General features: G+C 68.7%; 49 protein-coding genes, 1 tRNA gene and 1 pseudogene (2 of these 51 cut by a window edge). 18 read left to right on the top strand and 33 right to left on the bottom strand.

The window, feature by feature from the left end; translation table 11 throughout:
* The 11 genes from ACW7GZ_RS03125 to ACW7GZ_RS03075 form a co-directional block, all read right to left on the bottom strand.
* On the bottom strand, window positions 1-1,075 hold the 5' portion of the coding sequence (locus ACW7GZ_RS03125) for a CaiB/BaiF CoA transferase family protein (RefSeq protein WP_457007764.1). It extends 131 nt beyond the left edge of the window; the window shows 1,075 of its 1,206 coding nt (coding positions 1-1,075); it begins with the start codon at window positions 1,073-1,075; its stop codon lies off the left edge, out of view.
* Window positions 1,072-2,247, bottom strand: a complete 1,176-nt coding sequence (locus ACW7GZ_RS03120; RefSeq protein ID WP_457007762.1) for a CoA transferase — start codon at window positions 2,245-2,247, stop codon at window positions 1,072-1,074. Before ACW7GZ_RS03120 ends, ACW7GZ_RS03125 begins: the two co-directional genes overlap by 4 nt.
* 34 nt (window positions 2,248-2,281) lie before the next feature.
* Window positions 2,282-3,490, bottom strand: coding sequence for an FAS1-like dehydratase domain-containing protein (locus ACW7GZ_RS03115; protein WP_457007760.1), 1,209 nt, complete (start codon window positions 3,488-3,490; stop codon window positions 2,282-2,284).
* 115 nt (window positions 3,491-3,605) lie between these two features.
* Window positions 3,606-4,532 carry an SMP-30/gluconolactonase/LRE family protein gene (locus ACW7GZ_RS03110; RefSeq protein WP_457007758.1) on the bottom strand — a complete coding sequence of 309 codons (927 nt, stop codon included), beginning with the start codon at window positions 4,530-4,532 and terminating at the stop codon, window positions 3,606-3,608.
* The gene (locus tag ACW7GZ_RS03105) at window positions 4,529-5,455 is read right to left on the bottom strand and encodes an NAD(P)-dependent oxidoreductase (protein WP_457007756.1); all 927 of its coding nucleotides are present in this window, start codon (window positions 5,453-5,455) and stop codon (window positions 4,529-4,531) included. The genes ACW7GZ_RS03110 and ACW7GZ_RS03105 overlap by 4 nt, the downstream gene beginning before the upstream one ends.
* A gap of 11 nt (window positions 5,456-5,466) precedes the next feature.
* Complete coding sequence (locus tag ACW7GZ_RS03100; protein WP_457007754.1) at window positions 5,467-6,213, bottom strand: SDR family NAD(P)-dependent oxidoreductase; 747 nt, start codon at window positions 6,211-6,213, stop codon at window positions 5,467-5,469.
* A gap of 48 nt (window positions 6,214-6,261) precedes the next feature.
* A complete protein-coding gene (locus ACW7GZ_RS03095; RefSeq protein ID WP_457007752.1) occupies window positions 6,262-7,104 on the bottom strand; it encodes an FAS1-like dehydratase domain-containing protein in 843 nt (280 codons plus the stop codon).
* Complete coding sequence (locus ACW7GZ_RS03090) at window positions 7,101-8,057, bottom strand: electron transfer flavoprotein subunit alpha/FixB family protein (protein ID WP_457007750.1); 957 nt, start codon at window positions 8,055-8,057, stop codon at window positions 7,101-7,103. Before ACW7GZ_RS03090 ends, ACW7GZ_RS03095 begins: the two co-directional genes overlap by 4 nt.
* Complete coding sequence (locus ACW7GZ_RS03085; RefSeq protein WP_457002794.1) at window positions 8,057-8,797, bottom strand: electron transfer flavoprotein subunit beta/FixA family protein; 741 nt, start codon at window positions 8,795-8,797, stop codon at window positions 8,057-8,059. The genes ACW7GZ_RS03090 and ACW7GZ_RS03085 overlap by 1 nt, the downstream gene beginning before the upstream one ends.
* Window positions 8,798-8,844: 47 nt before the next feature.
* A complete protein-coding gene (locus ACW7GZ_RS03080) occupies window positions 8,845-9,822 on the bottom strand; it encodes an NAD(P)H-dependent flavin oxidoreductase (protein ID WP_457007748.1) in 978 nt (325 codons plus the stop codon).
* A gap of 4 nt (window positions 9,823-9,826) precedes the next feature.
* Window positions 9,827-11,011 carry an acetyl-CoA C-acetyltransferase gene (locus ACW7GZ_RS03075; protein ID WP_457007746.1) on the bottom strand — a complete coding sequence of 395 codons (1,185 nt, stop codon included), beginning with the start codon at window positions 11,009-11,011 and terminating at the stop codon, window positions 9,827-9,829.
* Between the two features lie 276 nt (window positions 11,012-11,287).
* On the opposite strand from ACW7GZ_RS03075, the gene ACW7GZ_RS03070 reads away from it, so the two are divergent.
* Window positions 11,288-12,094, top strand: coding sequence for an enoyl-CoA hydratase/isomerase family protein (locus tag ACW7GZ_RS03070; RefSeq protein ID WP_457001017.1), 807 nt, complete (start codon window positions 11,288-11,290; stop codon window positions 12,092-12,094).
* A 56-nt stretch (window positions 12,095-12,150) separates the two neighbouring features.
* Here the strand turns inward: ACW7GZ_RS03070 and ACW7GZ_RS03065 are convergent, their stop codons facing one another.
* From ACW7GZ_RS03065 to ACW7GZ_RS03055, 3 genes are read right to left on the bottom strand one after another with little or no spacing between them, the layout of a single operon-like run.
* Complete coding sequence (locus ACW7GZ_RS03065; RefSeq protein ID WP_457007744.1) at window positions 12,151-13,281, bottom strand: acyl-CoA dehydrogenase family protein; 1,131 nt, start codon at window positions 13,279-13,281, stop codon at window positions 12,151-12,153.
* The gene (locus tag ACW7GZ_RS03060; protein ID WP_457001021.1) at window positions 13,278-14,201 is read right to left on the bottom strand and encodes an acyl-CoA dehydrogenase family protein; all 924 of its coding nucleotides are present in this window, start codon (window positions 14,199-14,201) and stop codon (window positions 13,278-13,280) included. Before ACW7GZ_RS03060 ends, ACW7GZ_RS03065 begins: the two co-directional genes overlap by 4 nt.
* A complete protein-coding gene (locus ACW7GZ_RS03055) occupies window positions 14,198-15,325 on the bottom strand; it encodes an acyl-CoA dehydrogenase family protein (protein ID WP_457001023.1) in 1,128 nt (375 codons plus the stop codon). The genes ACW7GZ_RS03060 and ACW7GZ_RS03055 overlap by 4 nt, the downstream gene beginning before the upstream one ends.
* 274 nt (window positions 15,326-15,599) lie before the next feature.
* On the opposite strand from ACW7GZ_RS03055, the gene ACW7GZ_RS03050 reads away from it, so the two are divergent.
* Both ACW7GZ_RS03050 and ACW7GZ_RS03045 read left to right on the top strand, forming a co-directional pair.
* Window positions 15,600-16,568: an acyl-CoA dehydrogenase family protein gene (locus ACW7GZ_RS03050; RefSeq protein ID WP_457007742.1), complete on the top strand. Its 969-nt coding sequence runs from the start codon at window positions 15,600-15,602 to the stop codon at window positions 16,566-16,568.
* 13 nt (window positions 16,569-16,581) lie between these two features.
* Window positions 16,582-18,060, top strand: coding sequence for an NAD-dependent succinate-semialdehyde dehydrogenase (locus ACW7GZ_RS03045; RefSeq protein WP_457001027.1), 1,479 nt, complete (start codon window positions 16,582-16,584; stop codon window positions 18,058-18,060).
* 252 nt (window positions 18,061-18,312) lie between these two features.
* On the opposite strand, the gene ACW7GZ_RS03040 is transcribed toward ACW7GZ_RS03045, so the two are convergent.
* A tRNA-Met gene (locus tag ACW7GZ_RS03040) sits at window positions 18,313-18,389 on the bottom strand.
* 155 nt (window positions 18,390-18,544) lie between these two features.
* Between ACW7GZ_RS03040 and ACW7GZ_RS03035 the strand changes: the two genes are divergently transcribed.
* The 3 genes from ACW7GZ_RS03035 (at window position 18,545) to bfr (ending at window position 19,968) form a co-directional block, all read left to right on the top strand.
* Window positions 18,545-19,114: an RNA pyrophosphohydrolase gene (locus ACW7GZ_RS03035; protein ID WP_457001029.1), complete on the top strand. Its 570-nt coding sequence runs from the start codon at window positions 18,545-18,547 to the stop codon at window positions 19,112-19,114.
* 55 nt (window positions 19,115-19,169) lie between these two features.
* Window positions 19,170-19,376 (top strand): (2Fe-2S)-binding protein, encoded by a 207-nt coding sequence (locus ACW7GZ_RS03030; protein ID WP_457002796.1) that lies wholly within the window; start codon window positions 19,170-19,172, stop codon window positions 19,374-19,376.
* Between the two features lie 121 nt (window positions 19,377-19,497).
* Complete coding sequence (gene bfr / locus ACW7GZ_RS03025) at window positions 19,498-19,968, top strand: bacterioferritin (protein WP_457001031.1); 471 nt, start codon at window positions 19,498-19,500, stop codon at window positions 19,966-19,968.
* 75 nt (window positions 19,969-20,043) lie between these two features.
* On the opposite strand, the gene ACW7GZ_RS03020 is transcribed toward bfr, so the two are convergent.
* From ACW7GZ_RS03020 to ACW7GZ_RS03010, 3 genes are all read right to left on the bottom strand, one after another.
* Window positions 20,044-22,566: an ATP-binding protein gene (locus ACW7GZ_RS03020; RefSeq protein ID WP_457007740.1), complete on the bottom strand. Its 2,523-nt coding sequence runs from the start codon at window positions 22,564-22,566 to the stop codon at window positions 20,044-20,046.
* A gap of 31 nt (window positions 22,567-22,597) precedes the next feature.
* Entirely contained in the window at window positions 22,598-24,460 is a 1,863-nt protein-coding gene (locus ACW7GZ_RS03015) for an EAL domain-containing protein (RefSeq protein WP_457007738.1), read from the bottom strand.
* Between the two features lie 109 nt (window positions 24,461-24,569).
* A complete protein-coding gene (locus tag ACW7GZ_RS03010) occupies window positions 24,570-25,151 on the bottom strand; it encodes a DUF4126 domain-containing protein (protein WP_457001037.1) in 582 nt (193 codons plus the stop codon).
* Window positions 25,152-25,248: 97 nt separating this feature from the next.
* On the opposite strand from ACW7GZ_RS03010, the gene ACW7GZ_RS03005 reads away from it, so the two are divergent.
* Genes ACW7GZ_RS03005 through ACW7GZ_RS02990 form a run of 4 tightly spaced genes read left to right on the top strand, consistent with a single transcriptional unit; the run spans window position 25,249 to window position 28,284 of the window.
* Complete coding sequence (locus tag ACW7GZ_RS03005) at window positions 25,249-25,944, top strand: DUF6776 family protein (protein WP_457007736.1); 696 nt, start codon at window positions 25,249-25,251, stop codon at window positions 25,942-25,944.
* 32 nt (window positions 25,945-25,976) lie between these two features.
* Window positions 25,977-26,351: an iron-sulfur cluster insertion protein ErpA gene (gene erpA, locus ACW7GZ_RS03000; RefSeq protein ID WP_343255788.1), complete on the top strand. Its 375-nt coding sequence runs from the start codon at window positions 25,977-25,979 to the stop codon at window positions 26,349-26,351.
* Window positions 26,348-27,262, top strand: a complete 915-nt coding sequence (gene nudC / locus ACW7GZ_RS02995) for an NAD(+) diphosphatase (RefSeq protein ID WP_457007734.1) — start codon at window positions 26,348-26,350, stop codon at window positions 27,260-27,262. Before erpA ends, nudC begins: the two co-directional genes overlap by 4 nt.
* Window positions 27,263-27,300: 38 nt before the next feature.
* Complete coding sequence (locus tag ACW7GZ_RS02990) at window positions 27,301-28,284, top strand: hypothetical protein (protein WP_457001043.1); 984 nt, start codon at window positions 27,301-27,303, stop codon at window positions 28,282-28,284.
* A 66-nt stretch (window positions 28,285-28,350) separates the two neighbouring features.
* Here the strand turns inward: ACW7GZ_RS02990 and ACW7GZ_RS02985 are convergent, their stop codons facing one another.
* From ACW7GZ_RS02985 to ACW7GZ_RS02925, 13 genes are all read right to left on the bottom strand, one after another.
* Window positions 28,351-30,261, bottom strand: coding sequence for an MFS transporter (locus ACW7GZ_RS02985; RefSeq protein WP_457007732.1), 1,911 nt, complete (start codon window positions 30,259-30,261; stop codon window positions 28,351-28,353).
* A gap of 149 nt (window positions 30,262-30,410) precedes the next feature.
* Entirely contained in the window at window positions 30,411-31,397 is a 987-nt protein-coding gene (locus ACW7GZ_RS02980; protein WP_457002798.1) for an LLM class flavin-dependent oxidoreductase, read from the bottom strand.
* 30 nt (window positions 31,398-31,427) lie between these two features.
* A complete protein-coding gene (gene purD, locus ACW7GZ_RS02975) occupies window positions 31,428-32,723 on the bottom strand; it encodes a phosphoribosylamine--glycine ligase (protein ID WP_457007730.1) in 1,296 nt (431 codons plus the stop codon).
* Window positions 32,724-32,816: 93 nt separating this feature from the next.
* Window positions 32,817-34,400, bottom strand: a complete 1,584-nt coding sequence (purH, locus tag ACW7GZ_RS02970; protein ID WP_457007728.1) for a bifunctional phosphoribosylaminoimidazolecarboxamide formyltransferase/IMP cyclohydrolase — start codon at window positions 34,398-34,400, stop codon at window positions 32,817-32,819.
* A gap of 78 nt (window positions 34,401-34,478) precedes the next feature.
* Window positions 34,479-34,751: a DNA-binding transcriptional regulator Fis gene (gene fis / locus ACW7GZ_RS02965; RefSeq protein WP_457001050.1), complete on the bottom strand. Its 273-nt coding sequence runs from the start codon at window positions 34,749-34,751 to the stop codon at window positions 34,479-34,481.
* A 46-nt stretch (window positions 34,752-34,797) separates the two neighbouring features.
* Entirely contained in the window at window positions 34,798-35,922 is a 1,125-nt protein-coding gene (locus ACW7GZ_RS02960) for a DUF3426 domain-containing protein (RefSeq protein ID WP_457007726.1), read from the bottom strand.
* A gap of 40 nt (window positions 35,923-35,962) precedes the next feature.
* Window positions 35,963-36,883, bottom strand: a complete 921-nt coding sequence (gene prmA / locus ACW7GZ_RS02955; RefSeq protein WP_457007975.1) for a 50S ribosomal protein L11 methyltransferase — start codon at window positions 36,881-36,883, stop codon at window positions 35,963-35,965.
* 89 nt (window positions 36,884-36,972) lie between these two features.
* The gene (locus ACW7GZ_RS02950) at window positions 36,973-38,973 is read right to left on the bottom strand and encodes a hypothetical protein (protein ID WP_457007724.1); all 2,001 of its coding nucleotides are present in this window, start codon (window positions 38,971-38,973) and stop codon (window positions 36,973-36,975) included.
* A 142-nt stretch (window positions 38,974-39,115) separates the two neighbouring features.
* Entirely contained in the window at window positions 39,116-40,486 is a 1,371-nt protein-coding gene (accC, locus tag ACW7GZ_RS02945) for an acetyl-CoA carboxylase biotin carboxylase subunit (protein ID WP_457007722.1), read from the bottom strand.
* Between the two features lie 11 nt (window positions 40,487-40,497).
* Entirely contained in the window at window positions 40,498-40,977 is a 480-nt protein-coding gene (gene accB, locus ACW7GZ_RS02940) for an acetyl-CoA carboxylase biotin carboxyl carrier protein (RefSeq protein WP_457001057.1), read from the bottom strand.
* An 85-nt stretch (window positions 40,978-41,062) separates the two neighbouring features.
* Window positions 41,063-41,509: a type II 3-dehydroquinate dehydratase gene (aroQ, locus tag ACW7GZ_RS02935; protein WP_457001058.1), complete on the bottom strand. Its 447-nt coding sequence runs from the start codon at window positions 41,507-41,509 to the stop codon at window positions 41,063-41,065.
* A gap of 114 nt (window positions 41,510-41,623) precedes the next feature.
* The gene (locus tag ACW7GZ_RS02930; RefSeq protein WP_457001060.1) at window positions 41,624-42,223 is read right to left on the bottom strand and encodes a TlpA family protein disulfide reductase; all 600 of its coding nucleotides are present in this window, start codon (window positions 42,221-42,223) and stop codon (window positions 41,624-41,626) included.
* A complete protein-coding gene (locus ACW7GZ_RS02925) occupies window positions 42,223-44,610 on the bottom strand; it encodes a protein-disulfide reductase DsbD family protein (protein WP_457007973.1) in 2,388 nt (795 codons plus the stop codon). Before ACW7GZ_RS02925 ends, ACW7GZ_RS02930 begins: the two co-directional genes overlap by 1 nt.
* 246 nt (window positions 44,611-44,856) lie before the next feature.
* On the opposite strand from ACW7GZ_RS02925, the gene ACW7GZ_RS02920 reads away from it, so the two are divergent.
* From ACW7GZ_RS02920 to ACW7GZ_RS02905, 4 genes are all read left to right on the top strand, one after another.
* Window positions 44,857-45,111 (top strand): hypothetical protein, encoded by a 255-nt coding sequence (locus ACW7GZ_RS02920; RefSeq protein ID WP_457007720.1) that lies wholly within the window; start codon window positions 44,857-44,859, stop codon window positions 45,109-45,111.
* Between the two features lie 23 nt (window positions 45,112-45,134).
* Window positions 45,135-45,824, top strand: coding sequence for a hypothetical protein (locus ACW7GZ_RS02915; protein ID WP_457007718.1), 690 nt, complete (start codon window positions 45,135-45,137; stop codon window positions 45,822-45,824).
* On the top strand, window positions 45,821-46,582 hold the full coding sequence (locus ACW7GZ_RS02910) for a hypothetical protein (RefSeq protein WP_457007717.1): 762 nt from the start codon (window positions 45,821-45,823) through the stop codon (window positions 46,580-46,582). Before ACW7GZ_RS02915 ends, ACW7GZ_RS02910 begins: the two co-directional genes overlap by 4 nt.
* Before the next feature lie 168 nt (window positions 46,583-46,750).
* A complete protein-coding gene (locus ACW7GZ_RS02905; RefSeq protein WP_457007715.1) occupies window positions 46,751-47,251 on the top strand; it encodes a hypothetical protein in 501 nt (166 codons plus the stop codon).
* Between the two features lie 203 nt (window positions 47,252-47,454).
* Here ACW7GZ_RS02905 and ACW7GZ_RS02900 read toward each other — a convergent pair.
* Window positions 47,455-49,230, bottom strand: a pseudogene (locus ACW7GZ_RS02900) (endonuclease); the annotation flags it as partial.
* 152 nt (window positions 49,231-49,382) lie between these two features.
* Here ACW7GZ_RS02900 and ACW7GZ_RS02895 point away from each other — a divergent pair.
* The 4 genes from ACW7GZ_RS02895 to ACW7GZ_RS02880 all read left to right on the top strand — a co-directional run bounded on the left by ACW7GZ_RS02895 (window position 49,383) and on the right by ACW7GZ_RS02880 (window position 54,296).
* Window positions 49,383-49,883 (top strand): hypothetical protein, encoded by a 501-nt coding sequence (locus tag ACW7GZ_RS02895; protein ID WP_457007713.1) that lies wholly within the window; start codon window positions 49,383-49,385, stop codon window positions 49,881-49,883.
* Window positions 49,884-50,061: 178 nt separating this feature from the next.
* Window positions 50,062-50,349 (top strand): co-chaperone GroES, encoded by a 288-nt coding sequence (gene groES / locus ACW7GZ_RS02890; RefSeq protein WP_457007711.1) that lies wholly within the window; start codon window positions 50,062-50,064, stop codon window positions 50,347-50,349.
* A gap of 57 nt (window positions 50,350-50,406) precedes the next feature.
* Window positions 50,407-52,047, top strand: a complete 1,641-nt coding sequence (gene groL / locus ACW7GZ_RS02885) for a chaperonin GroEL (RefSeq protein ID WP_457007709.1) — start codon at window positions 50,407-50,409, stop codon at window positions 52,045-52,047.
* Window positions 52,048-52,133: 86 nt separating this feature from the next.
* Window positions 52,134-54,296 (top strand): hypothetical protein, encoded by a 2,163-nt coding sequence (locus tag ACW7GZ_RS02880; RefSeq protein ID WP_457007707.1) that lies wholly within the window; start codon window positions 52,134-52,136, stop codon window positions 54,294-54,296.
* Between the two features lie 109 nt (window positions 54,297-54,405).
* On the opposite strand, the gene ACW7GZ_RS02875 is transcribed toward ACW7GZ_RS02880, so the two are convergent.
* Window positions 54,406-56,005, bottom strand: the 3' portion of a protein-coding gene (locus tag ACW7GZ_RS02875; RefSeq protein ID WP_457007705.1) for a protein kinase domain-containing protein. It continues 1,013 nt past the right edge of the window; the window shows 1,600 of its 2,613 coding nt (coding positions 1,014-2,613); its start codon lies off the right edge, out of view; the stop codon is at window positions 54,406-54,408.

Genomic DNA, 56,005 nt, shown 5'->3' with positions numbered 1-56,005 from the left:
GCGAGAACCGGGCCGGTGGCCCGACCGCCAGGCGGGACGGGTTGGCCGGATCGTCGACGACGGTCAGCGTGCCCCGGCTGAGCAGGTGCGGATCGGCCGTGATGTCCTGCATGTTCCAGGACACGTGAGCCGGAACTCCCGCCTGCTGCAGGCGTTCGCACAGCACATCGGAGTCGTGGGCGCGAAGCCAGGTCGACAGCATTGCATCAAGCTGTTCCGCATGTGCGTGTCGCGCATGCGGCGAAGAAAAGCGCGGATCGTCTGCGAGCGCGTCCTGGCCCAGCACGCCGACCAGGGCGCACCATTCGGCGTCATCGCGCACCGCGATGGTGAGCCAGCGGTCGGGCACGTTGGTGGGATAGACACCGTGCGGCGCCATCGCCAGGTCGGCGTTGCCCGGACGTGTGGGCGTGCCGCCGGCGCTCGCCTGGACCAGCGCGTCGCCGATCATCGCGGAGGCCACGTCGCGTGCGGCGATGTCGATGTGCTGCGGCTGTCCGTTGAGGCGGCGCTGGTGCAGTGCCGCCATCAGCGCGACGGCGGCATGAAAGCCGGCGGAGTGGTCCATCACGTGGCGCATCTCCATCGGTGGGCCGTCGCTGTAACCGCTCATCCAGCCCAAGCCTCCCCAGGCACCGAACAGCGGTGCGTATCCGGCGAAGTGCGAGTCCGGGCCCGCTTGTCCTGATGACGACAGCGACAGCATCACGAGGTCCGGCTTCACCTGCAGCAGGGAGTCGAAGTCGAGGCCGAGCCGCTTCATGACGCCTGGGCGAAAGCTCTCGGCCGCGGCATCGCTGATCGAGACAAGTCGTTTTGCGAGCTCGACGCCCTCGGGCTTCTTCAGGTTGAGGCGGACCGAATGCTTGTTGGAGGCGACCTGGTCGAAGGTCGCCGCCGTCATGCGCCCGTAGACCGCATGTGGCTTGCGGAACGCATCCGGACGCACGGCGCTTTCAATCTTGATGCACTCGGCTCCGAGCTGTGAGAGCAGATGGGTGCAGAACGGTCCCGCAGCGTGGATGGTGAAGTCCGCGATGCGGATGCCGGCAAGGGGTGCGGTGGCGGTGTTCAAGGCCGGGCCTCTTCTTTGCTCCGCGGGCGGGCATCGTCGAGTCGGGGCGCGGCTTTCCCGGGGTGCAGCGGGGACAGGCGGAAGCGGTAGGGTGCGACCAGCACGCTCGCGGCCGGGCCATGCTCCGATGCCAGTGGCGCGAACAGGCCGCGCGACTTCTCGTGCTCGCCGTGGATCACCTCGTGCGGCGTGCGGTACTTGGCCGCAGGCACGCCCAAGCGTTGGGCGTTGCGGACGATGTCGTCGACGTCGTGGACCGCCATCCATGCGCGGATATGGCGGTTGATTTCGGCGCCGCGTCGGCTGCGCTCCAGTCCGTCATCCAGCACGGGATCGGTTGCCCACTCCGGACTGCCGAGCAATTCGACCAGGCCATTCCACTGCCGGTCCTCGAGCGTGAGCAATTCGATGAAGCCGTCGCGGGCCTCGAACACGCCGCCGTATTTGAAACTGCGCGAAGCGCGGTGTTCCAGCGAACCATCGCCCAGCCGCTGCAGTGCGAAGGCGCCGCACAGCAGCATGGCGTCCTGCACCGACACATCGACCTGCTGGCCGCCGTGCGCAGGCCTTGCCCACCATGCGGCCAGGGCCGAGAGCGCCGCCGCGCATCCGCCCTGGTAGCTGGCGAAATGACCATAGATCTTCAGTGGCGCGCGGTCGGGGAACAGCTCGTTGGAAAGCCCGTTGGGAAGCAGGAAGCCCTCGCCGCTGGCGTGCACGAGGTTGATCTCCTCGCCGCGCCAGCCGGCCTTCGGACCGGTCGCGCCGAATGGCAGGACGCTGGCGTGGATAAGGGAGGGAAAGCGCGCCGCGATCGCCTGGGCCGACCAGTCCGTGGACGCACGCTCATTGACGGGCGTGTCGTCGATCAGGATGTCTGCGCGCGCGAGTTCATGCTCCACGTCACGAGCGTCGTCGCTGGCAGGATCAAACGCCAGGCTGCGCTTGCCGCAGGCGAGGTAGGTGAACAACGCGCTTTCACCATTCTCGCCAGGCAGGAACGGCGGGGCGGCGCGCAGCACCGACCCGCCCGGTGGCTCCAGCATCAGCACGTCCGCACCCAGGGTGGCGAGCAGGCGGCCTGCATACGCGCCCGCCACCGTGCGTGCGCGCTCGATGACCCTGCAGCCCGCCAACGGGAGCGGAGTCGCCCCGTTGGTGGTCCTGTCCATCGCTGCTGTTGCGTTCAAGTCGACCTCGCCCGGCTCAGCGCGTGACCGGGAGTTCGAGGTCGCAGCCGGAGCCGTCGATGAACGCTGGCAGGTTGACGTCGCGCGAAGGCAGCGCGACGGTGGCCAGGCCGGGAGTGGTCACTTCGCCGCGCTGGTTCTCGGCCGCGATCTCGATATCCACCAGAGGCGTGTTGTCCTTGACGTACTTCTTGACGACCGTGCCCTTGCAGAACGTGGTGTCGCCCATGATGTTGAAGCGGCGCATCTGGGTGCGGATGCGCTTGATGCAGCCGGCATCGCCCATCCAGTTGGTGACCAGCGTGCACATCCAGGCCGAGCGCTGCGGGCCGTAGTCGTAAGTGCCGGGAACGCCGACTTCCTTGGCGGTGGATTCGCGGTGGTGGCCGATGCCGGTGTACTCCACGCCGCCGCCCGCCTCGGGGTTGCGGAAGAAGTGACCCGGATGCTTGACGGCCGCCTGCAGCACGACGCCGTGGGTATGGCCGCGGCCGCAGCCGACCAGGAAGCCCATGGTGTCCATCAGCGACAGCGGGCCGCGCGCGATGGTCGGCAGTTCCTCGCCCACCTCCACGTCCTCCCAGTAGCGGGTGTGTTCGCCGCGGATGTTCTTCGGCTCGTCGAGCACCATCCGGTCGATGCGATCGTGCTCTTCGTCGGTGTACTGGTGGGTTTCGATTTCCTTGTACTTGCCGGCGTCCTTGGCGGCCTTGCGCTCGTGGCGCGTGCAGGTGCCGAGGGCGCGTGCCACCAGCTCGCTGCGCTGGTTGTAGTAGCAGGCCTCGACGTACTGGAGGACGAGGCGGCCGGAAAACTTGCTTTGCTTTTCCTCCACGCCGACCACGCGCTCGATGGCGGTGATGCGGTCGCCCGGACGCACGTGGCGGAAGAGCTCCCAGTCGTTGCCGGCGTAGAAGCCGTGGACGCCGGGCAGGCCCCAGCGCGTGCGGCCAAGCCAGCCGAACGCCATCGGGAAGTTGGGGTGGGCAATCATGCTGCCGTAGCGGCTTGCCGGACCGTAGCCCGGATCCCGGTAGAGCGGGTTCAGGTCGCCGATGCCGTTGCACCAGTTGCGCAGGGTGTCGGCGGTGGCGTCCTGGAGATAGGGCCCCTCGGGGCGCAGCTGCAGCCCGATCATGGCCCTGGCGGCGGCGATTGCCTCGTCGGTGATCAAGCCCTGTGCCGGCGCTGCGCCGACGTCTCCCTTCTGGTTCTCGGTATTCATGCTGTGCTCCGGTGTGCGTAAATAATGTTTAATGCAGAATGCATTCTTTTGAAATGGCAGTCAAACGTCGTGGAACCTGTAGATCCCGTGGATCCGGTGACCTGCTGTCCGGACTTCAGGTTTGAAGCCGCAGGCCGGGCCGTGGCCAGGGCACGGCCATGAGTTGCCCGTATCCGGACAGCGTGATGAAGGCCGTCCGGAGGTCCGGGCCACCGAAACACAGGTTGGTGCAGTAGCCCTCGGGTGCGCGATGGAACTCGAGCAATTCGCCGGATGGCGAGAACACGCTGATGCCGCCGCTGACCAGGGTCGCGACGCAGATGTTGCCGCTCTCCTCGACGGCCAAGGAGTCGAAGCGCTGGTAGCCGGGCAGGCCATGATGCAGCTGGCCGCCATTCGGCGACGGCCAGGGCGCCAGGGCGATGCGGCCGGGTTCGGTGACGGGATAGCGCCAGAGACGGCTGGTTTCGGTCTCGGAGACGTACAGCGTTTGCCCATCGGGCGAGAGCCCGACCCCGTTGGGGGTGAGCAGGTGCTGTGCCGCGCGGTGGATCGTGCCCGTGTCGGGGCGGGCGTAAAGCAGCGAGCCGGTCATCAATCGATCGTCGAACTTCTTGCCGAAATCGGTGAACCAGAACCCGCCGGTGGCGTCGAACACGATGTCGTTCGGGCCGTGCAGGGGGACGCCGTCGCAGTGTGTGAAGACCGTCTCGACGGCGCCCGTCGACAAGTCGACACGCTGGATGCTGCCGCCTCTGTAGTCGGCGGCGGGACCGGTGGGACGGGAGAAGCCGTCGTCGCTGCGCCAGCTGAAGCCGCCGTTGTTGCAGACATAACAGTGACCATCCGGCCCGATGGCGGCGCCGTTCGGGCCGCCGCCAAGCTCCGCCACGACGTGCTGCGAGCCGTCGGCCGCGATGCGCAGCAACCGCGCGCCCTTGATCTCCGCGACCAGCACGCTGCCGTCGGACAAGGCGATCGGTCCTTCAGGGAAGTGCAGTCCGGAGGCGATGACCTTGCCCTGCAATTCAAACTGTTTCATGACGTCTTGCCGTCCGCTTCAGGTGCAAGCGCAATGTCTCGATCGACGACCTCGATCACGGATGGGTAATAGCGACCGGCCCAGCCGCTTTCCGCGGCAGCGGCGTAGTAGCGTTCCGCCAGCTGCGTGACGCGGGCGGACACGCCGACGCTGGCCGCGAGCTCAAGGGCATAGCCCAGGTCCTTCAGCGCGTACTCGGGAGGGAAGGACTTCTCGGGGAAGTCGCGCGGCAGCATCGATTTGCGGCCGTGGTTGCGCAGCGCAAAGCTGTCGCCGGAGCCCTTGGACACCGCGTCGAGCAGCGTGGCCGGCTGCACCCCGGCGCGCTGCCCGACCACCATCATCTCGGCCAGCGCCAGCGTGTTCTCGAACACGAGCGCATTGTTGATCAGCTTCACCACCTGGCCGCAGCCGACTTCGCCACAGTGGGTGATGTCGGTGCCGATGTAATGAAGGAGCGGTTCGATGCGGGCAAACAATGCATGGGTCGCGCCGACCATCACACTCAGTTCGCCGCGCTGTGCCGCTTCCCGCGTCCTCGCCACTGGCGCATCGCTGAATTCGATATCCAGCAAGAACAGCCGCCCGGCAACGCTCCGTGCGAGATCGACGGGGGTGGTGCTGAGGTCGACAATCATGGCCGGCCTGCGCTCTCCCGACGTGAGACCACCGTCGCCGAAGCAGACGCGCTCCACCTGGGGCCCGCCGGGCAGCGAGAGAAACACGATGTCGGCGCGAGCGGCCACATCCGCCACCGATGCGGCCCGTGTTGCATCCGTGCCATCAAGCGCCGCGAATGCAGCCGCAACAGCGTCGTACGCGACCACTTCGCCGTTGTGCTTGAGTGCGATGTTCCGGCACATCGCGCCGCCCATGACGCCGAGGCCCACGAAGCCGATGACCGGTGCCTGTGTGTTTGCCATGCGAGCCTCCTTCAATCCATCCACATGCCGCCGCTGACATCCAGCGATGTGCCTGTGATCCAGTTCGATGCGGAGGAACAGAGGAACAATGCGGCCTGCGCGATGTCCTCTGCTGTGCCGTAACGGCCGAGAGGCACCGTGGTGTTGGCCGATGGCGTGGCGTTGCCGGCATTGACGGTGGCCCACATCGCGGTTTCCACCGGGCCGGGTGCAAGGGTGTTGGCGTAGACGCCGTGCGGTCCCCCGGCCTTAGCCATCCAACGGACCATGCCGTGGACCGCGGATTTGGCAGCAACATAGGCCGGTCCGGACGACACGCCGCCGTTCTTGGCGGCGATCGAACCGGCGGCGAGGATCTTGCCGTAGCCGCGTTCGCACATGATCGGAAACAGCTTGCGCGCAGGGTTCACGACGCCGCGCACGTTGACGGCGAACATCGCGTCCCACTCCTCGTCGCTGCTTTCGGCCAGCGGCGTCCGGGCGATGATGCCGGCGCACAGCACCAGGATGTCGATCCTGCCATGGCGTACGAGCACGTCGTCAACGACCCGGTCGGTGTCGGCGCGGGAGGTGACATCGTAGGGGAGGTATTCGATGCCCTCGCCGAGGTCGACGTCATCGCCGATGTCGGTGCCGACGACGTGTGCGCCGGCGGCAAGGAACGTGTTGGACACTGCGCGGCCCATGCCGCCTGCCGCGCCGGTGATCAGCGCGACCTGCCCTTCAAGTCCGGGAGGGCCGCTCGGATGTTGTGCCATGGTCTTGTCTTCTTCAATGGGGAACGGAGCGAGCGGGCAGGTGGCCGGTCATCGCAGGCGCGCGACAGCCGACATCGCCAGCTCGCCGGCGGGACCGCGGGCCCAGACTTCAAGCGTGTCCGCGTCCTGCTCGCGGGCTTCCAGGCGGAAAGGGCGGTTCGCGAACAGGGGTGCGACGCCGCGGAAGTCGAACTCTGCAAGCGGCCGGCCGCCGTGTTCACGCGCGAACATCTGCAGTAGGGTCGCGGTAAGCGGGCCGTGCACGACAAGGCAGGGGTAGCCCTCCTCGTCGCGTGCATAGGTTTCGTCGTAGTGGATGCGATGGCCGTTGAAGGTCAGTGCCGAATAGCGGAACAGCAGGGTCGTGTCGGCGACCTCGTCGCGCACCCACTGCGGCTCGGCCGGGTGGCGCGCGGGTGGCGGTGGGGGAGCAGCGCCCGGTGGCGTGGGTTCGCGGTAGACGATGTCCTGTTCCTCGACGATGCAGGGTGTCCTGCCGTGCGAGGTGGTGTGTTCGACCGTCACGAAGCACAGCGCGCCGCGCTTGCCGGATTTGTTCTCGACCTTGAGGATCCGGCTGCGTCGGGTGGCCTCGGCATCCACCGGCAGATCGTGCAGGTAGCGAATGCGGCTGCCGGCCCACATGCGCCGGGGAAGCGCTACCGGTGGAAGGAAGCCGCCGCGCGCCGGATGCCCGTCGACGCCGAGTTCACCGCGCCGCGCCGCGGGGTTGAAGAACAGCCAATGCCAACCAGGCGGAACGGGTTCACCCGGAGCGGGTGTCGCGTCGAGATCGAGCGTCGCGGCCATGGCAGCAATGGTCGAAGCATGCAGGCGATCGTTGCGGCTTTCCTCGCGACCGACCCAGGATTCAAAGGTTTGCGTGCTCATGCGGTCTGCGTCTCCTGAAGCGAACGTTCGAGGTCCGGCAACACGGTGAACAGATCACCCACCAGCCCGATGTCCGCCACTTCGAAGATCGGCGCGTCCGGATCCTTGTTGATCGCGACGATGGTGCGGGCATCCTTGATGCCGGTGAGGTGCTGGATCGCACCGCTGATGCCCACGGCCACGTACAGCTCCGGGGCGATGATCTTGCCGGTCTGGCCGACCTGCAGGTCGCTGCCGACATAGCCGGCATCGACCGCGGCGCGAGAGGCTCCGACGGCGGCGCCAAGGCGGTCGGCAAGCGACTGGATCAGGGCAAACTTTTCCGCGCTGCCAAGTGCGCGACCGCCCGATACCACACGGTTCGCGCTCTGCAGGTCGGGCCGGTCGCCATTGGCGGCGCTGCGCTGGATGAAACGGGTATGCGCAGGCAGGTCGACATCCAGGGTCACCGTTTCAATCGTGGCCTGGCCGCCGTCGCCCGCCGCTTGGAACGAGGCCAGGCGCACGGTGGCGACCACGATCCCGTCCTGCGGCGCCTCGACGGTGATGATGGCGTTGCCGGCGTAGATCGGGCGGCGGAAGCGCCAGGGCGACTCCACCGCCATGATGTCGCTGAGCTGGCCGACGCCAAGCAGGGCGGCCACGCGCGGCAGCAGGTCCTTGCCGAAGGTGCTTGATGGCGCGAAGACGTGCGTGTATCCGCCAGCGAGTGCGGCAATCTGTGGCGCGAGCGTTGCGGCCAACGGCTCCGCGTTGGCGGGCTTGTTCACGCACAGCACGCGGGAGACTCCGTGCAGCGCTGCGGCCTGTGCCGCAACGGCGGCGCTGTCAGCCGCCAGCACGACGACATCGATCCGTGCGCCATCTATCGCGGCGGCGCAGGTTACGGCCCGCGCAGTGGACGGGTTGAGTCGGCCGCCGGCGTGTTCGGCGACGATCAGCACCGCGGCCATCACAGCACGCCCCTCTGCGTGAGCGCGTCGACGAGTTCAGCGACGTCCTTGACCATCACGCCCTTGGTGCGGACGGCGGGCGGCTCGAACTTCAGCGTGGTGAACCGTGGTGCGACATCGATGCCGAGATCGGCGAGCGCGATGATGTCGAGCGGCTTGCGCTTCGCCTTCATGATGTCGGGCAGCTTCACGAAGCGCGGCTCGTTGAGGCGCAGGTCCGCGGTGATCACCGCCGGCAGGTCGATCTCGAGCGTTTCCAGTCCGGCGTCGACCTCGCGGGTCACGCGCGCAGAGTCACCTGCAAGCTCGACTTTCGAGGCGAACGTCGCCTGCGGGCGCTCCCACAGCGCCGCGAGCATCTGCCCGGCCTGGCCGTTGTCGTCGTCAATGCCCTGTTTGCCGAGCAATACGATGCGTGGGGTTTCGCGTTCCACCAGCTTGAGGAAGACCCGCGCCGCAACAAGCGGTTCGACCGCCGCTTCGGACTGCACGAGGATCGCGCGGTCGGCGCCCATCGCCAGGCCGGTGCGCAACTGTTGCTGGGCGTCTTCCGGGCCGATGCTCGCGACCACGACTTCACTGGCCTCGCCGCGTTCGCGGATGCGAAGCGCTTCTTCGAGTGCGATCTCGTCGAATGGATTGATGCCCATTTTGACGCCCTGCGTGACGACGCCGCTGCCGTCGGGTTTGACGTTGATGCGGACGTTGAAGTCCACCACGCGCTTAAGGCCTACCAGGATCGTGCTCAAAGTAGTCTCTTCATTTGAGTTGTCGGGCTCACTGCGCTTCAGTCCAGGAGTGCGCGCAGGTCGTGTTCGATGATCCGGCGCGCGTCGCCGATGATCTGCGCCATCAGCCCTGCGACGCTGGGGACGTCATGGATCAGCCCCTGCGACTGCCCGGCCCAGACCAGGCCGGCGTCGAGGTTTCCGGTTTCCAGCAACTCGCGCCCGCGCGCACCGCGCACGAGATGGGCGACGTCTTCGAACTTCGCGCCCGCCCTGTCGAGCAGTTGCACCACTTCATCGGACACGCTGTTCTTGCCGACGCGCGCGGTGTTGTGCAGGTTGCGGAAGATCAGGTTGGTGGCACGTTCATCGTTGCCGACCAGGAACTGTTTGACGTTGTCGTGGATCGGTGCTTCCCGGGTGGCACAGAAGCGCGTGCCCATGTTGATGCCTTGGGCACCCAGCGCCAGCGCGGCCACCAGGCCTCGGCCGTCGGCAAACCCACCCGAAGCAATCACCGGGATCTCGAGCTTGTCCACCGCAGCGGGAATCAGCACCAGGCCCGGCACGTCGTCCTCGCCGGGATGGCCGGCGCACTCGAAGCCGTCGATCGATATCACGTCCACGCCCATGCGCTGCGCGGACAGCGCGTGACGCACCGAGGTGCACTTGTGGATCAAGACGATGCCGTTTGCCTTGAAGTGCGCGACGTGCTCCTGCGGCTTGGAGCCGGCGGTCTCGACCACCTTCACTCCGCTGTCGATGATCGCCTGCCGATACTCGGCATAGGGCGGCGGGGTCATCGTCGGCAGGATGGTGAGGTTCACGCCGAACGGCTTGTCGGTCATTCCGCGGCAACGCGCGATTTCCTGCGCCAGCGCTTCGGGCGTCGGCTGCGTCAGCGCGGTGAGGATGCCGAGGCCGCCGGCATTGGACACGGCCGACGCGAGCTCGGCTCGCCCGACCCACTGCATGCCGCCCTGGACGATTGGGTGCTCGATGCCGAGCAGGCGGGTGAACGGTGTGCTGATCGCCATGGTCTCAGAGCGCCTCGATGATGGTGACGTTGGCCAGGCCGCCGCCCTCGCACATCGTCTGCAGGCCATAGCGCTTGCCGCGCGCGCGCAATGCGTGGACGAGGGTGGTCATCAGCTTCGCACCGGTGGCACCGAGCGGATGGCCGAGGGCGATTCCGCCGCCGTTGACGTTGAGGCGATCGGGATCGGCGTCCAGTGCGTCCTGCCAGGCGAGAACCACCGAGGCGAAGGCTTCGTTGACCTCGTACAGATCGATCGCATCCAGCGACAGGCCGCTGCGCTCGAGTGCACGGCGGGTCGCGGGGATGGGCGCTTCGAGCATGATCACCGGATCGCCACCGAGGACGGTCATGTGGTGCACGCGCGCCAGCGGGGTGAGTCCGTGGGTCTTCAGTGCGCGCTCGTTGACCACCAGCAGGCCGGCCGCTCCGTCGCACATCTGGCTGGCGTTGGCGGCGGTGATGATCCCGCCTTCTTCGATCGGCTTGACCGCCGAGATGCCTTCGAAGGAGGCATTGAAGCGGATGCCCTCGTCGGTGATGTGGAGTTCGCCGTCGCTTCCGGAAACGGGAACGATCTCGTCGACGAATGCGTCGGCTTCGACTGCGTTGGCCGCGCGCTGATGGCTGCGCAGGGCGTAGTCATCGAGTTGCCTGCGGCAGAGGCCGTACTTTTCGGCCATCATGCGCGCGCCGGTGAACTGGCTGAATTCCGTCACGCCATGGCGTTGCTGGATGCGGTCGCTCCAGGGCCCACCGAAGCCGGCTTCCGCCGCCAACCGCGTCGGCGCGCCCATCGGTACGCGGGTCATGCTTTCCACCCCGGCCGCGATCACGATGTCCTGGGTGCCGGACATGACCGCTTGCGCTGCGAAATGCAGCGCCTGCTGCGAGGAACCGCATTGGCGGTCGATGGTTACCGCCGGCACGCTGTCGGGCAGATTGGACGCGAGTACCGCGTTGCGCCCGACGTGGAAGCTCTGCTCACCCACCTGGCTGACGCAGCCGAGCACCACGTCATCCACGGCAGCCGGGTCGATGCCGCTCCGGTCGACGAGGGCATTGAGCACCTCGGCCGCAAGATCGGCTGGATGCCATCCGGCGAGCTGGCCCTTGCGGCGACCGCCGGCGGTGCGCAGGGCCTGGACGATATAGGCATCGTGCATGGTGTTGCGGTTCCCTCGTGTCATTTCGTTCCTGAATTCAAGCTAGCACCGCGATTTCACGACGTGCTTGACAGATTGCGACAGCATCCACGCTGCACGCGCCGACAGCAGGACTCGCCGGTTCCCACGGCAGCCCCTTCCGGTCGCGCTGCATCTGCAGGTTGTCGCCAGAGGTCCCGCATCGCGTGTGCCGATATGGCAACGTCGATCCACCATCCGTATCAGTGACTCTCCTGGAAGCCCTCAGGAGCCCGCGCACCGAGTCGCAACTGCCCATGACGATGGCCTGAGAGAGTCAGGATGAACGAACCGACCCCGCTGCAATTCGATCTCGAAGACGGCATCGCCACGCTTGTCCTCGATCGCCCCCATGAAGGCAACGCCTTGACCCCGGCCCTGCTGGTCATGCTGGAAGAGGCCTGGGACCGTATCGAACGTGACAATGCGATCCGCGTGGCCATCATCACCGGCGCGGGCGCGCGGCACTTCTGCACAGGCGCTTCGACATCGGTGCTGCAGGTGGGCGAGGGCACGCTACACAACAGGCCGAACGCGCAGGTGAACCGGTTTTCATCGCGGATGTGCGGTGTGACCAAACCGGTGATCTGCGCAGTGAACGGACTGGTGAATGGTGGCGGCCTGCACTTCGTGGCCGACAGCGACATCGTCATCTCCAGCGCGCATGCGATGTTCATGGATTCACACGTCAGCGTGGGCCAGGTCTCCGGTCTGGAATCGGTCGGCATTGCGCGCCGTGCCGGTCTTGGCGCGGCCCTGCTGATGGGACTTGTCGGGCGCAGCTACCGCATGCCGGCCGAGCGGGCACATCAACTCGGCATGGTCGACCTGCTTGAGCCGGGACCTGCAGAAACGCTGGCGCGTGCGCGCGAACTGGCGCGGGCCATCGCCACCAATTCGCCCCAGGCCCTGGCGCTGACCAAGCGCGCGATCTGGGCGTCCACCGAACTGTCCGACCCGGCCGCGCATGACCATGGCTGGGAGCTGCTGAAGTCGCACTGGTCGCACCCGGACTTCGAGGAGGGGCCGAAGGCCTTCGCCGAGAAGCGCGCGCCACGCTGGAACCCGGACCCGAACGCACGCCGCTGAGCGTGCCCGCATCCGGCGGCCGGGCGGCGTCGCCGATACCGGACAGCTGCAACTTTTTACCGGCGCGGCTCTTTCGGCAGGCCCAGCACCCGCTCGGCGATGATGTTGCGCTGGATCTCCGCGGCGCCGCCGGCAATGGTTTCGGAGAAGGCATGCATATAGCCGTAGCCCCAGCCGTGGCCCCCGACGACCTGCGGCGCGTCGATGCCGTAAAGCTCGATGGCCGCCGTGCTCACCCGCTGCGTGAATTCGGCGAAGCCAAGACGGATCATCGAACCGCTGGCGTCCGGCACGCCGTGCTCGGAATCAAGTGCGAAGCGATAGGTCGAGGCCAGGATTGCCTGGCCCTCCGCACGCAGCTGCGCCAGGGTGGCGCGCATCACCGGGCGGCTATCCGGGCAGTCGGCCAGCAGGTCGTCCACGTGCGAGACCGTTTCGATCAACAGCGCCAGCGTTGCCGTGCCGCGCTCGAAGCTGAGCGTCGACATGGCCGTGGCCCAGCCGTTGTCCAGCCCGCCAACGATGTTTGAAAGCGGCACGCGCACGTTGTCGTAGAACACCTCGCAGAAGCTCTGCGTGCCGGCCATGGTCCGGATCGGACGCACGGTGATGCCGGGTACGTCCATGGGTACGATCACCCACGACAGCGCGGCGGAGTTCTTCGCTTCGGGATCAGTGCGGACCAGCATTTCCTGCCAGTCGGCGATATCGGCGTAGCTCGACCAGATCTTCTGGCCGTCGATGACCAGTTCATCACCCTCGATGCGCCCGCGGGTACGCACGTTGCCGAGGTCGGATCCGGCACCCGGCTCGGAGAAGCCCTGGCACCAGATCACTTCGCCGCCGAGGATCTTGGGCAGGTGGAAGGCTTTCTGCTCCGGCGAACCACAGGCGATCAGCGTCGGTCCGGCATGGTTGAGGCCCACGAAGCCGGCGCCCAATGGTGATGGCGCACGTGCCCGCGCACATTCCTCGAACCAGATGATCTGTTCGTGGATCGACAGGCCCTGTCCACCGGCTTCCGTCGGCCACGACAGTCCGGCCCAGCCGCCTTCGGCCTGGGTGCGCTGCCAGGCAAGCACGTACGCGCGCGCGGCCAGGCCATCGTGTGGTGCGGGGTCACAAGGCACATGGGCCTCGAGCCAGGCGCGTGCGCGCATGCGGAAGGGGTTGTGATCGTTGCTCATGTGGTGGCGTCCGGCCATGCGTGGGCGGCGGCCGCGCGCGCTTGCGCGCCGCTGCCGCCGAGTTCCCCTGCCAGCGCCCGCAGCCGGTAGGTCCAGAGGTGGAGCGGGTATTCCAGCGTCAGCCCCATTGCCCCGCTGAACTGGTGCAGGTCATAGGTGGTCTGGGCAATGCGCGCCTGTGCGAAAGCCGCGGCCTGCGCCGCGTCGCCTTCGTCGTCCGACCAAGCGGCGCGCAGCGCCAGCCAGCGACATGACTCCGTGGTTTCACAGGCCATCGCGAGCCGGTGCTGGATCGCCTGGAACGAACCCAGCGGCCGCCCGAAGGCCTTGCGATCCTTCACGTGCTCGACGATCAGCGCCAGCGCGCCGGCCATGCAGCCAGCGGCCTCGGCAGCGATCGCGATGCGCCAGCGTCGACGCAGCGCGGCGACGTCGGTGATCTTCCAGCTGCGCAGGCCGTCGATCGAATCGAGGCGGCCATAGGGATAGGCGAAGAGGCTGTCGACTGGCTGCACGCGCGCCGGATCGACCTCGATCGCCAGTGCATGCGTGCCGAGGTCGGCGACGAGCACGCGGGCCCTGGTCAGGAAACGCGCTGGCCGCGTCGGGTCGCCGCTCACCAGTGCCAGCGGACGCAGCCCCCGGGGCAGGCCGATCGCGGGCGCGACCAGCGCCGTGTGCGCGGCTTCGACGATGTGCTGTGAGCGCGCGAGCCGTTCGCAAAGCAGGGCGGCATCGAGCGGTCCGAAACCATCTTCGCGCGCAATGTCGAGAAAGCCCGAATCGGCCAGCGCGGCATCAAGCGTGTCGCTGTAGGGCGCGATGACCGGCTCGGTATGCGCCTGCAGCGGCAGGCCCTCGAGCAGGCGCTCGACCTCGCCGATGACGGCGGCCTGGTCGTCACTCGGTTCGAAGTTCATCGCGGGCCGCGCTCCGAGGGAAGATCGAGCCAGCGGCGTGCGATCAGGTTGAGCTGGATTTCCGCCGCGCCGGAGGCAACGCCGGCGGCGATCGCGCGCTGGTGGTGGGCGACTTGCACGGGGTCGTCGCCGAGCAGTCCTTCGGGAAGGATCTCGGTGAGGAAGTCATTGACGCCGTTGTCGGCCAGCACCACCGCCCAGCGCGCGATCGCGCCATAGGCGTCGGCGGCAAGGCCTCGTGCCTTGCCATCCACGATGCGGTAGACCAACAGCCGCGCGGCTTCGCACAGCATCAGCGCGCGCCCGGCCTTTTCCTGCACCGACGGGTCCTGCCAGCGGCTATCCGCCTTCAGTCGTGCCACCGCGCGGTCGAGCATGCGTCGCGAGAACTCGTAGCGGGCGATGCCGACGCGCTCGTTCTGCAGCGCGTAGCTGATGATCTCCCAGGCCTGGCCTTCTTCGCCGAGGCGCTCTTCGGCCGGCACGAACACGTCGTCGAAAAACACCTCATGGATGTCGCCTTCGCCGATCAGGGCGGGAATCTGCTTGACCTGGATGCCTGGCGCGCGCATGTCGGTGAGCAGGATCACGATGCCGGCCTTGCCCTCGGCGCCACCCTCGGCGGCGGGCACGCGCGCCAGCAGGAAGCAGGTGTCGGCATGGCCGGCATAGGAGGTCCAGATCTTCGCGCCGCTGACGCGGTAGCCACCGTCAACAGGCACTGCCCGGGTGCGCAGCGCGGCGAGGTCGGAGCCGGCGGAAGGTTCGGAAAAACCTTGGCACCAGATCGCCTGGCCGCTGCGGATGGGTGGCAGGTACTTGTCCTGCTGCACCGGCGTGCCGAAGCGCATGAGTACCGGACCGATCCAGTTGACGTTCATGTACTGCGGCCCGCGCGGCTCGCCCGCGGCCCACATCTCTTCGCCCAGGATGAACTGCTGCCAGACGTCCGCGTCCTCGCCACCAAACCCGCGGGGCCAGTGCGGCACCAGCAGGCCTTCGCCGTCCAGCACCGGACAGAACGTGCGCGAATAGTCCGTCTGTTCGTCGCTGCCGGGGCCGTGCATCGAAATCCGCTCCCAGTCGGGTGGAAGCAGGCGCTGCAGCACGCCGCGAACGCGCATGCGATGCGCTTGTTCCCCGGTCGACCATCCGAACTCCACGTGCCCCGTTCTCCCGTGCCGCGCTCGGCACCGACATTGCGTTGGCACAGCATCGAATATCGGGCCGTTTGTCGCCTTGATACGCTGCGACGCAATGTTTGCGTCTGGCGTCAGGCTGGCCGGCTTTGACCAGCGGCGACGCTTTCTTTGCGCAGTGCGTCAATCGCGGCCTGGCCCATTGCGCGGTTCCAGGTGGCAGGGATGATGGCGCCATGAGGGACTGTCGGGGATATCCGTGAACGAGGCGCTTCGCTACCACCCATGCATCGAGCAGCGCGCGATCGCCGACGCGTTCAACGTTTCCCTGCGCGCGCTGCTGCCGTTGGAGCGGATCCATGGCGCGCGCGAAGAAGACACGGACACATGGGCGAAGCTCGACGACATCGGCCTGTTTTCAATCGCGCTGCCCGAAGAAGCGGGCGGCAGCGGACTTGGCGCCGCGGAAGAGGCCCTGATCGCGATCGAGCTCGGGCGCTGCCTTGCCGCGCCATCGGTCCTGGCCACCATCGGCGCGACGCATGCGCCTGCAAGCGTCGGGAGCGACGCAGCCATGCGCACGGCGGCGGGATATCGCAGCGGCGAGCGCTGTATCGTCGTCGCCGACCCGCTGGCCCAGCGCCTGCTTCTGCGTGACGCCGGTGAAGCTTGGTTGTGTGCCGGACATGCCGCGGGCGAGGTGGTCGACGACGGACTCTGGCATGCGCGGCTGGAGTCGGGCGCCTCGCCCGGAGCGGATGCGGTGCGATTCGATGCGGCCGGAATCCTGCGGCTGCGCCTCAATGATGCCGCTGTACTGGCCGGTATCGCTGCGCTGGCACTTGAGATGGCCGTGGCCTATGCAAAGGAGCGCCGCCAGTTCGGGCGCCCGATCGGCAGCTTCCAGGCGATCAAGCACCACTGCGCCAACATGGCGATTGCCGCGCGCAACGCCGCCGACCAGGTCGGGTTTGCCGCGGTCGCAATCGACGAAGGGCGCGCCGATGCCATGCTGCAGGTCGATTGCGCGCTGCTTGTCGCAGGCGCGGCGGCGCTGGGCAACGGCGCGACCAATATCCAGGTCCATGGCGGCATCGGATTCAGCGAAGAGGCCAATCCGCATGTACTGCTCAAGCGCAGCCAACTGCTGGTCACGATCTCGGGCGGCCTGGAAGCGGCGCGCGCACGGATTGGCATGGCCAGCGGGGAGTGGCCGGGTGCGTTCTGACAGGAGTACCGACATGGCAGACGATGACTTCCTTTCCACGCTGGCGCGTCCGGCGCTGTTCCGGGAAGCGAACCATATCGGCGGGCAGTGGATCGAAGCCGGTGACGGAAAGACCATCGAGGTCACCAATCCGGCGACGGGCAGGGTGCTCGGACACGTGCCGTCGCTGGGTGCCCGCGATACTGCGCGCGCCATCGCCGCGGCAAAGGCGGCCGGGCCGGCATGGCGCGCACTGACCGCGAAGCAGCGCGCGGTACCGCTGCGCCGGCTGTTCGAACTGATGATGGCGCACCAGGAGGATCTCGCCCGGATCATGACCGCCGAGCAGGGCAAGCCGCTGGCCGAAAGCCGCGGCGAGATCGCCTATGCCGCCGGCTTCATCGAATGGTTCGCCGAAGAAGGCAAGCGCATTTACGGCGACACCATTCCCGAGCACCTGCCTGGCCGCCGCATCATCGTGCGTAAGGAGCCGATCGGCGTGTTCGCCGCGATCACGCCGTGGAATTTCCCGGCGGCGATGATCACCCGCAAGGCCGGTGCCGGCTGGGCGGCCGGGTGTACCGGCGTGCTGCGGCCGGCAAGCCAGACGCCGTTCTCAGCGATCGCACTGGCGGTGTTGGCCGAAGAAGCCGGCCTGCCCCCGGGCGTGTGCAACGTGATAACCGGACCCGGCAGCGAGATCGGTGGCGAGATGACCTCGAATCCCGATGTGCGCAAGCTGTCATTCACCGGAAGCACCGAAGTGGGCGCGTTGCTGATCGCCCAGTGCGCACCGACGGTCAAAAAGACCGGAATGGAACTGGGCGGCAATGCGCCCTTCATCGTCTTTGATGACGCAGACCTCGACGCCGCGGTGCAGGGCGCGCTGGCCTCCAAGTTCCGCAACGCGGGGCAGACCTGCGTCTGCGCAAACCGGCTGCTGGTGCAGGACGGCGTGTACGACGCCTTCGCCGCGAAGCTTGAAGCCGCGGTGTCCGCGCTGGAGGTCGGCGACGGGTTCGCGGACGGCGTGCAGATCGGCCCGCTGATCGACGCCGCGGCGGTGCGCAAGGCGCAGGAGCACGTGGACGACGCGGTCTCGAATGGCGCCAAGGTTTTGACCGGTGGCGGTGCGCATGCGCTGGGCGGAAACTTCTTCGCACCGACCGTGCTCACCGGCGTGACGCGCGAGGCGCGGATATTCTCCGAGGAAACCTTCGGCCCGGTGGCACCGCTGTTCCGCTTCTCGACCGAGGCCGAGGCCATCGGGATGGCGAACGACACAGAGTTCGGCCTGGCGTCCTACTTCTACAGTCGTGACATCGGGCGCGTGATGCGCGTCGCGGAGGCGCTTGAGTACGGCATCGTCGGCATCAACGAAGGACTGGTCTCGACCGAGGTCGCACCCTTCGGCGGCATGAAGTCGTCGGGCCTCGGCCGCGAAGGCTCGAAGTACGGCATCGAGGACTACCTGGAGATCAAGTATCTCTGCCTGGGTGGCCTGGACGCCTGATCCTGAACTCTTCCGTGTATCGCTTGCTGCTCATGGCCACTCCCGCTGTTGCCGTGGATCATGGCTGCGAGGTGTCTATGAAACACGGAGCGATTCAACCGGGCACAGGCCGTTTTCGGGTCGCGGTGGGTCCGGACAGCAAGAGCCTTCGACGGGCGACCCCCGCATTTCTCGGACCCTGGATTTGGGCACAAAAAAACCCGCTTGGAAGGCGGGGTCTTGTGCGCAATCAATTGATTTTGCGGTGAAATCTGGTGGCTATGGGTGGACTCGAACCACCGACCCCAGCATTATGAGTGCTGTGCTCTAACCAGCTGAGCTACATAGCCATGGTGCCCGCACGCGTTGCGCGGCGAGCCCGCAATTGTCCACCCGCCCGGCATCCGCGTCAAATCCCCCGGCCCGGCTTGTCCCCTCCGGCGCCCCGTGGCAGAGTCGGACGCAGTGACGCTGCAGGCGTCGAAAGACCTCAGGAGTCCGCATCGTGATCGATCCGGACGGCTATAGACCCAATGTCGGCATCGTTCTGATGCATCCGGATGGCCGCGTGTTCTGGGCGCGCCGGGTGCGCCGTGACGGCTGGCAGTTCCCGCAGGGCGGGATGAATTCCGACGAGACCCCGCTCGAGGCAATGTACCGGGAGCTCGCGGAAGAGACCGGGCTGGAGGCCCGCCACGTCGACGTGCTGGGCGCAACGCCCGGCTGGCTGCGCTACCGGTTGCCGCCGCGTGCGATCCGTCGCAACGACCGGCTGGTGTGCATCGGACAGAAGCAGGTCTGGTACCTGCTGCGCTTCACCGGAGCCGACGTCGACCTGCGCCTGGACCTGACCGACACGCCGGAGTTCGACCACTGGCGCTGGGTCGATTTCTGGTACCCGCTCGAACACGTGGTGAACTTCAAGCGCGGGGTCTATACGCGGGCGCTGCAACATCTGGCGCCGTTCGCGCGGCAGGTGGCGGGGCCCGGGGCGGTGCCGACGATCAGCCTGGAAACCCAGCGCGGGCGCGGGCGTCCGGTGCCCATGACGAGAACGCGCCTCGTTCAGGATTGACAATCATTCTCATATGGAACGACAATCGGTTCGTCCCATGAACCGTGAGTCCGCCGTGTACGTCTGTGTCTGCAACGGGGTTACCGACCACCAGATTCGCGAGGCCGCCGCCGCAGGCTGCGGCAGCATGACCGAGCTCACCATGCGTACCGGCGCCGGCGCCTGCTGCGGCAGCTGCGTGGATACCGCGGTGGCGCTGCTGGAAGACGAGGCCGCTTCGCGCAGGGGCCTGCAGATCTTGCCGCTGGCCAACGCGGCCTGAGGCGCGCGCATCGGACCCACCTGGATGAAGGTGGGGATGATCACGATTCGCGTTCCGGCATGTGGGGATCGTTGGCGCTAGAGTCGTCAGGATCCTTCCCCACGCCAGCCGGAGACATGCCATGAAGGGCGACCCCAAGGTCATCGAGTTCCTCAACAAGGCGCTCTACAACGAACTCACCGCGATCAACCAGTACTTCCTGCACGCAAAGATGCTGAAGAACTGGGGCCTCGAAGACCTCGCCAAGCACGAGTACGAGGAATCGATCGACGAGATGAAGCACGCCGACCAGCTGGCGGACCGCATCCTGTTCCTCGAAGGGCTGCCGAACTTCCAGGCGCTGGGCAAGCTGCGCGTGGGCGAGTCGCCGCGCGAGATCCTGGAGTGCGACCTGGCGCTTGAACTCGACGGCCTGCCGCTGCTGCGCGAGGCGATCGAGTACTGCGACAGCATCAAGGACTACACCAGCGGCCGGCTGTTCAAGGACATCCTTGATTCCGAGGAAGAGCACGTCGACTGGATCGAGACCCAGCTCGACCTGATCAACCGCGTGGGCGAGCAGAATTACCTGCAGTCGAAGATGGGCAGCTGATCGCAGCTATAGCTGCTCCTACAGTTGCGATCGGGCCACAGGCCGCTCCCACACAGCCCCGCCGCTCCTGCAGAGCTAGGCCTGGGCTGCGCTCGCGGCCTTCAGCGCCGCGCGGGCGCGGTTGAACTCGTTGGCTACCAGCGCCACCGCCACCGCGGGGCGCTCGAGCAGGCGCTCTCGCGCGCCCAGTTCGACGCGCTTGGCCGCGGCCGACAGTGACATCGCGCCCAGGTTGGCGCTGGACGACTTCAGTGAATGCGCGGCGTCGCGCAGGGCGTCGTAATCGGGGGCGGTGGCGGCCTGTTCCATGGTACCCACCAGGCGCGGCGTGTCCGCCAGGAAGACATCGATCAGGTGGTCGAGGTCGTCGCCGAGCATGGCGCGCAGCTCTTCAAGGATCTCGTGGTCGAGCACGGGCGGAAGCGTGGATGGCGGTGCCGCGAAAGCCGGTGCTGGCGCGGCATCCGCGGGGCCTTGCACAGCCACAGGTGCCTGCGCAGCCGGGGAAGCAGGCGTCGGCCGTCTCGCCCATTCCGTGCCAGCGTCGAGCGCCGCCGTCGGCATCGACAAATCATCTGCCTCGTCATCCGGCCCGGCTACGGGCGGAATCCCGTCCACGAACTCGACCTCTACTTCGGCGCCCTCGCTCCCGGTGCCGACAGCGTGGTTGGCGTAGCCGATCATGTCGCCGGTTTCCGGATCCACTTCATAGGCTTCGCGCTGGGCCGCGGCCGCGGCCGCTTCGGCGTTCCACCAGCGCGCCAGCGTGCGCTCCAGCTCGCTGCGGGTCACCGGCTTGGCGAGGTAGTCGTCCATGCCGGCATCCAGGCATTTCTGGCGATCGCCGGCCATGGCATTGGCGGTCATGGCGATGATCGGCACGTGGCGGCCGTCGCCGGCGTCCTGCTCCATCTCGCGCCAGCGGCGGGTGGCGGTGTATCCGTCCATCACCGGCATCTGGCAGTCCATCAGCACGACGTCGTAGCGCGAGGCTTCCATGCGCAACAGCGCGGCTTCGCCGTTGCTGGCGGTGTCGCAGGTGATGCCGAGCACCGACAGCAGGCGCTGGCCCACCATCAGGTTCACGGGGTTGTCTTCGACCAGAAGCACGCGCGCGGCGCGAATCGGGGCCGAGGGCAGTGAGGATGCGATGGCGTTGGCCATGGAGACGGGTTCCCTGACGTTGTCCGGTGCCTGTGCGGCGTTCCCGCCCAGCAGGGCGGCACGGAGATCGGCGTCGGGGGACTGCCGGCTGAGGAGGGTGACGCTGCGTTGCAGTTCTTCGGGGACCGGATCATCCCCGTACAGGCAGACCAGCTTGAGGTCGCCGTAGACGGCCTGGCGGCCGAGGTTGCGGTGCAGGGCCACCGCGGTGCTGCGCATGCCGGCAAGGTCCGCCAGCACGAGGGAATAGGCCCAGGGCGCGCCCTGGTTGGAGGCCGCGCGCAGGCGGTCGAGGGCTTCCTGGGTGGTTTCGACCGCGCTCACGCGCAGGCCCCAATTGGGCAGCAGCATCGACAGCCGCAGGCGCAGGCGCGGGTCGGCGCTGAGCAGCAGCAGGCGGCCGCGGGCGGTGTTGTCGTCAAGGTTGTTGGGCATGTCGCCGGCGGCCTTGAGCAGCGGGATCTCGAACCAGAAGGTGGCGCCGTGGCCGGCTTCGGACTCCACGCCGATGCGGCCGCCCATCAGTTCGACGATGCGCTTGGAGATCGCCAGGCCCAGGCCGGTGCCGCCGTACAGGCGGGTGGTCGAGGCATCGGCCTGGCTGAAGGCCTGGAACAGGCGCGTCTGCGAGCTTGCCGGGATGCCGATGCCGGTGTCGCGCACTTCGAAACGCAGCTGGTGCTGGGCGGCGGTCTCGCCGTTGCGACGCACCGTCACCGTCACCGAGCCGCGCTCGGTGAACTTCACCGCGTTCGACACCAGGTTGCCCAGCACCTGGCGCAGGCGCACCGGGTCGCCGCGCACGGCCAGGCGCACGGCCGGGTCGATGTTGAGGCTCATGCGCAGGCCCTTGCCCTGGGCCGGGCGGTCCAACAGCTGCATCACGCCATCAAGCAGTTCGCGCAGGTTGAAGCCGGTGCTCTCGAGTTCGAGCTTGTCGGCCTCGAGCTTGGAGTAGTCGAGGATGTCGTCGACGATGCGCAGCATCTGCTGCGACGACGTGTACGCGGTGCGCACCAGTTCGGCGTGGTCGGGTGCCAGGCGGGCGTGCATCAGCAGGTCCAGCATCGGCACGATGCCGTTGAGCGGGGTGCGGATCTCGTGGCTCATCGTGGCCAGGAACTCGCCCTTGGCCATCACCGCCGATTCCGCCGCCTGCTTGGCCTGCCGCATCTGCGCTTCGAGCTGGGAGTGCTGCTCGATCTGCGCCTGCAGCTGTTCCATCACCGCCTCGTCGCGGCGCGCGCGCTCGTCGGCCTCGTCCATTTCCTGGTCGCGGCGGCGCACGCTGACGTGGATGGCGATGACCGCGAACAGCACCAGCAGCACCAGCACCAGCGCGGCATGCTCCCAGGGCCCTTCCAGCCCGAGGGCGTCCAGCACCAGGGACAGGGTGGCGCCTGCGGCCGCGCCCAGCGCGAGCCAGCGGAGCATGATTGCCGAGGGTCGTCCGCGTGTCAGCATGTCAGAGCACCGAGTGGTGGAAGTCGAAGTCCATTTCTCCCGCGGCCTGCTGCACCAGGTTGCCCTGGATGAAGTCGACGCCGCTCATCCAGAGCGTGGCCGCGGCCTGCGGATCCTCCACCTGCTGGCCGATGACGCACAGGCCCAGGCGGTGCGCGCGCTCGATGGCCTGGCGCATTTCATCGCGCACGGCCGGGTCGTCGAGCTTCTGCGAATAGCGCGAGGCCAGCCGCACGTAGCCCAGCGGCAGCTGCCCGAGCAGGGCGTCGGCCTCGCGGCCGGACTGGTACTGGCCAAGGCACAGCTGCACTCCGGCGGGCACCATGGCGTCGCAGAACTCGCGCAGCGCCAAGGCGTGGATCAGGGCTTCGTCCTGGCGCACGTCGATCACGATCCGCGTGCCCTCGACGCCGTAGGCGGCAAGCATGCCCAGCACGTGGTCGGCGTGGCCGTCGCGGGCCAGGCTGCGTGCGGATTGCGAAACAAACAGGCGTACCGGCCGGCCGTCGGCCGTGCGCTGGTGGAGCACGGTCACCGCCAGTTCCAGCACGCGCGCATCGATGTCGTGCATCAGGTCGGCGGCATCGGCGGCGGGCAGGAAGTCGGCCGCGGCCAGCAGCTTGCCGTCGGTGCCGCGCATCCGCAGCAGGGTCTGGAACTGTGCTTCGTCACCGCCAGCGACGGCCACCACCGGCTGGAACGCGAGTTCGAAGCGGTTGTCCGCCAGCGCCTGGCGCACGGATTCGGCCATGGCCTGGTCGTGGTCGCGCTGGCGCGGCGGCTGGTAGCCGGCAACGGCGGTGGGCTGGGCGCGTGCCTCGCGCAGAGCGCGCTCGGCGGCGGCCAGCGCGCTGCTGGCATCGCCATAGGCATGGGCCAGGGTGGTGTAGCCGACGAAGGCGCGCAGGCGCACCGCCTCGTCGTTCGCACTGAAGCCTTCGCGGCCGAGCGCGTCGCGGAGCGCGCGGGCGCTTTCCGGCAGCTGCCCGGCTTCAAGTTCGGCGGCGTGGATCAGGTAGATGCTGTCGCTCAGGCGCGACACGGCGTGGCCGGCCGCGGCTTCGCCGATGCGGGCGGCGGCATCGGTGAGCAGCTGCTCCAGCCCCGAATAACCATAGCGATCGCGGAGTACGCCGATGCCCGCGATCTCGACCATGAACAGCGCGCCCTTGCCGTCGCCGGGGATCATCGAGTTCAGGCGCTGCAGCATGTGCGAGCGGGTGAACAGGCCGGTGACCGGGTGGCGGCCACCGCCGCTGCGCTCGCGCTGCAGCATGCGCGCCCGGCGCACGCGGCTCTGCACCGCGGCGATCAGGTGCCGCGGCCGCACCGGCTTGGTGAGGAAGTCGTCGGCGCCGACCTCGAGTACCTCGAACTGGCGCTCCGGGTCCGGGTCGCCGGTCAGGAAGACGATCGGCACGTGGCCGTAGGCGGGGTCCTGGCGGATCAGGTTGGTCAGCTCCACGCCGTCCATGCCCGGCATGTGCAGGTCCATCAGCACCAGGTCGGGGCGGAAGGTCGCAAGCGAGTCCATCACTTCGGTGGCCACCGACACCACCGCCGCCTGCATGCCGGCGCCGCTGAGCACGCTTTCGGCGAACAGCGCCTGGCTGAGGTCGTCCTCGACAACCAGCACGCGGTAGGGCGCATCGGTGCTGCCGTCGGCGGCGACCGGGGGCGTGACCGCGGGTGGCGGGGGTTCGGCCGGAGGCGCATCGGCCTGCACGGCCACCGGCGGCGCGGCGTCTTCGCACCAGCGGCGCCAGTAGGCGGACGGCGGGAACTCGGCGCGAACGGCACCACCGGGCAGGGGCGCTGCCTGGCCCGTGTCCGCTGCGGTCCGTGTGCCGGGTGCTGCACTCACTGCGGGAGACCTCCGTAGGCAGGGACGGAGGCGCAGCGCACCTTGCGCTCCCCCCGAATCGCCAAGCCTACAACGAACCGGCGCCGCGGTCCTGCGATGCCGGTCGCGCTCAGCCCGTGCCGGCCACGGCGCGGCGCCGGAACAGTCGCCGCCAGACCCACCACAGGCCCAGGGCAAGCAGCAGGCTCAGTACCAGCGCGATCCCCAGCGCCAGCAGCGGGTTGGCCAGGGCCAGGGCCAGCAGGCCGATGGTGGCGACGTCTTCGGTGGCCGAGGCCCCCCAGTTGCTGAGCGGCTCCGGGGATGCATTGATCAGCACCCGGCTGCCGGCCTTGAGCACATGGCTGCCGAGGGCCACGCCGGCCCCGGTGGCGAGCATGCCGGCCGACAGGTCGCCATCGGGCGAGAGCGCGGCCGCGGCCAGGAAGGCGCCCGCCGGCACCCGCGCAAGCGTCTGCAGCAGGTCCCAGCCGGAGTCGACGCCCGGGATCTTGTCGGCGAAGAATTCCACCAGCGCCAGGACTCCGGAGATGCCCAGCACCCATGGCGATGCGGTGACTTCGAGCGCGGATGGCAACTCCAGCCAGCCCAGCGCGCCGGCCAAGCCGACGCCGAACACGGTGAGGTAGACGCGGATGCCGGCCAGCCAGGCAAGCAGGACGCCGGCGGCGAACAGTTGGGCTTCGGACATGGCCGTGCTCCGTGGGGCTGCGATCGACTGCGATGGCGCGAAGTATAGGCACCGCCCCGTTCGCCCGGCGCTCAGGCGCGGGCGTTACCATGCGTGGATGCCGGACACGCCACCGCCCGAACACCCGCATCCGCGCGCGCACATCATCCTGATGGTCGTGCTCGCGGCCTGCCTGCTGTTCGGGGTCTGGGGTGCCTGGACGGTGTCCAACGGCGGGAGTCGCAGCGACGATGCCGCGCTTCGCGGCGAAATCGACGGCCTGCGCCAGGAGGTCGCGACGCTCGCGCGCTCCGACCAGGTCAGCCGCGAGGCCAACGGCGACCTTCAGCTCGCGCTGGCCGAACGCGACGAGGAAATCTCGGCCCTGCGCGCCGACGTCGCCTTCTACGAGCGCCTGGTCGGCAGCACCAGCCAGCGCCGCGGGCTGACCGTGCACGGCCTGCGCCTGCAGTCGCAGGGCGAAGGCGCCTGGCACTTCACCGCCACCCTCACCCAGACCCTGAACCGGGCAGCGGTGAGCAGCGGGAACCTGACCATTGAAGTGGAAGGCTCGCGCAACGACAGCCTGGAGCGCCTGGACTGGACCGCGCTGCGCCAGCTCGACGATGCGCCGGGCGTGGAGTATTCCTTCAAGTACTTCCAGCAGGTCGACGGCGACCTGATGCTGCCCGAAGGCTTCAAGCCGCTGCGCGTGATCGTGCGCCTGGCGCCGCCGCGTGGCCAGGCGGTGGAGGAGTCCTTCACCTGGGCCGACGCCACCGCGGCGACGCCACGTTCCGCGCCGGACGCTTGAAGCCCACGGTCCCACCCCCCATGCTTGATGGCATGAGCACCACCATCGATCTTTCCGCCCCCGGCTACCAGTCGCTCGACCGCCCGCTGGAGTTCACCCCGTCGGCTGCGGCCAAGGTCCGCGAACTGATCGCCGAAGAGGGCAACGACGCCCTCAAACTGCGCGTCTATATCCAGGGCGGCGGCTGCTCGGGTTTCCAGTACGGCTTCGAGTTCGACGAAGAGCAGGGCGATGACGACCTCGCCGTGGCGACCGATGGCGTGACGCTGCTGGTCGACCCGCTGAGCCTGCAGTACCTGATGGGCGCGGCGGTCGACTATGTCGAAAGCCTGCATGGCGCGCAGTTCACCATCCGCAACCCGAACGCGAAGTCGACCTGCGGCTGCGGCAGCAGCTTCACCGCATGAGCCCGCGGCGCGCGGCGCCGTTCGCCTTCGTCGAGGCGCCGCTGGATCGCGCCGAGAATATCCGTGACGACAACGAGGCCCTGGCCCGGCTGTGGGCCACCGGGCGTGCGCTGGTGCTCGATGCCGAGGGCCGCGCGTGGGCGACGGCCGATGGCTCGGTGTTCGCGCCGCCGGCGGCCGATCTTGCCGATGGACCCGGCGCGGCCCTGTTCCTGGGCCTGCGCGGCGACGAGGGCTGGTTCGCGGTGCGCGCGGAAGACGCCGCGGACACGCGCGGCGCCGCTGCCACGGCGCCGCCGCCCGGCGTCGACCTGCGCAACGCGGCCGCGCAGTGGCCGGATTTCGAGGCCACCGCCTTCGCCCAGGCGCGCGCGGTGCTGCACTGGCGCGCGCGGCACCGCTACTGCGGGGCCTGCGGCGCGGCGCTCGAGTACCGGCGTGCGGGCTGGCTTGGCTGCTGCGGTGGCTGCGGGCTCGAGCACTATCCGCGCACCGATCCGGCGATGATCGTCGCGGTGAGCGACGGCGAGCGCCTGCTGCTCGGCCGCGGCCCCGGCTGGGCACCGCGGCGCTATTCGGTGCTGGCGGGATTCGTCGAGCCGGGCGAGTCGCTGGAGCAGACGGTGGTTCGCGAGGTCCACGAGGAATCCGGAGTGCGCGTGCTCGGCTGCCGCTACCTGGCGTCGCAGCCTTGGCCGTTCCCCTCGTCGCTGATGCTCGGCTTCGAGGCCGACGCCGCACCCGACGTGCCGCAGTGCCTGAGCGACGAGCTCGAGGATGCGCGCTGGTTCACCCGTGGCGAAGTCGGCGCCGCGCTGCGCGGCGAATCCGGCCCCGACGGGCTGCTGCTGTCACCGACGATCTCGATCTCGCGCTGGCTGATCGAGCGCTGGCACGACAGCCGGGGGTGAGGGCGGTCGCCTTCGCCGGCTGGCGCTAGAATCAGGCCATGTTTCCGACCCTGTTCGCGGTAGTGGTTGCGCTGGTGCTCGGGCACCTGGCGCCCTGGTTTGCCGCTGCCGTCCGCGACGACGGCTGGTATCGCGCCCTGTTGCGCTGGCTGGACGGTCGCTTGCGCGAGGATGCGTTCTGGCGCGGGCGCTGGGGCCTGCTGCTGGCGCTGGTCCCGGTGCTGCTGGTGGTCGGTTTCCTGCAATGGCTGCTGCACGGCGTCGCCTTCGGGCTGCCGGCGCTGCTGTTCGGCGTAGCCGTGGTGTTCTACGCCTGGGGCCCGCGGGATCTCGATGTCGACGTGGCCGCGGTGGTCGATGCGGAAGACTCTGCCGAGCGCCGCGAAGCACTGGCGCGCCTGCGTCCCCCGGCTGCGGCGGGTGCCGCCGACGCCGGCGACGAGGTCGGTCGCGTCTTCATCGCAGCCCTGCGACGCTGGTTCGGCGTGCTGTTCTGGTTCGTGGTGCTGGGCGCGGTGGGCGCGCTGCTGTATCGGCTGGTCGCCATCGCCGCCGAAGACGAGCCGGCGCTGTACCTGCCGGCCGGCACGGTGGAGGGCGCACGCCGGCTGCTGGTGCTGCTGGACTGGCCGGTGGCGCAGTTGATGGCGCTGTCGCTGGCGCTGGTGGGCAACTTCGACGTGGTGGTGTCGGCCTGGAAGGCCGCCGGCGGCACCGGCCTGGCGCAGGGAGCCGACGTACTCGCCGCGGCCGGTCGCGCGAGCGTGCGTCGCGAGCTCGACGATGCGGTCCGGGAGGCGGGGTCCGTGGAGGCCGGCGCCGAACGCGGCGTCGAGGGTCGCGTCGAAGCCGGTGTCGAACCCGGGGCCGCCGGCGTGCCGCCGATGGCGGCGCCCATGGCCACGGTGCTCGAGGCCCCGCTGGACCAGGCGATGCGCGACGCCATGTCCCTGGTCTGGCGCGTCCTCCTCGCCTGGCTCGCGTTGCTGGCCCTGTTCGTCGTCGCCGGCTGGGTCAACTGACGCACCTCCCCGTAGGAGCAGCTATAGCTGCTCCTACATGAGGGGATGTGGTCCGAAGGGGTACGCTCAGGGCTTGTCGTCGCGCAGCGCGCGCACGCGTGCTTCCAGCAGCGCGGCGTCGGCTTCGCTGCCGGGAATCGGCGCGTCCGCCATCACCGCGACGTGCGCGCGGAAGCGGCGCGGCACCCGCATCATGCCAAGGCGCCCGCGTGCGGCCGACGCGCTGCGCCGGCTCCACATGCTGCTCCACATCCCGCGCAGCGCCATCGGCACCACCGGCACCGGGCGGCGTTCAAGGATGCGTTCGACTCCCGATTTGAACGGAGCGATATCGCCATCCGACGTCAGCCGGCCTTCCGGGAAGATCAGCACCAGCTCGCCCTCGGCAAGCGCCGCGTCGATGCCGTCGAACGCGCGCTGCATCATCGCCGCGTCCTCCCTGGGGCTCGCGATCGGGATCGCGCCGGCCGCCTTGAAGATCCATCGCATCACCGGGATCTGGAAGATCCGGTAGTACATGACGAAGCGCACCGGCCGCGGGATGCTCGCCGCCAGGATCAGCGCGTCCATGTAGCTGACGTGGTTGCAGACCAGCAGCGCCGGACCCTCGTCGGGCACGTGGCGCTCGATGCCGTGCAGCTCCAGGCGATACAGCGTGCGCACCAGCAGCCAGCTGACAAAGCGCATCGCGAATTCGGGCACGATGGTGAAGATCCACGTCGTGACCAGCAGGTTGGCGATCGCCACCGCCAGGAAGACCTGGGGGATGCTCCAGCCCAGCACCTGCTGCAGCACCAGCCCCGTGACCGCCGCAGTGACGATGAAGGCCGAATTCTGGATGTTGAGTCCGGCGAACACGCGTGCCATCTCGTGCTTCGGCGTACGGCTCTGGATCAACGCGAACAGCGGCACGATGAACAGTCCGCAGGAGAAGCCGATGCCGGTGAGGTCGATCGCGATGCGCCAGCCGTGGTTGCCGGCGAGGAAGCCGGCGATATCGAGCCCCACCTGCGGCGCCAGGCCGCTGCGTGCGAAGTAGAGATCCAGCATGAAGGCGCTGATGCCCAGCGCGCCCAGCGGCACCAGGCCGATCTCCACCGTGCGTGCGGAGAGCTTTTCGCACAGCAGCGAGCCGGTGCCTACGCCGACCGAAAACAGCGCCAGGCCGAAGATATAGAGGCTGGTCGAGCGTTCCGCGGCGCCCAGGTGCAGCTCGGCGTAGTTGGGCAGCTGCGCGGTCAGCACCGTGCCCACGAACCAGAACCAGGACACGCCGAGGATCGCGTTGCGCACCGCCGGGGTGCGCCGGCTCAGCTTCCAGATGCGGACCGACTCCGGCACCGGGTTCCAGTTGACCTTGAGTTCCGGCGCGCCGGCATCGACGCGCGGGATCAGGCGTGCCACCAGATTGCCGATGACCGCCAACGCGATCACCGAGGCCGCGGCCGCCTCCGCGCCCCAGGTGCCGGCGACCTGGAAGACCAGCCCGCCGTAGATCATGCCGGCGAGGATCGAAAGCGACGTGCCCATCTCCACCAGGCCGTTGCCGCCGGTGAGTTCCTCGGGCTTCAGCACCGCCGGCAGGATCGAATACTTCACCGGCCCGAACAGCGTCGACTGCATGCCGGTGGCGAACAGTGCGACCAGCAGCAGCGGCATGTTGCCGAGCATGAAGCCGATGCCGGCCAGCGACATGATCCCGATCTCCATCGCCGTGGTGATCACGATCAGGCGCTGTTTTTCCAGCTTCTCGGCGAATTGCCCCGCGATGGCCGAGAACAGGAAGTAGGGCGCGATGAACAGCGCCGGCGCCAGGTTGGTGTAGAGGGTGCGCTGCTCGCTGTCCACGCCGAGGTAGAACAACAGGCCGATGATGGCCTGGCGGTAGACGTTGTCGTTGAAGGCGCCCAGCGCCTGCACGGCGAAGTAGGGCAGGAAGCGCCGCTCGCGCAGCAGCTGGAACTGGGAATAGGCCATGCGGACCCCGGATGGTGTGCGGCGAGCCTAGCGCAAGCCCGCGAAACCGGCCATCGCCAACACCGGCTTTGTAGGAGCAGCTATAGCTGCGAAGGGTTCCGCCGCAATGCGATCACAGTTGTAGCTGCTCCTGCAGGAGTGGTGGGGGTTTACAGGGTCGAGGCGATTTCAGAGACCGCCTGGAACGAACGCAGGCGGTGGTCGAAGTCGAAGATGTCGGAGACCACCATCAGCTCATCGGCCTGGGTGCGCTCCATCAGTGCCTTGAGCCCTTCGCGCACGGTGTCGGGACCGCCGTAGATGCTGTGCGCGAGCATGTGCGATGCCTGGGCCTTTTCCTGCGGCGTCCAGTACTGCTCGATGTCGTCGATCGGTGGCTTGGTGAGGTCGCGCGCGCCGCGGAAGATCCCGGCGAACGACATCTGCTGCGAGGTGGCGAGGAACTTCGCCTCGTCATCGGTCGGCGCCGCGATCACGTTGACGCCCACCAGCGCATACGGCTTGTCGAGCTGCGCGGACGGCTGGAACCGGCTGCGGTAGATCGACAGCGCCTGGTCCAGCATCTGCGGCGCGAAGTGCGAGGCGAAGCCGAAGGGAAGGCCGAGCTCGGCCGCGAGCTGGGCGCCGAACAGGCTGGAGCCGAGGATCCACAGCGGCACTTCGGTGCCCGATCCGGGCACGGCCTCGACGCGCTGGCCGGGCCGCGTCGGCGACAGCCAGGCCTGCAGCTCCTGCACGTCCTGCGGGAACCGGTCGCTGCTGGCGGGGTCGCGGCGCAGGGCGCGCACGGTGACCTGGTCGGTGCCGGGCGCGCGGCCCAGTCCAAGGTCGATGCGGCCGGGGAACAGCGTGGCCAGCGTTCCGAACTGCTCGGCGATCACATAGGGCGCGTGGTTGGGCAGCATGATGCCGCCTGCGCCGACGCGGATCTTCGAACTGCCGCCGGCGACGTGGGCGATCACCAGCGAGGTCGCCGCGGTGCTGACCGCCGGCATGTTGTGGTGCTCGGCGATCCAGAAGCGCTCGTAGCCCCAGCCTTCGGCCTGGCGGGCGAGTTCGCGGGCCTCGTCGAGCGCGGTGCGGATGTCGCCGCCCTCGCGCACGCGGCCGAGTTCGAGGATCGAGAGGCGGGGCATGGTCATGGGGGCTCCTGTGGTGGCCGGGGGTCAGGCCTGTGGGTCGTGCTCGCGTGCGATGGCGCGCCAGCCGATGTCCCTGCGATGGAATTCGCCGGGCCAGGTGATGCCTGCCGTGGCGGTATGCGCGCGCTGCTGCGCTTCGGCAACGCTGTCGCCCAGCGCGCAGACGCAGAGTACGCGACCGCCCGCGGTGACCGCATGACCGTTCTCCAGCCGCGTGCCGGCGTGGAAGACGCGGACGTCGCCGGTGCCGGGCATGTCCGGCACGCTGATCACGTCGCCGGTGCGCGGCGTGGCCGGATAGCCTTCGGCCGCCATCACCACGCCCAGCGCCGGGCGCGGGTCCCAGTCGGCGTCGGCGCCATCCAGCGCGCCATCGATGCCGGCCTCGACAAGTGTCGCGAAGTCCGAGCGCAGGCGCATCATGATCGGCTGCGTTTCCGGGTCGCCGAAGCGCACGTTGAACTCGATCACCTTGGGCGCGCCGTCGGCATCGATCATCAGGCCCGCATAGAGGAAACCGCTGAACGGCACGCCGTCGGCGGCCATGCCAGCGACCGTCGGCTCGATCACTTCGCGCATGATCCGCGCGTGCACCGCGGGCGTGACCACCGGTGCCGGCGAGTACGCACCCATGCCGCCGGTGTTGGGGCCGGTGTCGCCGTCGCCCACGCGCTTGTGGTCCTGGCTGGTGGCCATCGGCAGCGCAAAGCTGCCGTCGACCATGGCGATGAAGCTGGCTTCCTCGCCGTCCAGGAACTCCTCGATCACAACCCGCGCGCCGGCCTCGCCGAAGGCATCGCCGCCGAGCATGTCGCGCACCGCGGCCTCGGCCTCGGCGAGGGTCATCGCCACGATCACGCCCTTGCCCGCGGCCAGGCCGTCGGCCTTGACCACGATCGGCGCGCCCGCGTCGCGCAGGTACGCCAGCGCGGGTTCGACCTCGGTGAACACCGCGTAGTGCGCGGTCGGGATGCCGTGGCGGGCAAGGAAATCCTTGGCGAAGGCCTTGCTGCCCTCGAGCTTCGCGGCCGCGGCGGACGGCCCGAAGATGCGCAGGCCCGCGGCCTGGAAACGATCGACGATGCCCGCCACCAGGGGCGCCTCGGGACCGACCACGGTGAAGGCCACGCCCTCGTCGCGGGCCAGCGCCAGCAGCGCATCGATGTCGGTGGCTTTCACGTCGACGTTGCGGCAGCCCGCTTCGGTCGCGGTGCCCGCGTTGCCCGGCGCGACCAGCACCTCATCGACGCGCGGAGACTGCGCCAGCTTCCACGCGAGCGCATGTTCGCGACCACCGGAACCAATGACCAGGACCTTCATCGTGTGCAACCGCCTCGAAGTGTCTGTTTGAGGTGTCTGTTCAAGATAGCCCCCTGAGCCAGGGGGCGATTCGCGCCACAGGCGCGAATGGAATCAATGCCTGAAATGCCGGACGCCGGTGAACACCATCGCGATGTCGTGCTCGTCGGCCGCGGCGATCACCTCTGCATCGCGCATCGAACCACCGGGCTGGATCACCGCGCGGATGCCCGCCTCGCCAGCGGCGTCCAGGCCGTCGCGGAACGGGAAGAACGCATCCGATGCCATCACCGAACCCGGCACCGCCAGCCCCGCGTCGGCGGCCTTGATGCCGGCGATGCGCGCCGAGTACACGCGGCTCATCTGCCCGGCGCCGACGCCGATGGTGGCGCTGTCCTTCGCGTACACGATGGCGTTGGACTTCACGTACTTGGCCACGCGCCATGCGAACAGCAGGTCGCGCAGCTCGGCCGCGGTCGGCGCGCGCCTGGTCACCTGCCTCAACTCGCCGGCCGTCATGCCGCGCGTGTCCGAGGACTGCAGCAGCAGACCGGAGCCGATGCGCTTGCTGTCGTAGTTGTTCATGCCCTCGCCGTGCGGGATGCGCAGCACGCGGACGTTGGCCTTCTTCGCGCAGTACGCCAGCGCGGCGGGCTCGTAGTCGGGCGCGATCAGCACCTCGACGAACTGGCGGTCCAGGATCGCCTTCGCGGTGGCCGCGTCGAGCATGGTGTTGAAGGCGAGGATGCCGCCGAAGGCCGAGGTCGGGTCGGTCGCGTACGCGCGCTCGTAGGCCTCGCCGCAGCCGGCCGCGGTGGCCACGCCGCAGGGATTGGCGTGCTTCACGATCACGCAGGCGGGCGCGTCGAACTGGCGCACGCATTCCCAGGCCGAATCGGCGTCGGCGAGGTTGTTGTAGCTGAGCTCCTTGCCCTGCAGCTGGGTGAACGTGGCCAACGTGCCGGGCACCGGATGCAGGTCGCGGTAGAAGGCGCCCGACTGGTGCGGGTTCTCGCCGTAGCGCAGGTCCATCACCTTCACGAAGGCGGTGGCCATCTGCGCCGGGAACTCGGCGCGCGCCGGCACGTCGACGGTGGCGTCGCCGATCGCCGACAGGTAGTTGCCGATCGCCGCGTCGTACTGCGCCACGCGGTTGAACGCGGCCACCGAGAGCGCGAAGCGGGTCGCGGCCGACAGCGTGCCGTCGTGCGCGTCCAGTTCGTCGACGATGCCGGCGTATTGCGCCGGATCGGTCGCCACCGCCACGCGCGCGAAGTTCTTCGCCGCCGAGCGCAGCATCGCCGGGCCGCCGATGTCGATGTTCTCGACCGCGTCGGCGAGCGTGCAGTCCGCCTTCGCGGTGACCGATTCGAAGGGATAGAGGTTCAGCACCAGCAGGTCGATGGCGCCGATGCCGTGTTCGGCCATCACCGCCTCGTCGACGCCGGCGCGCCCGAGCAGGCCGCCGTGCACCACCGGGTGCAGGGTCTTGACCCGGCCGTCCATCATTTCCGGGAAGCCGGTGGCGTCCGCCACGTCGCGCACCGCGAGGCCGGCCTCGCGAAGGGTCCGGGCCGTGCCGCCTGTGGACAGCAGTTCGACGCCCCGCGCGGCAAGCGCCCGGGCGAGTTCAACCAGGCCGGTCTTGTCGGACACGGACAGCAGGGCCCGGCGCAGGGGCAGGCGATCGGAGGTCATGGCATGTGGGGGTTGCGGGGACACCGCGATTATACGGCGCGGCAGCAACCTGGCCGCGGTGGCGCGGGTGCGCGCGGGTCAGAGGATCCCGTAGTCGCGCAGCTTGCGGCGCAGGGTCGCGCGGTGGATGCCAAGCATGGCCGCGGCGCGGCTCTGGTTGCCCTCGCAGTGGTTGAGCACTTCGACGAACAAGGGAATCTCGAGCTCGCGCAGGGCGATGTCGTACAGGTTTCCCGCATCGCAGCCGTCGAGGTCGCGGATGTAGCGGCGCACGGCGTTCGCCACGTGCTCGCGCAGCGGCGCCCGTTGCGTGCCGCGGGTCTGCGGCTCGTTGCTGTCGGCGGCGTTCAATCGGACCCCTGGACCATGTCGCGCAAGCGCGCGATCGGAAACGAGTTTAACGCGCGGCGCGCGCGGCTGCCATCGGCTCGGGGCCATCGTGGAAATCAAATGCGAAGCCCACCGCCCCCGGGCCCGGCTCAAGCACGTCCATGCGGATCATTGCGCCCTGGCCACTGCCGAGCAGCTCCGTTGGTGGTTCGCCGCCGAGGTACTCCGCGGCGGTGAATGCGCGCGTGCCGAGCGGACGGCCGTCGATGTCCGACAGCGTCAGCACGATCCCGGGCCAGGGCTGTGGCCAGGCGGCGTCGTTGCGGAAGCTGGCGGCGATGCGCAGCGCATTGGCGGCCTGTGGATGCGGGCGCACATCGCGTTCAAGCAGTACGAACGCCGCAGGCTCGCGCCACGGCGGCAGGCTGCACCGCAGCAGCCCGCAGACGCCCGCGACCACGGGCCGCCAGCCCGGGTCGGCGGCCAGGCGCGCGCGGTCGGCAAGCAGCCACTGCAGCAACAGCAGCAGCGCCAGCGCGACGATGGCGGCGGGCAGTGCCCAGGTGCGGCCCGAGCGTGCCGCCGGGGGGCCGGTGCGCCGGGTGCGCGCGAAGCTTGGGGCGGCGCGGCCGGTGGCGCGCTGCGGCTTGGGCGCAGGAGCGGTCGTTTGTTCCGGGTCAGGGGCGGGTGCAGCTGTAGCTGCAGGTGTCACTGCAGGTGCGGGCTTCGGGCCTGGTCCGCAGGTCTGCGCGGGATCGTGGGCTTCCGCTGGCGCCGCGCTCGCAAGGGATGTCTCGTCCAGCGCTTCATCCGCTGCCCCGGCCCCATCTTCCGGCACGTTCCCTGTCGTGCCTTCAGCAGATCCTTCCGGCGCTGCTTCAAGCGATCCGTCACCAACCACGCCGGGCGGATGCGACATGGGCGCCGTCACCGGCGCCTGCAGCAGCGTGGCGAGCGATATCGCGGGTTGCGCAGCGCCGTCGTCCGCCGGATTCCCGGCGGTTGTCGCCGGCCCGTCGAACGATTCCGAAATCGCCGCCGCCACGCCGCTGCGGGCATCGCCCACCGGGGCAACCGCGCCGCCGGGAAGATCGCGCAACGGTGCCGCGCAGCGCGGGCAGCGCTCCGGAGGCAGGTCGCTGGCCGGGTCGGTGGCGACCAGGCCGCGGCAGGAGGGGCAGTTGACGAACATGCGGCCTATTCAAGCACGCGCGCTGCGTGGCGGGCAGCCGTCAGCGGCGCCGGATGCCGTCAATGCGAACCCAGTCACCTTCAATCGCGACCGAGAGCTCATCGAACCATTCGCCATAGCGCGCCAGCAGCGGTTCCTGCTGGCCGTCGAGGATGCCCGACAGCGCAAGCCGGCCGCCAGGTGCGACGCGTGCGGCAAGGGTGCCTGCCAGTGCATCCAGCGCCGACGCGAGGATGTTGGCGACCACCACCGGCCAGGTGCCGTCGGGTGCGCCTTCGGGTGCGTATACCGACAGGCGCTCGCCCACGGCGTTGCGTGCGGCGTTGTCGGCGGTGGCGAGCAGCGCCTGCGGGTCGTTGTCGATGCCGGTGGCGTGGGCGGCGCCGAGCTTGAGCGCGGCCAGCGCCAGGATGCCGCTGCCGCAGCCGAAGTCGAGCACGCGGACGCCGTCCAGCAGGCCGTCGGCGGCCAGGCCGTCCAGCCAGCGCAGGCACAGCGCCGTGGTGGGGTGGGTGCCGGAGCCGAAGGCCAGGCCGGGGTCCAGGCGCACGATGGCGGCCTCGTCGCCCTCGGCGCCGTCGGGCAAGTCGTGGTTCCAGGGCACGATCCAGGTGCGTTCGCCAAAACGCAGCGCAACGTACTGGTCCATCCAGGCCCGTTCCCAGTCCTGGTCCTCGACGTTGCGGAACGAAACCCGGCTCCAGTCCAGGCCGGAGTCGAAGCTTTCCAGTGCAGCGAGCAACAGCAGCGGGTCGGAGTCGTGCGGGAACAGCGCGCTCAGCGAGATCGCCGCCCAGAGCGGGGTTTCGCCTACGCCGGGCTCGAGGATCGCGCGTTCGTTGCCGGTATCGGCGTCCGCATCGAGCATGGTCACCGCCAGTGCGCCGACGTCGTCGAAGGCGTGCTCGTAGCGGGGCTGTTCGGATTCGCGGCAGTGCAGGGTCAGTTCAAGGAAGGGCATCACGCGGTGGCCGGACCAGGGAAACGCCATGGTACCGGCCAGCGCGTCGGGTTTGCCGGCCCGGGAATGCCCCGGGCCGGCAAGAGGGCTCAGCGGCCCGGCACCAGGGTCTCGACCTGGTAAGCGGTGCCACGGCCGGTGCCGTCGGCGCGCAGCGTCGCGGTCCCGCTCACCGGGGCCTGGGTGGACAGCACGGTGAACGAGTACAGCTCACCCCAGCCCAGCGAACGGCCGCTGGAGCCGGTGCTCCACTCGATGCTGTTGGCGCCGGCCTCGAAGGCCCAGTCGTTCGCCGCGTCGAGATCGCCATCGCGGAACGTCGTCGTGCTGACGTTGCCGCCGGAGGCGGTCGCCAGGGCGAAGGCGTCGAAACCCTGCGTGGAGTGGATGCGCAGGTTGGGCGAGTTGCCCTCGGTTTCCGCGAACGCGAAGTCGAAGTTCATCAGCGCGTAGTGGTACTGCCAGAGGCCGCCCGGCAGGCGCTGGGCCTTGACCGCAAGCTTGGCGTGCGAGTCACCGGACACGAGCTCGGTGATGAGCTTGCGATCCTTGGTCGGGTTCATGTGCGGGTTGCGCGGGTTCAGCGGCGCGCTGTCGCCGCCAAACCAGCGGTCGATGGCCGAGCCCAGGCGCTCCGTGCTGGTTCCGATGTTCCAGATGCTGCCGGTCCACGACGGGTTGGTGACCTTGGTGGACATCGAGTTGTAGATGTTGATGTCCTTGCGGGCCACGTACCAGGACTCGAACATCCAGGTGGCGCCCGGGTTGGCGGACGGCGACACCTGTGACTCGCCGACCAGCAGGCGGTGGACGTAGTTGTCGCCGGGCGCGGTGTTCTGGATGCCGTTGCAGTCCGGATCAAAGACCGAGCCGCAGCGCCCCCAGAGCCCGGAAGACGGCAGGATCTCGTCGCGCGAGGTCATGCCCTGGGTGTAGTCGTTATTGCCGACGGAGTAGGTGTCGGTGCAACCGCGGCCGAGCGCGTGGTTGTGGTGGTCGTTGCTGTCCAGGCAGCTGCCGTTGGTGGTCAGGTACGCGTGCTTCACGCCCGAGCGGCCGATCTGCTCGAAGCTGCCATCGGCATTGGTCCGGTACATGTTCCAGATCAGGTAGGGATGCTGGTCGTTGTTGTACGGCGCCGAATTGCCCGTGAACTTCTGGTGCCACGGGATGCTGGCCGTCCACATCGCGCTGCTGGTGCCCAGCGGGTCGTTGGGCACGGTGGCGTTGATGCTGCCCTCGTTGACGTTGTTCTTCAGCGTCGCCGACGGCGCGATGGCCATGGTGCCGCTGCCCTCTGCTCCGGTGCAGTCCTGGCAGCGCAGGTACTGCGCGAAGGTGCTGAGCATGAAGATGTCGTTCTGGTAGGTGCTGCCGTCGGGTGCCGGGTCGCCGTCCCAGGTGATGTGGTTGGCCTGCGGCCGCAGGTCGCCGCTGCCACGCATCTGTACCGGAACGTCGAGCTGCAGTTCGGCGATCGCCATGCCGGCGGCATACGGGGCGCCGATGCGCTTGGCCAGGCGTTCGCTGATGCGGATGTCGGACGAGCCGATGGTGAACGACGCTGGATCGTCCAGCAGCTCGTGCATCACATGGTCGACGTGGAACCAGGCCACGCCCTTGGCGTCGACCAGGTCGAACTCGGGTTCGGCGCCGCGCTTGACGGCGCGCGGCACCAGGCGGAAGCCGTCAAGGTCGATGTTGCCGCCCTTCAGCTGCACCACGTAACCACCGCGGGCCTGCAGGGCACCGCCGGCCATTTCACGGGCGTAGCCGTTGTCGACGATGAAGCGCATCTGCCGGGCGTCCTGCAGCGCGAAGCGCTCGGAGCCGTCGGAGGTGGGCTGGCCGTGGACGGAGGCGGGCACGATGCGCATGCCGAGGTCGCCGGCAAGGTCATGGTTCCAGCGGATGCCGATGTCGCCACCGCCGATGCTCCAGGGCCTCTCGGCCGAGGTTTTGTCATCAGTGGTTGCGCCCTTGGGCGCGGGCGCAGCGGTAGGTGGCTGTGCAAATACGATCCCGGCGGTGGCCGTGGCCAGAAGGCCGCCCAGCACGGCGGTGGCGACCCTGCTCTTGCGAACGCGCATCGATCCTCTCTCCCTTGTCGTTGGTACCGGCCCCCGTGCCCGGTGAACGACCGAGCATATGCGAGGTGGCCGGGCTCACCATGTTGCGCTGCCGCATGGTGCCGCCAACGGCAATGTGCGCCGCCCCGTGGGGCGGCGCCTGTCAGAGGATCGAGAGCGAGGTGTCCTTGCGCTCGGTCAAGCGCTTTTCCAGGTAGTGGATATTGCGCCCGCCTTCCTCGAAACCACTGTCCGCCAAGATCCGCTGCTGCAGCGGGATATTGGTGCGAATGCCGTCCACCACCATCTCGCTGAGCGCCACGCGCATGCGGCAGATCGCCTGTTCACGGTCGGCGCCGTGCACGATCAGCTTGCCGATCATCGAGTCGTAGTTGGCCGGCACCCGGTAGCCCTCGTAAACGTGGCTGTCCACGCGCACGCCCGGCCCGCCCGGCGCGTGGAAGTGCTGGATCAGCCCGGGCGAGGGCATGAAGCTGTCCGGGTCCTCGGCGTTGATCCTGCACTCGATCGCGTGGCCGCGGATCACCACGTCCTCCTGGCGGATCGACAGCGGCCGCCCGGCGGCGATCATCAGCTGCTCGCGGATCAGGTCGATGCCGGTGACCATCTCGGTGACCGGGTGCTCGACCTGGATGCGGGTGTTCATCTCGATGAAGTAGAAACGGCCGTCCTCGAACAGGAATTCGAAGGTGCCGGCGCCGCGGTAGCCGATGCGGATGCATGCATCCACGCAGACCTGGCCGATCTCCGCGCGCATCGCGTCGGTGATGCCGGGCGCCGGCGCTTCCTCGACCACCTTCTGGTGGCGGCGCTGCATCGAACAATCGCGCTCGCCCAGGTGGATGGCGTTGCCCTGGCCGTCGGCTAGCACCTGGATCTCGATGTGGCGCGGGTTCTCGAGGAACTTCTCCATGTAGACCATGTCGTTGCCGAAGGCCGCCTTGGCCTCCTGCTTGGTGGTCGCCACGGCGCCGGGCAGCGCGGCCTCGGTGTGGACCACGCGCATGCCGCGGCCGCCGCCGCCGCCGGCGGCCTTCACGATCACCGGATAGCCGATCCCGCGCGCCAGGCGGATGTTCTCCGCGGCGTCGTCGCCCAGCGGGCCGTCCGAGCCGGGCACGCAGGGCACGCCGGCGGCCTTCATGGCCTTGATCGCCTCCACCTTGTCGCCCATCAGCCGGATGGTGTCGGCCTTGGGGCCGATGAAGATGAAGCCCGACTGCTCCACGCGCTCGGCGAAGTCGGCGTTCTCGGCCAGGAAGCCGTAGCCGGGGTGGATCGCCTGGGCGTCGGTGACCTCGGCGGCGGCAATGATGCTGGCCATGTCCAGGTAGCTCTGCGGCGAGGGCGCCGGGCCGATGCACACCGACTCGTCGGCCATGCCGACGTGCTTGAGGTTGCGGTCGACGGTGGAATGCACCGCGACCGTGCGGATGCCCAGCGCGTGGCAGGCGCGCAGGATGCGCAGCGCGATCTCGCCGCGGTTGGCGATGACGACCTTGTCGAGGGGCATGTCGTCGGGCCTCAGCCGATCACGAACAGCGGCTGGTCGAACTCGACCGGCTGTCCGCTCTCGCCGACGATCGCCAGCACCGTGCCGGCGACGTCGGCCTCGATCGGGTTGAACATCTTCATGGCTTCGATGATGCCCAGCGTGTCGCCGGCGCCGACCACCTGGCCGACGGTGACGAAGGCCGGCTTGTCCGGCGCGGGCGATGCGTAGAACGTGCCGACCATCGGCGAGCGCACGACGTGGCCGTCGGGAAGCGCTGGGCCGGTGGGCTCGGCCGGCCGGCCGCCGGTGGCGGCCTGGACGGGCGACTGCATCGGCATCACCGGCTCGGGCTGCGCGCCGGCCTGGATGAACTGGGCCGGCGCCTGCGGCGCATAGCCGCGCGGCGTGCGCGCCAGGCGCACGGACTCCTCGCCCTCCTTGATCTCGATCTCGGCGAGGTTGGAGTCCTCGAGCAGGTCGATCAGCTTCTTGATTTTTCTCAGGTCCATGCGGGCCTCTCTGGTGGTGCCGGCAGGTGCCGGCAGTGGCAATCGGGGAATCGTGGGTCGTGGACGGTGAATCCGGAATCCGGCCTCAGCCCGCCCGCGCCAGGCGGGGCAGGGCGGCATCCAGCGCAAGCGCGTAGCTGGCGGCGCCGAAGCCTGCGACCACGCCCACCGCCAGGTCGCTGAAGAAGCTCTGGCGGCGGAAGGGTTCGCGGGCGTGCGGGTTGGACAGGTGCACTTCGATGAAGGGGATCGCGACCGCGGCCAGCGCGTCGCGCAGCGCCACCGAGGTGTGGGTGAATGCGGCCGGGTTGAGCAGGATGAAGCAGGTCCCGTCGCCGGCGGCGGCCTGGACCCGGTCCACCAGCACGTGCTCGGCGTTGGACTGCAGGCTTTCGAACGCCAGCCCCGCGGACTCCGCGCGCGCGCGCAGCCCGGCGTCGATCGCGGCCAGGGTGTCGCGGCCATAGATCTCCGGCTCGCGGCTGCCGAGCAGGTTGAGGTTGGGGCCGTGGAGGACCAGAAGCCTGTCCATCTCCGGTGCGGATCCGCCTTCACGAAAAACGGCGGTCAGTCTGCGGCAAGCGGCGGATCGTGTCCAGATCGCCGAAGTTTTGCGAATTAGCGCAGTTTTAAACGCTTGTTTGATTCAGTCGCGGTTGCGCGCCCAGTCGTCCAGCTCGCCATGCACGAAGGGACCGATGCGCTGCTTGAGCAGCTGGCCGTCGGCCGAGACCAGCACCGTATACGGCAGGACCCCGCGCTGGTTGCCGAGCTGGACACCGGAATCGCGCGGACCGGCGGCGTCGATCAGGATCGGATAGCGCACCGGGATGCGCTCCAGGAATTCCTCCACGGCCGCCTGGTCGTCGAGCGCGATGCCGATCACCTGCACTCCGTCGTCACCCTGTTCGGCGGTGAAGCGGTCGAGTTCGGGCATTTCCTCGATGCAGGGGCCGCACCAGCTGGCCCAGAAATTGACCAGCAGCGGGCGGCCCGCGAACTCTTCGGGCAGGGTGCGCGGACGGCCGGACAGGTCGGGCAGGGTGATGGTCGGCACCGGGTCGCCGCGCTTCGCGATCGCGAGGTCCCCGGGCGGCGCCGGGGCCACGGCATCCATCGCATGTTGTACCGCGCGCTGCCCGAGCTCGGTGCGCAGCAGCGGACCGGGGCCGTTCACCGCCAGCCCGGCCACCACGCCAAGGACGCCCGCGGCCAGCGCTACCAGCAGGATGCTGCGCGTGCGCATCAGCGTGCCGCCCGTTCAAGCGCCGCGACCGCGGTGTCGGGGTCGAGCACGGCCGGCAGTACGTGGCCTTCGCCGCCGTCGCCCGGATAGACCACGTACAGCGGCACGCCGACGGCGCGGTGTTGCTCGAGGAACGCGCTGATCTCCGGATCGACGCTGGTCCAGTCGCCGACCATATAGGCGGCGCCGGTGCGGGCCAGGGCGTTCTTGAAGGCATCGCCGGACAGCGTGCTGCGCTCGTTGGCCTTGCAGGTCACGCACCAGTCGGCGGTCATGTTCACGAAGACCGGGGTGCCTGCGTCGCGCAGGGCGCGCAGGCGCTCGGCGGAGTAGGCGACGCTGCCGCCTTCGGCCCCGGCCACCGCCGCGACCGGCGGCGGCATGCGGCCAACCAGCCATGCGGACGACAGCGCCAGCACCAGCAGCGCGATCGCCGGCAGCCGCCGCAGCCAGCCGCCGCGCATGCGTGCGCGCTCCAGCCACCACAGCGCCAGTGCCATCACCGCCACCCCGGCGGCCACCACGGCCATGGCGTCGACGCCGCGCTGGCGGCCCAGCACCCAGGCCAGCCAGATCGCGGTGAGGTACATCGGGAAGGCCAGCACCTGCTTGAGCGTGTCCATCCACGCGCCCGGCCTTGGCAGGCGGTCGGCCAGCGCCGGCACCAGGCCGACCAGCAGGAACGGCAGCGCCAGGCCCAGGCCCAGGGCCAGGAACACCAGCAGCGCGGCGGCCGGCGAGGCGGAGAAGGCATAGGCCAGCGCGCCGCCCATGAACGGCGCGATGCAGGGGCTGGCGACCACGCAGGCCAGCACGCCGGTGAAGAAATCGCCGACCGGGCCGCTGCGCGCAGCCAGGCCCTGGCCGAGATTGGCGCTGCCGCCGACGCTGAACACGCCCGACAGGCTCAGGCCGACCGCCGCCATCAGCAGCACCAGCGCGGCCACGAAGCCCGGCTGCTGCAGCTGGAAGCCCCAGCCCATGGCCTGGCCGGCGGCGCGCAGCGCGAGTACGGCCAGGCCGACCACGGCGAACGCGACCAGGACGCCGGCGGTGTACCAGAGCGCCTGGCGGCGGGCGTGGGCGCGGCTGGCACCACCCTGCGCCAGGCCGAGCACCTTGAGCGAAAGGATCGGCAGCACGCAGGGCATGAGGTTGAGCAGGATGCCGCCGGCCAGCGCCAGCAGCAGGGCCAGGCCAAGGCCACCGCCGTCCGGCATGGCCGGGGGCCTGCTGCGCGCGGCATTGTCGGCGGCCGCGTCGGCCGTGGCGCCAGGCGTGCCGTTGATGGGCGCCGCAGCGTCCGTGGCTGCGGAGTCCGGCGCATCAGCAATGCCGGCGGCGAGCGGGGCCTGCGCGTTTGCGACACCTGCGCCCCCCGTTCCCGCAGGGCCGCTAGCGGCGTCGGTGGTGGCCGGGTCGCCGGCATCCGCCGCTGCCCCCGCGGTGGCTGCCGCCTCGGCTGCGGTTGCCGCCGTGCCCGCCGGCAGCGACACGCGCACGCTGCGGGTCATCGGCGGATAGCAGATGCCTCCGTCCTGGCAGCCCTGGAAGGTCGCCGTGAGCGTGGCTTCGCGCGCCTCGCCGTGGCTGCGCCGCAGCGGCAGGGGCACGTTGACCTGGTCGAAATAGACCACCACCTCGCCGAAATACTCGTCGTGGTGTGCGACCCCCCGCGGCCAGCGCGGCGTGCCCGCCTGGATGCCGTCGGCCTCCAGCGTGAAGCTGCTGCGGTCGCGGTAGAGGTAGTAGCCCGGCGCCGGTGTGAAACGCATCAGCAGGGTATCGCCATCATCGGCAATGGCTTCGAATGCGAAGGCCTGCGCTTCCGGCAGCGGCAGCGCGCCGGCAGCGCCGCCGCTGGCTGTCGGTGCGGAGCCGCCCGTGCCGCCCGTGCCCAGTGCCTGGCCCAGCGCGGCGAAACCGGAATCGGCCTGCTTCGGGGTCGCGGCTGCGGCAGCCGGCAGCGCCACCGCCACCGTGCGCGTCTGTGGCGGATAGCAGATGCCGACGTCGGCGCAGCCCTGGTAGCGGATCTTCAGTCCGGTGCGTGCGGCCGTCGCGGTGCCCGGGAGTACGCCCGCCACGCGGCCGCGGTAGGTTTCGACGTCGCCGAAGAATTCATCGGTATACGGCGTGCCGGCAGGCAACTGCAGCCCGGCCGGGTCGGCGCGGAACCCATCGTCCACGGGTTCGGCGCCCATGCGGTGGCGATAGAGGTAGTAGCCCTCGGCGATCGTCCACTCAAGCCCGATGCCACCTGCCGCGGAGGCATCGACCCGCAGCACGAAGGCCTCGTCCACCGGCAGCAGATCGTCCATGCCGATCGCGGCCAGGACCGTCCCGGGTACCAGCAGCGTCGCCAGTGCGAGCAGGGCGGCGCACATCCATCGCCGCGCCGGTGGCCTGGCGATCGACCTCCGGATGCGGGCGTCGGGGCGGTTGCAGCGGTGCGGGGGGGCGGTCATCGGCACGGACGGGCGGCGGGCGGCAGGAGCCGGACAGGGTAGCCGACCCGGGCGGCCCGGACCCTTGCGGTTGCGGAACGCAGAAGCCCGGGCGCGCCTTGGTGAATGTCCGGAAGCCGGGCCGGGCGTCGTCTGTAGGGAGGCTTCGACAACGGGAGGAGGCCAATGGATATCAATCGCCGCGGCAGGTCTGCGGGAGGGCTGCTGCCAGCAGTGCTGGCGCTGCTTCTTGGAGGCTGCGGGGTCTCCCAGGGCGATGCGCCTGCAGTCGATGTGCCGGACCAGGCCGCCAGCGCGCTGACCCCCGCTGAAGCGGAGCTGGTGGACGCGCTTGGAGGAATCCCCGTGGACAACGGAAAGATCAGCCGCGATGAACTCCGGCGGCGGGTCATGTCCCCCCCTGGCGAGGAGCAGCCGTGATCGCTCTTCGATTTGCACTGGCGATGCTGCTTGCCGGCATCGGCGCCATGCTGCCATCGCCGGCACATGCGGCGAAAAAGGTCATTGGCGCCGACTGCGACGTCGGCGGCTGCCAATGCATGCTGTCCAGCCTCACGATCCAGGATGTCGAGGTGCTGACCGGCGAACAGGCACCCGCGGGCGCCGAAGGCATGACGCTGGTGATGGCGTTCGGCGAAATGACCTGGGTGGCGAAAACCCCTGGCGAGATCCACCGGAACTTTGGCGGGTCGGGTGATTGCCCGATCGATCCGTTTCCCGGTCCAGGCCCGGCCAGCAGTCCGCGGGATGGCGTCTGGGAGATCACGACCGACGTGGTGGACCTGTCCCAGTGTCCGATGGCCGCCATGTTCGGCGTCGATCCGCCGGTCACGCAGCGGATGGCCATCACGTGGGACGGGCGCTTCGATCCCAACAGGTACATGCCCACGAGTACGCACTTCATCCAGTGGTCCCGCATCGACGACGCCAACTGGAGCGGCACCCTGGGACCGACCGGTGGGCCGATAGCCACCACCATGCGGGCGCAGCTGGTCGACCGGGAAACCATCCGCGGCTGGGGCGACGTCGAGACCTCGGGATTGGCGAGGGAGGCGACGAAGTGCATGTCCCTGCACTCGGGCTACACCGCGCGCTGGGTCTCGGACATCGCCGTGGAAGGGGCGCAGCCATGATCCATCCCCGTTTCACGCTGACCGCGTTGCTCGGCCTCGGGGCGCTGCTTGCGACGCCGTCCGCGCAGGCGGAAAAGAAGATCGTGGCCGCGGACTGCGACGTTGGCGGCTGCCGCTGCATGCTGTCCAGCCTGACCGTGGAGGATGTCGAGGTGCTGACCGGCGAAGCCGCGCCAGCCGGCGCCGCCGACATGACGTTCGTGATGGCCTTTGGCGAAATGGCCTGGGTCGCGAAATCCACGAAGGAGATCCATCGCAACTTTGGCGGCTCCGGTGACTGCCCGATCGAGCTGTTCCCCGGAGCCGACCATGGTCCGCGTGACGGGATCTGGGAGTTCGTCTCGACGCCAATGGACCTGGCCAGGTGTCCGCTGCTGGCCCGCAGCGGGATCCCCATGGCCATGGGCACGCCGACCACGGGCGACGTGCCGATCACCTGGAATGGAAGCTTCCATCCGGACAGGTACATGACTGTGCCGGAACAATATCTGCGCTGGACCCGGATCGATGCCGGCCACTGGCGGGGAGCGATGTTCGATGATCTGGCCAGGCAGGTGGGCGGGATACTGGAGATTGGAATCGATGCGCGGGCGCGGCTGGTCGACAGCGAACATGTACACGGCTGGATCCAGTACAGCTCGCAGGTCGAAGAGTCGGGTCCCCTGGGCGCCCTGATGAAGAACTCTCCGGGAATGATGGAAAGCATGTCCTGCGATACCCGGGCCGAATACACCGGACGCTGGAAATCCAGCCGCTGAGGGCTGACGCAACGCATGGTTTCAGGCGCAAGGCCCTGATTTTGGCGTCGCGGTGCTGAAACGTCATCAGAAGCGGGTCCGCCGTCACTCTTGGCAGACGGGATACTCCTCTAAGGTTGGCTGGTGGCGCCCGCAAGGCGCCGCACCCATATATGAGGAGAGACCCTTATGTACAAATTGACCTGCCTCGTGGCATCCGGTGTCCTGCTTCTGGGCGCAACCCAACACGCACAGGCATTGGATCTGCTCACTACGACCGGCACAGGCCCTGTCGGCAACTGCCAGGCGGCGCTGCCCGTTTTTGAGGGGCTGATCCGCAAGCGCCCGCTCGCCATCGTCAACGAAAGCGATGCGCCGGCTTTCGTGACTTGTGCGCTTGCCAACGAAGAAGTCTCCTTGAACGTGCAGAGCTTCAGTACGCGGATCAGCAACGGGTCGACAGGTCCGGTCACGGTGACCTGTACAGCGGTGGTTGGTGACGAGCTTGCAAGTGCCAGCTACATCCCGAAATCGATCACGTTGGCCGGCGGTGCTGCGGGGAACCTGACATGGTCCGGCGCCGATGCCGGCGGTCTGCTGACGTCGAAGTCGATCGCGTTGAGCTGCAGGCTGCCGCCGATGGCCGCCCTCAACCGGAATCGCATCACCACGCTGCTGTCGCTCATTTGATCGTATAAACACAGAGGGGCGCCGGATCCCGGCGCCCCTCTGTTTGAATCACTCCCCTGTTTGAACGGGAAGCCAGGCGCGGGCCGTCAGCGCATCGCTTTCAGCTTGCGTCCGGTTGATGCCGCAGGTGCCGGCACCGGAGCGATGGTTCCACGCGCGCGCGGATCCTTCAGCCGCGGATTGCGGGGCTCGCTCGCCGCTGGCGTGCCGAGTTCACAGGTTGCCGGCGTGCTCGAGTTGAACAGCGCCTGGGTGCCCCACTCCGGATGGTCGATGAAGGGGTTGCGGTTGCCCTGGTGGGCGGCGACCACTTCGTTGCGGGCGCGCTCGGCATCGTCCGGCGGGTCGGCAAGGTGCCATTCGACCAAGGTCGACAGCAGGCCCATGTATGCCGGTGACGAGCTCGTGCCGACGATCTTGCTGCGCTCGTCGGTGAGTTCCAGGTCGGGCTCGGACTGGCCGGTGCCGGGGTGCGTGCCGCCCTCGTAGCGGATCGCCATGTACATCACCGCGCGTGCCATGTCGCCCTTGCGTGCGCCCCAGACTTCGAACGAGCCCTGGTTGCCATTGGATCCCTGGACCCAGTTCGAGTTGCCCGGGTAGGTGCCGCTGCCACCGCCGCGGCCGTTGTTGAACTCCGTCGGGCGTTCGCCGCAGTTCGCCGATTGCGCGCAGTCGGCGAATGGCATGTTGCCGCGGTTGGAGTTGTAGACCTCATCGCTCAGGTAGAGCATGTGGGCGTCGGTGTACGGCGAGTGCGGAAGGCCCAGGTTGCCTTCCCGGCTCGGGAAGCCGAGCGAGTTCGGCCAGGTGTGCTCACGGTTGTATTTGTTGCTGCCGCCGCTGCCCGCGCGGTCGGAGCCCTTGGTATAGCTGCGGTTGCGATAGACGTCGAGGATCTTGCCGGGATCGTTGGGATCCTCGTCGGCGATCTCGAGGATCGTCCAGGTGGTGATGCCGCCGCCGCTGTAGGGATAAGCGACATGGCCGCGGATGGTTTCGTGCAGCGAGCAGCGCAGCTGGTCCGGGCTGGAATCGTTGACCAGGCCGTAGTAGTCGTCGCTACCGCCGCCGCCGCCGCCGTCGCCCGCACTCTTCACGTGGAAGTCGATGACGGTGTCGGCTTCAGGCGCAGCGTCATCGAGATCGAGGATGAAACCGGCGTCGACCCGCAGCGAACAGGCCTGGCCCGGCACCAGCGGAGTCGAAGGCGTCAGGGTGAAGCTGGTCGCCTGCGCCACGTGATCGAGCGTGGGGGCGCGATGGCGGATCGGGCCTTCGCAGGCCAGGGTGAACGCGCCGGACTGGGCGACCACCGGCTCGCTGAAGGTGACCGTGAGCTCGGCCGCGTACGGGAAGCTGCTGGAACCCTGCGTCGGGAAGGTCTCGACTACCCGCGGCGCGGCATTGCCGGGTTCGCCGAAGGACTGGTCGTTGTTGCATGCGCCGAAGGTCTCGCTGGCGGCTTCTGCCCAGGTGAAGTCGGCGTAGACATTGCCGGTGCCGCCGAGCTGCAGCGAATGGCCGATCGGCGTGCTGTTGGGCTGCATGACGCCGATGTCGGTGCTGCTCATGCCGGCGGCGGGGCCGTTGCTGGCCGTCATCACGCCTTCGTAGCTCAGGAACTGGACCACGTTGCCCTGCGGGTCGACCAGGGCGATGCCGTCGGGCGCGCCGTTCTGCAGGCCGTTCTCGGGGTAGTTCACCGTGGCGAAGCGGACCTTGCCGCCGCAGGCCGAGAGGTTGCCCTCGGGCAGGGTGTCGGTGTCGTACGTGGAGCCGTTGCTGCCGTTGTAGAGCACCAGCTGGTAGCCGGCCAGGCTCTCGCCGGCGCTGCCGACCACTTCGATCGCCTCGCCGACGTCGGTGTCGAGGTTGTCGTAGTGGATTTCGTTGATGAAGACTTCGGCCTGGGCCGGAAGCGTGGCGGCAACGGCCAGCGCGATTGCGTAGCAGAGCCGGGAACTGACTAGGCGCATCTGGTAACTCCCCTTTGTGGACCATGCAATCTAACTGTCAAATATGACGGCCGCCAGACAGGGACACACCATCCCGTCCACCTGCACGCCAGCGCGACGCGGCAAAAGTATTCTTGCGGGGCGAATCCTCCCCCGTTCATCCAGGTCCTCACATGCCCGTTGCAACCCGCCCCGCCGTACTCCGCGCCGGACTGACCGCAGTCCTGTTCGCGCTCGCGCTGCCTGCCTTTGCCGCGACCGGCATCGAGGTCGCCGCCGGCGGCTCCAAGACCACCGAGCGCGAGTTCACCAAGGTGGCCTCGGTCGCCTGGCTCCCGGAGCTGCGGGAGCTGGACAACGCGGTGCTGCGGGGCGAGGTCGGCGCCATCCACGTCGACGGCCGCGGCCAGGTGCGCGGCCGCGACCTGTCCGACAACGTCCTGGTCGGCTACGTCGGCCTGCGCTACGAGCGCACCGACAATGGCCTCACGCTTGGCGCCGGCGTCGGCGCCCAGTCGGGCGAGACGGACGCGCTTTCCGGCGATCCGCAGTTCGTGACCACCGCCGGCTGGCGCTGGGACCGCTTTTCGCTGCTGCTGCGCCATATCTCCAACGCCAGCCTGCACTCGCCCAACAACGGCGAGACCATGGTTGTCGGCGCCTGGCGCTTCTGAGCCGTGCCTTAATTTCGCCGGGACCCTTGAACCCCGCCAACGCCCCCCCATCTTGCGGACATCCCGGCACTGCCGGGTTTTCGCGGCGCGCGTTTTGGCACTCGGCAGGGCCGACTGCTAGACTCCGCGACCGATTCGTATTTTTGTCAAATAAAATCAATCACTTGTGAGGATTGTCATGAACCTGAAGCCGCTTTATGACCGCGTAGTGGTCAAGCCGATCGAAGCCGACGAAGTCTCCGCCGGCGGCATCGTCATCCCCGACAATGCCAAGGAAAAGCCCACCAAGGGCGAAGTGATCGCCGTCGGCGAGGGCAAGGCCCTGGACAACGGCAGCCTGCGCGCGCCGAAGGTCAAGGTCGGCGACAAGGTCATCTACGGCCAGTACTCGGGCTCGGCGTACAAGCACGAAGGCACCGAATACAAGATCGTGCGCGAGGACGACATCCTCGCCATCGTCGGCTGAGCGCGCGCCAGGCGCATCGCAACCCCCATTCCCTGATCCAGCTCCGAGGAAACAACAATGTCTGCGAAGGAAATCCGCTTCGGCGAAGACGCGCGCGCCAAGATGGTGCGTGGCGTCAATGTGCTCGCCAATGCCGTCAAGGCAACGCTTGGCCCCAAGGGCCGCAACGTCGTGCTCGACAAGAGCTTCGGCGCGCCCACGATCACCAAGGACGGCGTGTCCGTCGCCAAGGAGATCGAGCTGGCCGACAAGTTCGAGAACATGGGCGCGCAGATGGTGAAGGAAGTCGCCTCGCGCACCTCCGACGACGCCGGTGACGGCACCACCACCGCGACCGTGCTGGCCCAGGCCTTCATCCGCGAGGGCATGAAGGCGGTCGCCGCCGGCATGAACCCGATGGACCTCAAGCGCGGCATCGACCAGGCGGTCAAGGCCGCCGTGGAAGAGCTGAAGAGCATCAGCAAGCCGTCGTCGACCTCGAAGGAAATCGCCCAGGTCGGCACCATCTCCGCCAACTCCGACGCCAACATCGGCGACCTGATCGCCCAGGCGATGGACAAGGTCGGCAAGGAAGGCGTGATCACGGTTGAAGAGGGTTCGGGCCTGGACAACGAGCTCGACGTGGTCGAGGGCATGCAGTTCGACCGCGGCTACCTGTCGCCGTACTTCATCAACAACCAGCAGTCGATGTCGGCCGAGCTGGATGATCCCTTCATCCTGCTGCACGACAAGAAGATCTCGAACGTGCGCGACCTGCTGCCCGTCCTCGAGGGCGTGGCCAAGTCGGGCAAGCCGCTGCTGATCGTCGCCGAGGAAGTCGAGGGCGAGGCCCTGGCGACCCTGGTGGTGAACACCATCCGCGGCATCGTGAAGGTCGTGGCCGTCAAGGCCCCGGGCTTCGGCGACCGTCGCAAGGCGATGCTGGAAGACATGGCCATCCTCACCGGCGGCACCGTGATCAGCGAGGAAGTCGGCCTGTCGCTCGAGAAGGCGACCATCAACGACCTCGGCCGCGCCAAGAAGATCCAGGTCACCAAGGAAAACACCACGATCATCGACGGCGCGGGCGAAGGCTCGGGCATCGAAGGCCGCATCAAGCAGATCAAGGCGCAGATCGAAGAGACCTCTTCGGACTACGACCGCGAGAAGCTGCAGGAGCGCGTGGCCAAGCTGGCCGGTGGCGTTGCGGTGATCAAGGTCGGTGCCTCGACCGAGATCGAGATGAAGGAAAAGAAGGCCCGCGTCGAAGACGCCCTGCACGCCACGCGTGCGGCGGTGGAAGAGGGCGTGGTCCCGGGCGGCGGCGTCGCGCTGCTGCGCGCCAAGACCGCGGTCGAGGCCCTGAAGGGTGCCAACGAAGACCAGAACCACGGCATCCAGATCGCCCTGCGCGCGATGGAAGCCCCGCTGCGCGAGATCGTGACCAACGCCGGCGAAGAGCCGTCGGTCATCGTCAACAAGGTCAAGGACGGCAGCGGCAACTTCGGCTACAACGCCGCCAACGGCGAGTTCGGCGACATGATCGAGTTCGGCATCCTGGACCCGACCAAGGTCACTCGCACCGCGCTGCAGAACGCGGCGTCGATCGCCGGGCTGATGATCACCACCGAAGCGATGGTGGCCGAGCTGCCGAAGAAGGACGAGCCGGCGATGCCGGGCGGTGGCGACATGGGCGGCATGGGCGGCATGGGCTTCTGATCCACGCCCTATCGCTGTACTGCTTCACGAAGAACCCCGCCGCGAGGCGGGGTTCTTTTTTATCGAACTTCCCGGGGAGTCCATGGATGAACAAGGGCAAACGCCGGCTGCGGCGCGCGGGCTGGATCCTGCTGGGCACCTGGCTGGTCTATCTCGCCGCGGGCAACGCTTTTCTCAACGTCGATGCGGCGCAGTCGCTGTTGAATCGGAAGCCGGAAAAGTTTCAGATCAACTGGGATGGCGGCCATACCCTGCTGCCCGGGTGGGTTGTCGTGAACGGGGTGCGCATGCAGGGGCATGCGCGGCGCACGGCGTGGACGGCGCAGGCCGAGCACGCCATTGGGCGGGTCGCACTGCTGCCGCTGCTCAAGCGCGAGATCCGCATCCCTTGGGTCGAGGCTGACGCAGTGAGCGGTTCGATAGAGCGCGTCGATACCGAGGTTCCGTCGCCCGCGCAGCGGCCTGGCGCCTGGATCCTGCGCATGGACCGCATCGCCAGCGACAGCATCGTGGGCGGGGAGGTGTTTGGCGTGCATCTTGCCGGCCATGGCCGGGCCGAGGTCGGCTTCAGCAAGCAGTTCCGTGGCGGGCCTGCGGCGCTGCTTCCATCCACGGCGGCCTTCAGCGGGCTCAGCCTGGGGGATGGCGAAACGCAGTGGCTGCGCGACGGCGTCGTCGAGGCCGCGTTCTCGATGACCGAGCTGCCCGCGGGCCAGGCCGGCCTTGCGCGGCTGCAGGCTTTGCAGGCATCGCTGACGATTGAAGGAACGCCCCTGGGCCTGCGCGCCGAGATCGACGAGACCGGCCGCTATGCCTTCCACCTGGTACCCGGGGTTGAAGGCGGCGAGCTGGATGCGAAGTTGTCACTGCGCGACGGTGCGCTGGAGCCGGGCGGGATGCTGTCGCTGCAGTTGCCGCTGCGCGCGCGCGGTGCGGATGGCGAGTCGGTCGACAACGCGCTGACGCTGGGGCTAGCGGTGGACGAAGACCTGCACCTGCAGGTCGCGCTGCCCGATGTCGATCCCGAACAGCCCAGCCTGGACGCCGACCTGCGCCTGCCTGGCAACGTGCTGCCGCTGGGCGACTGGCGCGTGCGACTGGCCGGCGGTGAGGGCCACGTGCGCGGCCGTTGGCACATGCCGTCGATCGGCGGCGTGCTGGCATTGTTCATGGACAGCGACTGGCTGGCGCTGGAGGGCAGCGGCGGCATCGAGGCCGATCTGCAGCTCTCCGATGGCCGCCTGCGCGAGGGCAGCACGCTGCGGGTGCGCGACGTGCAGGCGCATGCGGACCTGCTCGACACCCGCTTTGAAGGCGTGGCGCATGCCGATGCCGTGCTCGGTCGTGACGGGGAAGGCGCACTGCAGTCACGCGTCGACGTGGTGATGGACCGCTTCAGCGCCGCGCGGCATGACGCCCTGGAGCAGCCGCTGGTCAGCGGCCGCGACCTGCGGGTGCAACTGGTCTCCGACGGCCGCCTCGAGCACCTGCGCGAGACCCTGGCCGCGCACCTGGTGTTCAAGGACGCGCGGGTGCCCGACATCGCCGTGCTCAATGCCTGGCTGCCGAAGGATGGCCTCCGCTTCGGCGGCGGCAGCGGCACGCTTGGCGCGGACCTGCGGCTCGATGCCGCGGGCGACATCGGCACCGGATCGCTGCGCGTCGACGCGCGCCGGGCGCAGATCGAGGTTGCGGGTCTCGATCTCGCCGGCGACGTGGTCATCGACGGCCGCTTGCGCGGCGGCAACCTGCGCGACGGCGAGCTCCGGCTCGACGGCAGCCAGGTGCGCCTGCGCAACGTCGCCTTCCGCGAGCGTGACGGCCAGCTGCGTTCGGGCTGGTGGGCAACCATCGACATCGACCGCGGGCAGGCGGCCTGGAAGAAGCCGGTGACGGCCGGCGGCAACATCCAGGTGCGGATGCGCGACGTCGGCTTCCTGCTGGCGATGTTCGCCGACCGCGGCGATTATCCGGCGTGGATCGGCCGCATGGTGGACGCCGGCGAGGCGCACCTGCGCGGACGCTGGGCCTGGCGCGATGGCGTGCTGGTACTCGACGGTGCGCGCGGCGAGAACGACCGCTTCAGCGTCGATGCCCGGATGAAGATCGAGGGGGAGCGACGCAGCGGCGACCTGCACCTGGCCTGGGGGCGACTGGGCGTCGGCGTCGAGCTCGATGGTGCGGAACGTGAACTGCACCTGCGCAATTCGCGGGCATGGTTCGACTCGCGCCCGTCCCTGCTGCCATAGGCCTTCAGCTTGCCCGGGTCCGCGGCCCCGTGTCTGCGGCCGGGTCGCCAGGAGGCGGGAACCGCCACGTAGTCATGCATGTTCCGCGCTGGCCGGCTGCAAGAAGGCGTCAGGGCAGCGCCAGGCAGTGCGTCTCCACGGGTTCGGCCAGGCAGCGGGCGATCGGTGGCGCATCGTCCAGGAAGGCCGCCGCCTCCGTCGCGAGGGCGGCCAAAGCGTCCGCGTCGGCAGTCTTCTTCGCAAGCAGCATGGACAGCATCCAGGGGCGCATCCACGAGTTGTCCAGCCCGCGCCTCACGCTCTCGCGCAGTCCGGCGGCGAGAGCACCAGCCTCGCGCAGCTTCCCCTGCGCCATGCGCACCTCGGCCTCCGCCAGCGCATAGATGTGCGACTGGCCCGCGTCGGCGCCGGCTTGGCACTGCTCGAGCGCATCGTCAGCGCCCGCGACGTCGCCGAGGCGGAGGCGGATCGATGCGCGCATGCCGCAGATGCTGCGCCCGATGGAGGTCTGGTCGTTCGCGTTCAGGACCCTCAGTGATTCGGCCTGGTCCAGGTCCTCGAGGGCGGGGACAAGGTCGCCCAGCGTGGCCCTGAGGATGCTGCGGTACCTGATGCATTCGGATGCGGCAAGGTTCTTCCGTCCCACCGCCTGGCCGATGGCCACGCCCTGGTCGTAGTGGTGCAGGGCCGGTTCGGGATCGCCCGTCAGATGCAGCTGCGTACCCATGTTGCAGTGGATGTTCGCGGCGAGCTGATGAGGTTCGCGGTAGACCGTGTCCACGATCCGCACGGCTTCGTCCAGCATTTCGCGCGCGCGGTCTGGCCGCCCGGCGAGCAGGAAGGTGCCCGAATTTCCCGCAAGCCGGTAGGCGTACCAGCCGCTGTCTTCGCCCTCGAGTTCGCGTGAGAGGCGGAGCTCTTCCTCCATGATGGGAAGGACGTCGGCCCTGTCGTGGTCGTTCTGGACCATCACCACGCCCAGGGTGGCGACGATGTCGCGGTGCACGTAGCTGTTCGCATGGCCGGCGGTGAGCGCGTCTTCCAGCAGCTGGCGCGTGATGGCTTCCGCGCTGGCCGGGTCGTGGAAGGCATTGGCCTGGGCAACGCTGAGCCGGGCGTCGAACACGTCCTCCTCGGCCAGCCTGTTCGCAATGGCCAGGGAGGCCGCGCGATTGCTGGCCGCGATGGCTTCATCGATTCGTCCGGTGTTCCTGTAGATCTCCGACAGTTCCATGTGCACGAGCACGCGTTCGCGCGCACCGATGTCCGGGTGTGCATGCGTATCCAGCAGGTCGAGCGCTGCCAGCAGGTCCTGTTCGCCGAGCTCATAGCGGCTCAGGTGCATGCGCGCGGCGCCCGTGAGCAGGAGGATGTCGGCGGCGGCGACCGGGTCATCGGCAAGCAGCGCGGAACGCGCACGCCTCGAGCCTTCCTCGAGCAGGTCCAGCGCATCCGGAACCTCGCCGGCCGTCGGCTGGGTGGACATGAAGATCTCTTCGAGGAAATCCCGCACCAGTGTCGCCCGCTGCGCCTGCACTTGCGCGTTCTCCGCCGCCTTCTGCGCTTCCCGCGCCTGCCAGAGCGTCGCCCCGATGCCGCCGGCGAGGCTCGCTGCCAGGAGGACCGCCCCCACCACGCCCAGGCGGTTGCGCCCGATGAACTTGCGCGCGCGATAGCCCAGGGTCGGGCTCTGTGCCAGCACCGGACGC

It is taken from the genome of Luteimonas sp. A537, from assembly GCF_054052065.1.
The sequence above is the reverse complement of the archived record's forward strand: the minus strand, read 5'-3'. Positions and strand labels throughout refer to the sequence as shown.

What these genes read in the sequence shown, in the direction of transcription:
- ACW7GZ_RS03120 (WP_457007762.1), bottom strand. Translation starts at nt 2,247, where the DNA reads ATGGACAGGACCACCAACGGGGCGACTCCGCTCCCGTTGGCGGGCTGC.
- ACW7GZ_RS03115 (WP_457007760.1), bottom strand. Translation starts at nt 3,490, where the DNA reads ATGAATACCGAGAACCAGAAGGGAGACGTCGGCGCAGCGCCGGCACAG.
- ACW7GZ_RS03110 (WP_457007758.1), bottom strand. Translation starts at nt 4,532, where the DNA reads ATGAAACAGTTTGAATTGCAGGGCAAGGTCATCGCCTCCGGACTGCAC.
- ACW7GZ_RS03105 (WP_457007756.1), bottom strand. Translation starts at nt 5,455, where the DNA reads ATGGCAAACACACAGGCACCGGTCATCGGCTTCGTGGGCCTCGGCGTC.
- ACW7GZ_RS03100 (WP_457007754.1), bottom strand. Translation starts at nt 6,213, where the DNA reads ATGGCACAACATCCGAGCGGCCCTCCCGGACTTGAAGGGCAGGTCGCG.
- ACW7GZ_RS03095 (WP_457007752.1), bottom strand. Translation starts at nt 7,104, where the DNA reads ATGAGCACGCAAACCTTTGAATCCTGGGTCGGTCGCGAGGAAAGCCGC.
- ACW7GZ_RS03090 (WP_457007750.1), bottom strand. Translation starts at nt 8,057, where the DNA reads ATGGCCGCGGTGCTGATCGTCGCCGAACACGCCGGCGGCCGACTCAAC.
- ACW7GZ_RS03080 (WP_457007748.1), bottom strand. Translation starts at nt 9,822, where the DNA reads ATGGCGATCAGCACACCGTTCACCCGCCTGCTCGGCATCGAGCACCCA.
- ACW7GZ_RS03075 (WP_457007746.1), bottom strand. Translation starts at nt 11,011, where the DNA reads ATGACACGAGGGAACCGCAACACCATGCACGATGCCTATATCGTCCAG.
- ACW7GZ_RS03070 (WP_457001017.1), top strand. Translation starts at nt 11,288, where the DNA reads ATGAACGAACCGACCCCGCTGCAATTCGATCTCGAAGACGGCATCGCC.
- ACW7GZ_RS03065 (WP_457007744.1), bottom strand. Translation starts at nt 13,281, where the DNA reads ATGAGCAACGATCACAACCCCTTCCGCATGCGCGCACGCGCCTGGCTC.
- ACW7GZ_RS03060 (WP_457001021.1), bottom strand. Translation starts at nt 14,201, where the DNA reads ATGAACTTCGAACCGAGTGACGACCAGGCCGCCGTCATCGGCGAGGTC.
- ACW7GZ_RS03055 (WP_457001023.1), bottom strand. Translation starts at nt 15,325, where the DNA reads ATGCGCGTTCGCGGCGTGCTGCAGCGCCTGCTTCCACCCGACTGGGAG.
- ACW7GZ_RS03045 (WP_457001027.1), top strand. Translation starts at nt 16,582, where the DNA reads ATGGCAGACGATGACTTCCTTTCCACGCTGGCGCGTCCGGCGCTGTTC.
- bfr (WP_457001031.1), top strand. Translation starts at nt 19,498, where the DNA reads ATGAAGGGCGACCCCAAGGTCATCGAGTTCCTCAACAAGGCGCTCTAC.
- ACW7GZ_RS03020 (WP_457007740.1), bottom strand. Translation starts at nt 22,566, where the DNA reads ATGCTCCGCTGGCTCGCGCTGGGCGCGGCCGCAGGCGCCACCCTGTCC.
- ACW7GZ_RS03010 (WP_457001037.1), bottom strand. Translation starts at nt 25,151, where the DNA reads ATGTCCGAAGCCCAACTGTTCGCCGCCGGCGTCCTGCTTGCCTGGCTG.
- ACW7GZ_RS03005 (WP_457007736.1), top strand. Translation starts at nt 25,249, where the DNA reads ATGCCGGACACGCCACCGCCCGAACACCCGCATCCGCGCGCGCACATC.
- erpA (WP_343255788.1), top strand. Translation starts at nt 25,977, where the DNA reads ATGAGCACCACCATCGATCTTTCCGCCCCCGGCTACCAGTCGCTCGAC.
- nudC (WP_457007734.1), top strand. Translation starts at nt 26,348, where the DNA reads ATGAGCCCGCGGCGCGCGGCGCCGTTCGCCTTCGTCGAGGCGCCGCTG.
- ACW7GZ_RS02990 (WP_457001043.1), top strand. Translation starts at nt 27,301, where the DNA reads ATGTTTCCGACCCTGTTCGCGGTAGTGGTTGCGCTGGTGCTCGGGCAC.
- ACW7GZ_RS02985 (WP_457007732.1), bottom strand. Translation starts at nt 30,261, where the DNA reads ATGGCCTATTCCCAGTTCCAGCTGCTGCGCGAGCGGCGCTTCCTGCCC.
- ACW7GZ_RS02980 (WP_457002798.1), bottom strand. Translation starts at nt 31,397, where the DNA reads ATGCCCCGCCTCTCGATCCTCGAACTCGGCCGCGTGCGCGAGGGCGGC.
- purD (WP_457007730.1), bottom strand. Translation starts at nt 32,723, where the DNA reads ATGAAGGTCCTGGTCATTGGTTCCGGTGGTCGCGAACATGCGCTCGCG.
- purH (WP_457007728.1), bottom strand. Translation starts at nt 34,400, where the DNA reads ATGACCTCCGATCGCCTGCCCCTGCGCCGGGCCCTGCTGTCCGTGTCC.
- ACW7GZ_RS02960 (WP_457007726.1), bottom strand. Translation starts at nt 35,922, where the DNA reads ATGTTCGTCAACTGCCCCTCCTGCCGCGGCCTGGTCGCCACCGACCCG.
- prmA (WP_457007975.1), bottom strand. Translation starts at nt 36,883, where the DNA reads ATGCCCTTCCTTGAACTGACCCTGCACTGCCGCGAATCCGAACAGCCC.
- ACW7GZ_RS02950 (WP_457007724.1), bottom strand. Translation starts at nt 38,973, where the DNA reads ATGCGCGTTCGCAAGAGCAGGGTCGCCACCGCCGTGCTGGGCGGCCTT.
- accC (WP_457007722.1), bottom strand. Translation starts at nt 40,486, where the DNA reads ATGCCCCTCGACAAGGTCGTCATCGCCAACCGCGGCGAGATCGCGCTG.
- accB (WP_457001057.1), bottom strand. Translation starts at nt 40,977, where the DNA reads ATGGACCTGAGAAAAATCAAGAAGCTGATCGACCTGCTCGAGGACTCC.
- aroQ (WP_457001058.1), bottom strand. Translation starts at nt 41,509, where the DNA reads ATGGACAGGCTTCTGGTCCTCCACGGCCCCAACCTCAACCTGCTCGGC.
- ACW7GZ_RS02930 (WP_457001060.1), bottom strand. Translation starts at nt 42,223, where the DNA reads ATGCGCACGCGCAGCATCCTGCTGGTAGCGCTGGCCGCGGGCGTCCTT.
- ACW7GZ_RS02925 (WP_457007973.1), bottom strand. Translation starts at nt 44,610, where the DNA reads ATGTGCGCCGCCCTGCTCGCACTGGCGACGCTGCTGGTACCCGGGACG.
- ACW7GZ_RS02920 (WP_457007720.1), top strand. Translation starts at nt 44,857, where the DNA reads ATGGATATCAATCGCCGCGGCAGGTCTGCGGGAGGGCTGCTGCCAGCA.
- ACW7GZ_RS02915 (WP_457007718.1), top strand. Translation starts at nt 45,135, where the DNA reads ATGCTGCTTGCCGGCATCGGCGCCATGCTGCCATCGCCGGCACATGCG.
- ACW7GZ_RS02910 (WP_457007717.1), top strand. Translation starts at nt 45,821, where the DNA reads ATGATCCATCCCCGTTTCACGCTGACCGCGTTGCTCGGCCTCGGGGCG.
- ACW7GZ_RS02905 (WP_457007715.1), top strand. Translation starts at nt 46,751, where the DNA reads ATGTACAAATTGACCTGCCTCGTGGCATCCGGTGTCCTGCTTCTGGGC.
- ACW7GZ_RS02895 (WP_457007713.1), top strand. Translation starts at nt 49,383, where the DNA reads ATGCCCGTTGCAACCCGCCCCGCCGTACTCCGCGCCGGACTGACCGCA.
- groES (WP_457007711.1), top strand. Translation starts at nt 50,062, where the DNA reads ATGAACCTGAAGCCGCTTTATGACCGCGTAGTGGTCAAGCCGATCGAA.
- groL (WP_457007709.1), top strand. Translation starts at nt 50,407, where the DNA reads ATGTCTGCGAAGGAAATCCGCTTCGGCGAAGACGCGCGCGCCAAGATG.
- ACW7GZ_RS02880 (WP_457007707.1), top strand. Translation starts at nt 52,134, where the DNA reads ATGAACAAGGGCAAACGCCGGCTGCGGCGCGCGGGCTGGATCCTGCTG.